Genomic DNA, 55,355 nt, shown 5'->3' on the forward strand with positions numbered 1-55,355 from the left:
TGGACGGCAACACCGCCCAGCGGTCCGTCGTGGGATCGTAGGCCTCGAGCGCCCCCAGGGTGAAGGCTTGGCGGTTGCGCCCCCCCACCGCGTAGACGCGCCCCCCGACCGCCACGGCCCCCAGATGATCCCTAGGCGTCGGCATGGGCGAGCCCACCCTCCAACGGTCCGCCCGCGGGTCGTACACGCTCAACTCCCCCACCGCCCGGCCTCGAGCCCCGCCCACCGCGTAGATCCGGCCGTCCAGTGCCACCGCGGCCAGCGCGCCTCGAGGCGCGGGCAGCGGAGCCACCTGGCGCCAACGGTGCTCGGCAGGGTCGTAGACCTGAACCCGATCGGTCGGCCGGGTCAGCCCCGGCCCCCGGTACCCCCCCAGCACGTACAAGCGGCCCTCGAGCGCCACGGCCGCCGGGTGGTTCACCGCCACGGGCAGGTCCGGGATGCGTTCCCAACGGTTCGTTCTGGGGTCGTACACCTCCGCGCTCGCCAGGGTGAAGCCGAAGCGGTTGAACCCGCCCACCGCGTAGATCCGGCCCCCAAGGACGGCCACGCCCACCTCCTGCCGGGCCGTGCTCAGGGGGGCCAGACACTCCCAACGTCCCTCCGGCTGCCCCACAACCCACAGGGCCCATAACAGCCCCGCCCAAACCCAGGGGATTCCCCGCATGATTGCCTCCTTGCCTCCACCATACGCGAAGGGGGTGGAGCTACCGCCCTTACGAGCGCGAACGCCACCCTTCCGAAGCGCCTATTCTCCTCGTTCTTATCGAACAAACCCCGTATGCATACGGGGCTGTGGGAGCGTGCCGCGCTCGTAAACCGGCCTGGGGAACCCGTCAGGAACGGGGTGTGGTATAGCGGGGGTTGCAAGGAGCGTTAGCTCCGCAGGGGATTGAAACAGCCCCTAAGCGCAGGAATCCCTAGGACCCCAAGCCGTAAGACCACCTTGAGGCTTGAGCGGTCGTGGAGCGGCATGAACCGCAACGGCCCCGGGCTGCTTGGCCCGGGGCCGTCCTTGTTTCCCTTTGGTGGGCGATGGTGGACTTGAACCACCGACCTCACGCTTATCAGGCGTGCGCTCTAACCAGCTGAGCTAATCGCCCATCCGCTCAGCGAGAGTTATCCTAGCAACGAAGGCCATTCCTGTCAAGGCTTGGGCGTGGCGGGGAGTTCCGTACGGTTCCCCACCGCGTCCACCGCGATAACCGTGGCCGTGGTGGCGGGCACCTCCACGAAGAAGCTCACGTTCTTGCCCTTGGGGAGGTTCAGGCGGCTGAAGACCTTGCCGTAACGCACCACCACGCGGTCCACCTCCACGTCGTCCTGCGCGGTGCCCACGATGCGGATGCGGTTCTCGTCCACAAGCTCGACGCGCTCGAGCTCGAGGCGCGGGGGGCGGTTGTCCAGGACGAGGGGCATGGAGAGGGTGCGGGTTTGGCCGCTAGTGTCGGTCGCGATGATCTGGAGCTCGAAGTTGCCCACCTGTTCTGCTTGGACCTGAAAGCGGTAGTGGACCACGCGCTTACCGCGTTCGCTTTCGGGGAGGACCTCGTGTTCGCTGGCGCGCCCGTCCACCACGACGCGGGCCGTGACGCTAGTGACGCCGTGGTCGTCGAAAGCGTACCCGTCCACCGTGACCGCTTGGCCTTGGGTGACCGCGCCAGCCTTGGGGGTGATAATGCCGACGATGGGGGCCATCGCGTCGTTGGGCCGAGCGCAGCCGGATAGGGAGAGGATCAGGAAGGTGAAGAGGAGGGGATGCGCGCGCATCCCCTCTAATCTAGCAGAGATGTGCGTTAGAAGCCGAAACGCACGCCGGCGCGGGCTGTGAGGCCAGGCCCACCGAAGACGCTCGCGTTAATCTCGCCGAAGAGGTTCACGGGCTCCACGACGGGGAAGTGCGCACCGGCGAGGAGGTTGAGGCCGGCGCTGGTGGAGACGGCCACCCCGAGGCCCGTGTAGAAGACGATGGGACCGGGGAGGGTCACCTCGCCCTGGAGGGTGGTGGGGAAGCCGAGGTAGGCGGAGACGTCCCCCCGGAACTGACCGCCGCCAAGCGGCACGTCCAGCGCGGCGCGCACGCCGAGGGGACGGTCCATGACTTGGGTGAGGTCGTCCACCCCAACCACGGCGCTGAGGTTGAACCCGTTCCCCACGGAGAAGCCACCGCCGACGAAGGGGGTTTGCGCGAAGGCCAGACCGGCGAGCGCCAATACCGCGAAGACTACCCGTTTCATACGGTCACCTCCTAACGCTAAGGATAACACAAGAAACGTGCGGGGATCGTTACGTGGTGTATTCCGCGTTGATCCTCACGTACCCCTCGGTGAGGTCGCACCCCCAGGCCTCCGCCTCCGCCGGGCCCTCGCGAAGGTCCACCTCGACCACAACCTCCTCGCGGCGCATCGCCTGGGAGGTCATCCGGGAATCGAAGGGGAGGGGCTCCCCGTCGTAGAGGGGCACGCCTTGCAGGGTGATGCGCACCCGGAGGGGGTCGAAGGTCGCGCCGGAGTACCCGAGCGCGCCGAGGACGCGCCCCCAGTTGGGGTCGTTCCCGTACACGGCGGCCTTCCAGAGGGCGCTCGAGGCCACCGCGCGCGCGGCGTTGCGGGCCTCTTGGGGGGTAGCCGCGCCCTGGACGCGCACGGTGATGAGGCGGGTCGCGCCCTCGCCGTCCCGGGCGATCTGGCGGGCGAGGTCGCGCGCCACGCGCTCCACAGCGGGCCAGAACTCTTCTGGATCCACCGGGCCAGCACCGCCGTTCGCGAGGAGGACGGCCATGTCGTTGGTGGAGGTGTCGCCGTCCACGCTGATCTGGTTGAAGGTGCGGTCCACCACGCTGGGCCAGGTTTGGCGTAGTTCCTCCTGGGGGAGTTCGGCGTCGGTGAGGAGGTAGGCGAGCATGGTGGCCATGTTGGGGTGGATCATGCCGCTGCCCTTCGCCACCCCTACAACGCGCGCGCCGCCGGGGAGGGTGGCTTCGGCGGTTTTGGTGCGGGTGTCGGTGGTGAGGATAGCCTCGGCAAAGGGCAGCAGGTCGAAGCCGGGCTGGAGGGTGGGGACGGCTTGCTCGATGCGTTCGACGGGGAGGCGCACGCCGATGACGCCTGTGGAGGCGGTGAGCACCGCGTGCTCGGGGAGGCCGTAGCGCGCCGCGACAGCGCGGGCCATGCGGCGGTCGTCCTCCTGGCCGCGCGGGCCAGTGGCGCAGTTAGCGTTCCCGGCGTTGACCACCACGGCTTGCAGGGGGGTCTCCGCAGCGTAGAGCTCGCGCCCGCGGCGCACGCTGGGGGCCGCAGCGCGGCTCGTGGTGGCCACGAAGGCCCAGGCGGCGGGGCGGCCGGAGAGGATGAGGCCGAGGTCCAACCGGCCGGAGGGTTTGATCCCGGCTTTGATCGCTCCTACGCGGAACCCGATGGGTAGGCGCATGCGTTCCTCCTCCGCAGGTTACGGCCAGACGCCGGCCGTATCGAGCGCGGTGGTCTCGTCGAAGCCGTGCATGCGGTTGAAGTTCTGGACCGCTTGGCCGGCCGCGCCCTTGACGAGGTTGTCCAGCGCGGCGAAGACCACGATGCGGCCGGTGCGTGCGTCGAGGCGGAGGGCGATCCAGACGGTGTTGGCGCCCCAGGTGCCTTTGGTGCGGGGCAGGGCCTCGGTCACGCGCACGAAGGGCTCGTGGGCGTAGAAGGCGCGGTACAGCTCGTAGAGCTCCGCTTCGGTGGGGGGGGTGGGGGGCGTGGCGTACGCGGTGACGAGGATGCCGCGCGTCATGGGGACGAGGTGCGGCACGAAGGTGAGCGTGAGGTCCCGGCGCTCCCCGTGCGTGCGGACGTGGCGCCCCTGGGCTTGGACTCGAGCCAGGTTGAGCTCGATCTCGGGGGTGTGGCGGTGGGTGCCGGCGGGCTTGTAGGGTTTGTAGTCCTCGTTGATCTCGGCGAAGCTGGTGCCGGCGGCGTCGCGGCCCGCGCCGGAGACGCCGCTTGCGGCGTTCACGATGAGGTGGTGCGCGAGGCCTTCGGCGGCGAGGGGGGCGAGGGCGAGGGTCGCCGCGGTGACGTAGCAGCCGGGGTTCGCGACGAGGCGAGCTTCGGGGAGCTCGTGGCGGTGGAGCTCGACGAGGCCGTAGGTGGCGTTGGGGTAGTGCTCGGGGCTTGTGTGGGGAAGGCCGTACCAGGCCTCGAAGACGGGCGGGGGGAGGCGGTAGTCGGCGGAGAGGTCGATGACGCGCTGACCGCGCTCGAGGAGGGTGGGAACGATCTGCATCGCGTACCCGTTAGGGGTGGCGAGAAAAACAGTGTCGGCCTCGGCGAGGGCCGCGTCCGGGGAGGTGAAGGGGGTGGGGTCCGGGAGGTGGGGCCAGGCGGCGGAGAGGGGCTGGCCCGCGTGGGTGCGGCTCGCGAGCCCCACGAGCTGGACCCCGGGGTGACGCCGCAGGATCCGGATGAGTTCGGCGCCGGCGTACCCGCTCGCTCCGATGATCGCGACCTTGATCATGCTTCAGCCTAGCAGGTGGTAGAAGAGGGCCTTGGCCGTGTGGAGCCGGTTTTCCGCCTGGTCGAAGACGCGGCTTTGGGGGCCGTGCACCACCGCCTCGGTGACCTCCTCGCCGTAGTGGGCGGGCAGGCAGTGGAGGAAGACGGCGTCCGGGCCGGCGTGGCGCAGAAGCTCGGGGGTGACGGTGAAGCCAGCGAAGTCTCGCCGGCGCCGCTCAGCTTCGGCCTCCTGGCCCATGGAGGTCCAGACGTCGGTATAGACCGCGTGCGCGCCTTGCACGGCGGCGTGGGGGTCGCGGAGGAGGGTGGCCCCGGCCTGGCGCATGAGCTGGGGGTCGGGGTCGTACCCTTCGGGGCAGGCGACCACGATCTCGAGGCCCACCAGGGGGGCGGCCTCGAGGAGGGAGGCGAGGACGTTGTTGCCGTCGCCGATGTAGGCGAGGCGGAGGCCGGAGAGGCGGCCGAAGGTCTCTTGGAGGGTGAGGAGGTCAGCGAGGGCCTGGAGGGGGTGGGTGCGGTCGGAGAGGGCGTTGATCACGGGGACTGCGGCGTGTTGGGCGAGGGCCGCGACGGTCTCATGTTTATACACACGGGCGGCGATGGCGTCCACCCAGCGCTCGAGGTTTTTGGCCACGTCCCGCACCGGTTCGCGCTGGCCGAGCCCGATCTGTTTCTGGTCGAGGTAGACCGCGTGCCCGCCGAGCTGGTAGGCGGCAAGCTCGAGGGTGGTGCGGGTGCGGAGTGAGGGTTTTTCGAAGATGAGGGCGAGGGATTTGCCCGCGAGTTCCGCGCCGCGGTACTGGTCGCGTTTCATCCAACGGGCGGTTTCGAGGATCTGGTGCAGTAGCTCGGCGCTGAGACCACTGAAGTCGAGCAGGTCCTTGGGGGGTTGGGGCAAGGGTTCTACCATACGGCCTCCACACGTGCCCTGGCTCCGCCAGGGATTCCGATTATACCCGTAGGCGTAATTTTATTCAACTATCCAGTCAATTTATTTCTAATTGAAATAATTCATTTCTTGAACTAAGATCGGGGTGTGACGACGCCCTGGGACCTCCTCACCCGCATCTGGCGCCTGCAGCGCCGCATGGTTCAGGAAGCCCTGCCCTGCCTGGAAGCGGCTGGCCTCTCCCCCAAGGCCTTCTTCCTCCTCGCCGCCATCCAAGACACCCCCTGCCCCTCCGGCCTCAGCCGAAACCTCAAACTCCCACCCCCCACCGTCAGCCACTTCCTCAAACGACTCGAGGCCGAAGGGTACGTCGAGCGCACCCCGGACCCCGAGGACCTCCGGCGTTACCGCCTCCACCTTACCCCCAAGGGCCACGAAGCCCTCCAAGCCGGCCGGGCGTGCCTCGAGCGCGCACTAGCCCGCCGCATGAAAGGCGTATCCCCTGAGGACCTCGAGAACCTAGAGCGCATCCTGACACAGCTGGAGGAGGCATGACCCGCGAGGTTCGCCTGACTCTGATTGGTATCCTACTGGGGTTGTTCCTAGCCGCCCTGGACCAGACGATCGTCGCGACCGCCCTACCGCGGATCGTCGAGGAGCTCGGCAAGACCCATTTGTACGCCTGGGTGGCCACGAGCTACCTTCTGGCCTCCACGGTCGCCGTGCCGATCGTTGGCCGACTCGCAGACCTGATCCCGGCCAAGCGCGTGCTGCTCTGGGCGATCCTGATCTTTCTGTTAGGCTCGGCGCTTTCCGGCCTTTCCCCCAGCATGGAAGCCCTGATCGCGTTCCGCGGCGTGCAGGGCATCGGCGGCGGGGCGCTGTTTGCCGTGGCCATCACCACGATCGGGCTGCTCTTCCCCCCGCGCGAGCGCGGGCGCGTGCAGGGGCTGTTTGGCGCGATGTTCGGGATCGCGAGCGTGGTCGGCCCCTGGCTCGGCGGCCTCCTCACCGACCACCTTTCCTGGCGCTGGGTTTTTTACATCAACATGCCCGTCGGCGCGGTCGCGCTGTACTTCACCACCGTGCACATGCCGCCCCTCGCGCCGAAGTCCCGCCACCGCTTCGATTACCTCGGCGCGGCCAGCCTGATCCTCTGGACGGTTCCGCTGCTGCTCGCGACCAGCTGGGGCGGCTCGACCTACCCCTGGACCTCCCCGGAGATCCTGGGGCTGCTCGCCCTCACCGCGATCGGGCTCGCCCTCTTCTTCTGGGCGGAACGCACCAACCCCGAACCGCTCTTCGACCTCACCCTCCTCAACCACCCCGTCTTCCGCTGGGCGAGCATCGCGCTCTTCTTCTTCGGCAGCGCCTTCCTCAGCGCGATGCTCTTCCTGCCCCTCTACCTCATCCAGGTCAAGGGCATCTCCGCCACCTCCTCCGGCCTCACCCTCACCCCGCTCGTGCTCGGCGTGGTCGTGGGGAGCTTCACCAGCGGTCAGCTCGCGAGCCGCTTCGGGCGGTACAAGCCCCTCATGATCGTGGGGAACCTCTGGCTCCTCGCGGGCTTCCTCCTCATGCACCAGCTCATCCGGGTGGACACCCCCCTGTGGCAGGTCCTCCTCATGATGGTCGGCCTCGGGCTTGGCCTCGGCCCCTCCATGCCCCTCTACACCCTCGCGGTACAAAACGCCGTGGATCCCGCCCGCATGGGCACGGCCTCCTCCGCCACCCAGTTCTTCCGTCAGATCGGCTCCACGATCGGCGCGGCCCTCATGGGTACGGTCCTCGCCGCGAGTCTACAAGCCACGATGACCCAGGCCCTGCCGAACCTGCCCGTCAACGGGCGGCCCGACCCCACCGCCCTCACCCAAAACTTCGACGCGCAGCTGCAAACCCTCGAGGCCCAGCTCCAAGCCGTACAGCGCGGGGACCCCGCCGCCCTCGAGGCGCTCCGCGCGAACCCCTTCCTGCCTCCCGAGGCGAAGGCGTTCCTCGAGCGGTTACCCGAGGACCCCGCGCAGCGCGCCGCGGCCCTCTCGGGCTTCCGCGCAGAGCTCCTGGCGCGCGCGGAGGCCGCGCGCCGCGCGGTGCAGGAGGCGTTGAACCAGGCCATTACCGACGCGGTGCGTCAGGTGTACCTGTACGCCAGTGGCCTCGTCCTCCTGGGGTTCCTCGCCACGCTCCGCCTGCCAGACGCCGAACTCAAGGGACGGGCGGCCGCGTCACCAGGGGGTTCCCAGTAGCGGCAAGGCGCTCGTGAGGGCTTCCGCGTAACGCACCCCCACGAAGTTCCCCCAGTAGCGCCGCATGGCCCGGCGGGCCTCCACCCCCGCCGGGCCCACCGTCTCGCTCGCGGCCTCCCCTTCGAACTGGCTGCGGTAAGCGCGCACCGCGGCCTCCCAGACCTCGATGTAGGCCGAGACGTCCACGAGCAGCTCCGGCCGGACCGGGTAGTTCCCCGGGTAAAAGAAGAGCCGGTGGACCTTGTGCGGCGCGCCCTCGAGGGGGGCCTGCTTCAAGCCGGCGAAGTGTACCGCGCTCTTCGCGAGGGCATGGGCCGCCACGTGGTCCGGGTGGCGGTCCTCGGCGTGCGGCGCGATGAGGACGCGGGGCCTCAGCTCGCGCAGCACCCGAGCCAGGGCCAGCCGCTGAGCCTTGGTATCCGCGATGCCTCCATCGGGAAGGCCCAGGTTGCCTCGCCAGGCCAACCCCAGGATCCGCGCGGCCTCGGCGGCCTCCGCCGCGCGCTCCGTCGGGGTGCCCTTGGTGCCCATCTCGCCGCGGGTTAGGTCCAGCACGCCGGTCGCGAGGCCCTCTCGAGCCGCGCGGGCCAGCAGGCCGCCGCACCCCAGCTCGGCGTCGTCCGGGTGCGGCGCGAGGACCAAGAGATCCAGGCTCACCGGGCGCGCCCCCTCTCCTCGGAGGGCAGCGCCACCCGCTCCCCAAGCCGGCGTTCCGTGCCCGCCTGGAGGCGCTTCAGGTTCTCGCGGTGCGTCCAGAAGATCAGCGCAGCGAGCAGGCCCACCGTGAACACCTCCCACACAGGCCGCCCTAGGGCAAGGCTGAGCACCAGCGCCGTGACCCCTCCGGTCATGCTGCCCGCGGAAACGTACCGCGTGAGGGCCATGACCACAAGGCCGATCGGGATCGTGTACAACCCCAAGGCCGGGTCCAGAAACAGAAGGGTTCCGAAACTCGTCGCGACCCCCTTCCCTCCCGAGAACCGCAGGAAGACCGAGTAGTTGTGCCCGACGACCGCCGCGACCGCCACGCCGCCCAACAAAGGCCCCTCGATCCCCACGGCGCGCGCGATCACCACGGCGATGCCGCCCTTGAGCACATCAAACAGCGCCACGACCACCCCCGGCCCCCAGCCCAAGGCGCGCAGGACGTTCGTGGCCCCGATATTCCCGGAACCCACCCGGCGGATGTCCACGCCGTACGCGCGGGCCACCAGAACCCCCGCCGGCACGCTGCCAAAAAGGTACGCGATGCACAACACCAGGATCGTCGACCACGCGAAGACCATCGGTTGCATTGTAACGATCCACACGCCATCCGGCTGGACCCGGTCAAACCCCGCTAGCTCGAGGCCGAGGTGTAGTACCGGATGGCGAACCGCCAGAACACCCGCGCGAACCCCAAAAGCCCCACGGCGAGCAGGGCCGCGCCCCACACCCACCCGCCCTCGCTCCGGCCCAACAGGGTCTCGGCAGGCACCGTGGTGAGGAAGGCCACCGGAATCACGAAGGTGAAGAAGAAGCGGTACGCGCTCGGGTACGCGCCCATGGGGAACCGCCCCGCGTCGGTGAAGCTCCGCAGCACCTCGGTCGCGTTGTAGATCTTCACGAACCAGATGCTCGTCGCGGCGAGGATGAACCACAACCCGTACAGCACGAGCACGCTACACGCGAACGGCACTAGCCCCAAGAGGTACGCCTCGGCAGGCAATCCCAGCCGGACGCCGGCGTACACGATGATACCCACCCCCAGCAACAAGTCCGGCACCCCCCAGGGCGAGAAAGTACGGGTGGAGAGCCAGAACTGGCTGTCGATCGGCTTGAGGAGCACGAAGTCCAGCGTGCCCTGCTGCACGTGCTGTACGATGCGGTTCAGGTTCGGTTGCAAGAGGAAGACCGAGAACCCCTCGAGCACGGTGAAAAACCCGAGGACCACCAGCGCCTCCTCCCAGCGCCACCCCGCGAAGGTGTACCCGGTTCGGTAAAAGAGAAACAAACCGAACACCCCCCCCGCGAGGTTCCCCAGGCTCGTGAGGAAGGCGAGCGCGAAGTTCGCCCGGTACTCCATCTCCGCAGCGAGCGCCGCGCTCCAAAACACGCGAAGCACGCGAAGATAGCGTCGCATCCTAAGCCCCCATCCCGGAATAGTGCCGCAACCCCAGCCGCCAAAGCACGCGGTTCAGCACCCAAAAGACCGCGCCCCACGCGAGCATCACCCCCACTCCGCGCCAAGCGTCCACCTCCGATCCCACCAATAGGCTCGCCGGGAAGTACACAAGGTACGGGAACGGCGTCCAAAGCGCCACCTGCCGCACGGTCTCCGGGAAGACCTCGAGGGGCGCGATGAGGCCGGAGAGGAAGAGGTACAACAAGAACCAGAACTCCTCGATTGCGCTCGCCCGCTCACTCCAAAACGCGAGGAGGGCGAAGGTGTACTGCATCAAAAACCTCAGCGCGAAGGTCAGCCCCACCACCCCCAGCGCCCCAAGCGCTCCCGAAAGGCTCGGCACCCAGAAGGCCTCCGGGTACAGCAGGAAGAAGACCGCGACCAGCAAGAGCGCGAACGGCAGCCGAGCCGCGCGCTCCGCAAGATGCGCCGCCACGTGGTGCCACACGGGATCCAGGGGTTGCAACAGCCGCGGGGAGAGCCGCCCCTCCACCACCTCCCGCTCGAACTCCCAGACCACCCAGACCACCGTGAGCTGCCGCACCAAGAAGACCGCGAGGAAGTAGCGCGCGAACTCCACGGGCGTCATCCCAAACTCGCCGCCCGCCGCGGCCTGCATCCAAACCCCCATCAGGATGAACGGCAGCACGCCCGCGAGCGCCCACAAGACCAGCTCCGCGCGGTACTCGAGCATGTACGCGTACCAGACCGAGAGCAACGCCTTGGCTTTACGCATCCGCGCCTCCCTAAGAGATGATCCCCGCCTGAAACGCCCGCGCGATGACCTCCTCCACCGGCGGGTCGGTCACGGTCAGGTCCGCGACCTCGAGCTCGGCGAGGATGCGGTTCACGGTGCGCGTCAAGGCCTCGCGCCGCACGAGCAACCGCGCGATCCGTCCATCGAGGGCCTCGAGTTCCCCGTACGCTCGGAGTGCTTCGGCGGGCAGGGGCCGGGCGAGCTCGAGCTTGACCTCGCGGTAGGGGGCGAAGCGCGCGAGGAGCGCGGTGAGGTTCCCGTCGTACATGAGCCGGCCCTGGTGGATCAAAAGCACGCGGTCCGCGAGCGCGGTGATGTCCGCCATGTAGTGGCTCGTGAGGAGGACGGTCGCGCCGTAACGGTGGTTGTACTCGCGCAAAAACTCGCGCACCGCGACCTGGGCGTTCACGTCCAGGCCCAGGGTGGGCTCGTCGAGGAAGAGCACCGCCGGCCGGTGCAGGAGGGCCGCCAAGAGCTCGGCCTTCATGCGCTCCCCCAGGGAAAGCTTCCGCACGGGCTGGGTGAGCTTGTCCGTCAGCTCGAGCATCTCGGCGAGCTCTGCGATGCGCCTTCGAGCCTCGCTCTCCGGAATCCCGTACACGGCGGCGTTGATGCGCAGGGAGTCGAGGGGCGGCAGGTCCCAGATCAGTTGCTGCTTGTTCCCCATCACCAGGGTGATCTTCTTGAGGAAGGCAGCCTCGCGGCGGTACGGCACGTGCCCCGCCACCCGCACACGACCGGAGGTGGGGTGGATCAGGCCGGTGAGCATCTTGAGGGTGGTGGTCTTCCCCGCCCCGTTCGGCCCTAAAAACCCCACGATCTCGCCGGGCGCTATGGAGAAGCTCACGTCCCGAACGGCCTCCACCTGCCGGTAGGTGCGGTGCACGAAGTGCTTGAGCGTCCCCACGAGGCCCGGCTCCTTGACCGCGACCGGGTAGGATTTGCTGAGGTTCTCGGCTACGATGATCGGTTCGCCCTGCACGCCGCCTCCTCAGGTCCACGCGTTCATAAGCCCCCACGCGGGGGCCAACCGTTTAGTTTAACCGCTCCTGCCCCGAGCTGTCCCCGCCGCGCTACGCCCACGGCCGCCCGTACGGGCGCACCTCCCCCTGCGGGAAGGCCTGCTCCAGCAAGCGGTACAGGTACTCCGCCGCCTGGGGCAACAACCCGCTGCACTCGCCGTTCACGTACACGAAAACGTACCGCGGACGGCGGGGGGACTGGGAGTAGACCAGGCACCCCTCGTACTCGGGAAAACGCTCGTAAAACCCCTCCAAAAGCCCTGTGAGGAGCTTGCCCGCCGCGGGCAGCGCCTCCACGCTCGAGTGCGGCCGAACCCAGAACGTGGTTACTTTGAGCCGCAAGGCCATCCCTCCAGTATCTCCGCCAACCGGCGCGCCCCTTCGGCCAGGCGCGGCCCCGGTCGTCCCAGGTACGCCTCTGGCAGGGGGTACACCCTGTTGTACCGCAGGGCGGGAATGGCGTGGGTGCGCGCGCGCACCACCTCCGGCCGGAGCCGCTTCACGCCGCACCAGCTCACCGTGATCACGTCCGGAGCCGCGGCCTCGATCTCAGCGTCGGTCAGGGGAGCGCTGCGCGCGTCGAGGTGCGCAAACGCATTCCGCGCGCCGAGGGCCTCGAGGAGTCCCGTAACCCAGCTCCGCCGCGCGGCCGCGATGGGCGGGCGGGGCCACCACTCCACCATCACACGCGGTGGCCGCTCCCAAGCGGGCAGGCGCGCGCGGGCCGCGGCGATCTCGGCCTGCATCCCCCGCACCACAGCCTCCCCCCGCCGGGCCACCCCCAACGCGCCGGCCACCCGACGGATGCTCGCGTACACGTCCTCGAGCGACTCGGGGTCCAGCACCAGATGCGGCAAGCCGCGCGCCTCGAGGCCCGCCACCACGCGCTCCATGCCCGGCACCGATAGGCTCGCGAGGACCAGGTCGGGCTTTAGGGCCGCGACCCGATCCAGGTCCACCTCGAGGTCCGGCCCGACGCGCTCGACGCGCTCGAGGCCGGGGGGAAAATCCGAGTGGTTGTCCATCCCCACGAGCCAATCGGTGCACCCGAGGCTCCAGACGATCTCGGTGTTGGAGGCCGCGAGGCTCACGAGGCGCATGCAACCCCTCACCGGCGTTTCTTGACCAGCCAGTCCCGCTCGGAGACGCCTTCACGGGCGTTCACCACGCGGGCTAGAACGAAGAGCAGGTCGGAGAGGCGGTTTAAGTACCGGATGACCTCCGGGTTGACCGCCTCCGCCCGCGCCAACGCCACCGCGCGCCGCTCGGCGCGCCGCACCACGGTGCGCGCGAGGTGCAGGGCCGCCGCCGCGGGGTGGCCGCCCGGGTGGATGAACCCCGTAAAGGGCGGGGCCTCCTCCTGGTAACGGTCCGTGAGCTCCTCGAGGCGCGTCACATCCGCGGCGTCGATCCGCGCCAGGTTGCGCGCGTAGGGCGTACCCTCGCGGGTCGCGAGGTCCGCACCCAGGTCGAACAAGGCGTTCTGGAGGTGCTCGAGCACCTCGTGCAGGTCCTGGTGCCGTTCGGGCAGCTGGCTTCGCGCGAGGCCCAAAGCGCTGTTGGCCTCGTCCACGGTGCCGTACGCTTCCACGCGCGGGTGGTCCTTGGGGACCCGCTCGGCCCCGTACAGGCCGGTCTCCCCCTGGTCCCCGGTCCGGGTGTAGATCTTCATGCTCTTATTAAAGCGCATCCGATTCGGACATACTGTAAGCCCGCCGGGGGCGGGCTTCGTAAGGAGGGATTCGAGAGGAGCACACCGCGTACCTTGGCGTGGCCCAGCTTAGGGTACGCGACCGGGGCCGGGACAGGTGTCCTTGGTTCAGGGGAAGGCCTGCGGGTGATCCTTGGACACTAGCTCCGCGGCGCAGGCGTTGGCTTCCACGTGCGCGACCGACTTTACCCCGGGGATCACGGCGGTCGCCGCGGGGTGCTGCAAAACCCAGGCGAGCGCCCAGACCGGCAATCCGGCAGGGACCAACTATACTCGAATACATGCGGGCCACCTGGCTGGAGATCCACCTCGACGCCCTGGCGCACAACCTCCGCGTGATCCGCGCGCGCCTCCAGCCGGGCACCGGCATCATCGCCGTGATCAAGGCCGACGCGTACGGGCACGGAGCCGTCCCCATCGCGCACGAGCTGGCGCGGCTCGGGGTGGAGCGCTTCGCCGTGGCTACCGTCGAGGAAGGCGCGCGGCTGCGCCAGGCCCGGATCCAACACCCGGTGCACCTCCTGGGCAGCCTGCACCCCGAGGAGGCCGCCCCGGCCCTGGAGCACGCCCTGATCCCCACCCTCTCCACCCTCGAAGCCGCGCGCGCCGTGGCCGCCCACCGGCCCGGCGCGACGGTGCACGTCAAGGCGGACAGCGGCATGGGGCGCGTGGGCGTGCCCCTCGAGGCGCTCCGCCGCTTCGTGGAGGAGGTGGAGGCGATGGGCCTCGAGGTGGAGGGTGTCTTCACGCACTTCGCCAGCGCGGACGAGGACCCCGCGGCCACCCGACGACAGCTCGAGGCTTTCCTCGCGGTCACGGCGCCCTGGCGGGGGCGGTACAAGCTGCACGCGGCGAACTCCGCCGCCCTCCTGCGCTTCCCGGAGGCGCACCTGGACTTCGTGCGTCCCGGGATCGCGCTGTACGGCCTGCCCCCCGGGGAGGGGTTTGCGCGCGAGGGCTTGTGGCCGATCCTCGCGTGGAAGGCGCACCCCACCCTCGTCAAGCGCGTCCAGCCCGGACAAAGGATTGGGTATGGCGGCACCTACACCGCGCAGCGTGAGGAATGGATCGCCACCCTGCCCCTAGGGTACGCGGACGGGTTTTCCCGCGCGCTCTCGAACCGCGGGTGGGTGCGGCTGGGGAGCACGTACTGCCCGGTGGTGGGCCGGGTCAGCATGGACCAGATCACGGTACGCCTGCCGGGGCCGGTGGGCCTCGACGCGGTCTTCGAGGTCATCACGCCGGACCTGGACGCCAGGACCAGCCTCACGGGACGCGCCGCCCAGCTCGGCACGATTCCCTACGAGCTCGCGACCCTCCTCTCCCCCAGGCTGCCCCGCGTCTACCTGCACGCCGCCCCGCCAACCCAAGCCTGAGCCCTCACCTCGCGCTTTGGTTAAGGTGCTAGACTCGAGCCAGCGCCCCTAAGGAGGGTACGCATGCGCGATTGGAGAACGCTCTTGGCCGCCTGTGCGAGCCTCGTGCTCTTGGTGGTGCTCGCGCAACCCCCACCCCCAACCCTGCAGGAGATCATCCCGCTTCCCGGGCCGCACGAACCGGACCCTCAAGCTCCTCCCAGCGCCCCGTCCGACCCGAAGGAGGGCGCGTGTGAGCCCGAGGTCTACCTGTTCGACAACGGCCGGTTCTACCGCATCCTGCCCGGGGAGGGAGAGCCCGGCGCGCCGTCGGAACCGCGCGAGATCTACCCGATCGAGCCGGCGCCGCCCCCGCCGTCCAGGACCGCACCGCCCCCTCAGGAAACCTAACCAATCCGGTACACCCGCACCCAAGCCACGAGCACCGCCACGATGAGCAGCAGCGCCCCGGCTAGCGCCGCGAGCGCGGTCACTTCGGTGGGGCGCACCTCGAGCCGCACAGCTCGGGCGAGCGTCTGGTAGACCGCGCGGAGCTCGTCGGCGGAGGAAGCCCGGTAGTACGCCCCACCGGTCAGCGCAGCGATCTCCTGTAGGGTTTCCTCATCAAGGCCCGCGCGGATATAGTACCCGTTCGCAAAAACGTAGGTGTTTTCCGAAAGCCCCACCCCCACGGTATAGACCCGAACCCCTTGCGCTTCAGCCTGCCGGGCGGCCTCCAAGGGATCGATCCCGTAGTTGTTCCGCCCGTCCGAGAGCAGCACCACGCTCATTCCCCCCGGCGCGTCGGAGTCCTCCAGGGGCAGGACCCTCAAGGCCGCCACCAGCCCGTCCCCGATCGCGGTGCGGTGCGCCAAATCCAACAAATCCACAGCCTGTTCAAGCCGCTCCCGATCCGTGGTGGGGGGTTGCAGCAAGGTCGCGTACGAACTGAACGCCACCAGCCCCACCTCCACCCCAGGCGGCATGGCGCGAATAAACTCGCGCGCCGCGGCCTTGGCGGCCTCGAGCCGGCTCGGCTCGAGGTCCTCCGCCCGCATGCTGCGGCTGGTGTCGATCGCGAGGACCACCGTGGCGACCGAGCGGTACGCAGGGAAGGGCAGCACGGGCCGCGCCATCGCGACGATCAAGGCCACGAGCGCGAGCAGGAAGAGCACCGCGGGCAGGTGCTGCCCGGGACTTCGCCCAGCCACGGCGGCCGCTTGGAGCGCCTTCAGGTACGGGTGGTACACCACCTGCCGGCTGGGCCGCGCGAGGGCCGCGCGGTACGCCCAAACGAGCAACGGGAGGAGCAACAGCATCCCCAAAGCCAACGGCCAGACGAACCCCAGTTCTTCCCAAACCTGTTCCATCTACGGTAACCTCCGGTACCAGCGCAAGGAGAGCAGCCCGCCCACCAGCACCAGCACGAACCCCCCAGCGGCGAAGAAAGCGGAGATCTCGAGGCGCTGGTGCTCCCAGCGCGGCGCGTACCCCAGCTCCGCGGGCACCGCCTCGAGCGCATCCGGGGTGGGGGGGTACACGTACCTGCCGCCCGTGAGCGCCGCGATCTGCTCAAGGCCCGAAGGGTCAAAGGGAATGAAGGAAAGCTGCCCGTCCACCTCCTGGATGCTGCCCCGCGGGCTGCCCACCCCTACCGTGTAGATCCGCACCTGGTGCGCGCGCGCCACCCGTGCAGCCTCGAGGGGGTCGAGGCCGCTGGTGGAAACCCCGTCCGAGATCAGCAGCACCGTGGCGGGCGGCAGCTCTTGAAGCTCCGGAGGTACCGGATCCCGCCCCAAAAGCTCCTCCCCGGCCCTTTCCCGCCCTGGAAGCGCGCGCACCGCGGCGAGAATCGCGGCGCCCAAAGAGGTGGCCTCCTGGGGCTCGAGCGCCTCCAGGGCCTTCCGGACCTCGACGTGACGCGCGGTGGGCAGCACCAGCACGCTCGCGTACGCGCTGAAGCTCACGAGCCCGACGCGCGCACCGCGCGGCACGCGATCCAGGAAGGTCCGCACGATCGCCCGGGCGGCCTCGAGGCGGCTCGGGGATTGGTCCACCGCGATCATGCTCTTGCTGGTGTCCACCACCACCATGACCGTGGCGCGGTTAACGAGAAGCGGCAGGGAGGCCACGGGCCGGGCCGCGCCCACGAGGAGCAACGCGATCGCCGCGAGGTACAGCAGCCAGGGCAATTGGGCAACCCACCCGGTGGGCGCGCGCCGCAGGTGCGGCCACAACTCCGCGTCCGCCACCTCGAGAGCCGCACGCGCCCGCCGACGGGCGAGGAGGACTCCACCCCCTGCAAGGAGCGGGAGGAGAAGGAGACCGAGGAGCATCAGCGGCCAGACGAACGCCATCGCCGCCTCCGGCGAAACGCCACAAAGCGCAAGAGCGGAGCCACGAGCGCCTCGTGCGTGAGGAGGGTGAGCGTGTCCACGCCCGCAGCGCGGAAGAGGGCCTCGAGGCGGGCCTCGTGCGCCTGCACGAACGCGGCGTAGGCCCGGCGCACCCGGGGGTCCGAGGTGTTCACGCGCACCTGCCGGCCGGTCTCGGGGTCCTCGAAGAAGACCACGCCCGCGTCGGGTAAGGCGCGCTCGGCGGGGTCCATCACGCGCACCGCGATCACGTCGTGGCGGTGTGCGAGGCGCTGGAGGGGAGCGGCCCAGCCGTCCGCCAAGAAGTCCGAAACCAAGAAGATCAGGGAGCGGCGCCGCACCACCCGAGCGAGCTCGTCCAGCACCCCGGCTAGATCCGTGGGCCCCATGCGGCCTGCTGCGCCGAGTTCTTGGGCAGCGCGCAGGACCGCGAGCACCTGCCGCCGGCCGGGCCGGGGCGGGACCAGCCTGCGCTCGGGGAAGAAGTAAGCCCCGACCTTGTCCCCGTGTCGGGCGATGATGTACGCAGCGACCGCGGTGAACTCCAAGGCTAGCGTGCGTTTGAGCCGCCCGCGCGTCCCGAAACTCATGGAGGGCGAGAGGTCCACCACCAACCAGGCGGTAAGCTCCTTCTCCTCGCGGTACTGCCGCACGTGCAGCACCCCGGTGCGCGCAGTCGCACTCCAGTCGATGCGGTTCACCTCATCCCCCGGCTGGTACGGACGGATCTCGGCGAGGTCCAGGCTCGGCCCGTAAAACACGCCCGTGTAGTCGCCGAACAAGAACCCGTCCAGCCGACGCACGACGGTGAACTCAAGCCTCCTCAAGACCTGCTCGGGTATCTGCATGGGGGTCCCCCATGTGCACCTCCGTAAAGGGCACCCGCTCCACCACCTGGCGGATGATCTCGTCCGGCGCGATGCCCTCCGCGAGGGCCTCGTAGGAGAGGACCAGGCGGTGGCGCAGCACGTCGTACATCAGGTCGTGCACGTCCACCGGCAGGGCGAACTCCCGCCCGCGGATCACGGCGAGGGCCTTCGCGCCCAGCACGAGGTTCAAGGCCGCGCGGGGGCTCGCCCCGAAGGTGATGTAGCGCCGAAGGGCCTCGAGGCCCACGCGCGCGGGGTCGCGGGTCGCGGTCACGAGGTTCACCGCGTACTCGCGCACCTGCGGGTGCACGTAGACCGTGTCGGTCACGCGTTGGAGGGCCTTGAGCTCCTCGATGCCGATCACCTGCTCGGCCTCGGGGGGGGTCTCGCCGGTGCCGCGCGTGACGACCTCCATCTCCTCGTGCGGCGTGGGGTACCCGATCACGACCTTCATCATGAAGCGGTCCAGCTGCGCCTCCGGCAGCGGGTAGGTGCCTTCGCTCTCGATGGGGTTCTGGGTGGCGAGAACCAAAAAGGGATCCGGCAGGAGGTAGGTTTGCTTGCCGATGGTGACCTGGCGTTCCTGCATCGCCTCCAACAGGGCGGACTGCACCTTGGCCGGCGCGCGGTTGATCTCGTCGGCCAGCAGGAGGTTCGCGAAGACCGGGCCGAGCTCGGTCTCGAAGCTCGCCGTCTGCGGATTGTAGATGCGGGTGCCGATCAGGTCCGCGGGAACGAGGTCCGGAGTGAACTGGATGCGGCGGAAGGTCCCCCCCACCACCCGGGCTACGGTACGCACCGCGAGGGTCTTCGCCAGCCCCGGCACCCCCTCGATCAAGAGGTGCCCCCGGGCAAGAAGCGCGACCAGGATGCGCTCTAGGAGCAGGTCCTGCCCAACGATGACCTTCTTGGTCTCATACAGCACACGCCGCAGCGTCGCTGCGCTTTGCGCGTACACCTCACTGGGTTCCGGCATACGGCCCCCTTTCCGGCGGAATGTGCCCCATTGATAGCCGTTCCCCCCGCGCGCCGCAAGCGTCCGGGGCACATTTGGGGGTCCCGTCTGCCCGTAAGCAGGCTTTACGGCTGGTACCGGATGACCTCGACCCGCTCCAAGGTGACCAACCCGCCCTGCATGACCTCGTCCAGGAAGGTGATGAAGGCGCGGATCTTCTCCTCCTCGTCCACGATCTCCACCACCACGGGCAGGTCCTCGCTCAGGCGGAGGATCGTCGCGGTATGGATCCGGCTCCCGGCGCCGTACCCCATCACGCCTTTCAAAACCGTCGCGCCCTTCAACCCGCGCCGGCGGGCCTCCTCCACCAGCACCGCGTACAGCGGCCGCCCTTGGTGCTTGTCCGATTCCCCTAGGAAGACCCGCAGCAACAAGGCGTGGCCCTCGAGCTTCATAGCGATCCTCCCCCCGTAAGCCGTGCTAGGCCGAACCCCAGCACGACCCCCACGATCCCCAGGAGCAAGCTGCCGAAAAGGTAGGTGAGCGCGGCTGGGTACGCACCCTCCCGCAGCAAGCTGAAGGCTTCGTAGCTGAAGGTGGAGAAGGTCGTGAAGGCCCCGAGGAACCCCACCCCCACCAACAGGCGGGCCTCGGGCGATACGGCCCCGCGCTCCGCAAGGCCGAGCACCCCGCCTAAAAGGAAACTGCCCAGCGCGTTCACGGCGAGCGTCCCCCAGGGAAAGAAGCTGCCCGCGAGCCCCTGCACCCACCCCGCGACGAGGTACCGGCTCATGGCTCCGAGCGCGCCGCCTAACGCGACGAGAAGGTAGCGTTCCACACCCGGCAGTATAGCTCCTAAGCCTTCGGGGGTGCCGGAGTCATTCAGTCAATATAAGCCGGTAGACGCTTGTGAATCCTGCGAGAGCCCTGAGTCTTGCAGCTATACGATCAACCGGCGCGGCACTACTGTAAGGAGCAGGGAAGGAGGACGTTGCGGCTAGAGCGCCCCGAATCGTCGTGGCTCTAGCCGGAAACCCCTCTACTGCACTGGCCATCGGGTGGGCCGCAACTCCATCGAGGGGCACCACACACGCAGTAGAGATGGTGCGGGTCCCAAACAGGAAAAACGAGGGGCCTGACGCTCTTGGGGCGAACACCCCCCCCTAGGGCCGTGCCGAAGCCACCGTGGGGATACCGGCGCTGAAGAGTCCCCCATACCTCCGTCCCCCGCCTTCTTAACCACACCCCAAAACGTCCCTCCGGTCAAGCTGCCCCTGCCTTCGTCGCGCTCCGCCCGACCAGGTACAGCCTCCCTCAACCCGCGCGCCTCGAGCGGAGGGGTAGCGCAGCCTAAGCACACTGGATTGAGCCCCTTAAACGAAATACGCGACTAATTTTGTTTATTTTCACTTGATTCTGTCGAGTAGATATATTCCTTCTTGTGCTACTTGATCTGGACCCCCAAGATGTGAAAGAAGGGGGGTGCTATGGACTCCAACCGGGAGCACCCCCTTTACTATCTTGACGCGGAAACCCTTCTGGTGGATACCTACATCTGGGTGGATGACGAACTCAAGGCCTTGCAAGCTCAGGGCTTCAAACTCCCCCCAAAGCAAAAGCACCAGAAGGCCACCCTGGCCGAGCTCCTGACTCTCGCCATCTTTTTGCTCCTCCAGGGCCAGGACCTCGCCAAAGGCTACCTGGCCGCCAAAACCACCCTGAAGGCTTACTTCCCCTCCCTCCCCCACCTCTCCCGCTTCTACCGGGTCCTTCAGAAGGCCCAGGGGCTGTTGGCCTGCCTCGCTACGCGCCTTGCTGGCGGAGAAGGACTTTTGCAGGTGGTGGACCTCAAGCCTATCCCCCTGGCCCACGGCCACCGCATCCACGGCCTCTCTCTTCCCGAGGCCGCGATGGGGGTAGGACCTCTGGGGGCTTTTGGAGGCTACGTCCTCATGCCGGTGATGAACGAGCGGGGTCTCTTCTTTCGTTGGGCCATTCTCCCCGGTAATGCCCGGAATACCTGGGGAAGGGACCTCCTGGACGGTTTACCCGCGGTCCTCGGGGACCGGGGTCTTCGCTGGGTCCAGGGGGTCAAGACGCCACCCTATCGGGTCAGGGGAGGAACGGTGGTGGAGACGGGGTGGAGAGGGTGGATGGAAAGGGTACGGAACTGGATTGAGACGCGGTTTAGCGTGATGGTGCGGTCTTTGGGGCTTCATCGGATAGAGGCCCGGTCCTACTGGGGTCTGGTGGCCCGGGTGAACCTCATCCTGCTCGTTCACAACCTCATACGTAGCCGGGTGCTTCTCAGGATGGCCGGGGTGGAGCTATGAGGTAGCACACGAAGGGATCCTAGATCCATACGCCTACAACGAGCACAACGCTTGCATCTAGCCGCATGCCCGGGCAAGGAGCCGGGGCGCTCGCCCGCAACAATCCTCCGTCATCGTAGAATACCGGGTGTTTGCCTTTCGCGTCACCGCAACCGACGGCAAAGCGCGCACCGGTACGCTCCATACCCCTCACGGACCCGTCCAGACCCCCTTGTTCATGCCGGTCGGCACCCAGGCCACCGTCAAGGGCCTCACCCCGGCCGAGCTGCACCAGGTTGGCAGCCAGATCGTTCTGGCGAACACCTACCACCTCCTCCTGCGCCCCGGCCCCGAGCTCGTGGCGCGACTGGGCGGCCTGCACCACTTCGCCGGGTACCAAGGCCCCTGGCTTACGGACTCCGGCGGGTACCAGGTGATGAGCCTCGGCCACATGCGCACCATCACCGAGGAAGGCGTGACCTTCCGCAGCCACCTGAACGGGGACCTGATCACCCTCACCCCGGAAACCAGCATCCAGGTGCAGGAGCACCTCGGGGCCGACATCATCATGGCCTTCGACGAGTGCCCCCCCTACCCCTCCGAACGCCGATACCTCGAGGCCTCCCTCGAGCGCACCCTGCGGTGGCTCGAGCGTTCCGTACGCGCCCAGACCCGGAAGGACCAGGCTCTGTTCGGGATCACGCAGGGCGGCACGGACCTCGAGCTCCGCCGGCGCAGCACGCGGGAGACGGTCCGGTTCGACCTCCCCGGGTACGCGATCGGCGGGCTGGCCGTGGGGGAACCCAAGGAGAAGATGTTCCCCACGGTGGCGCTTTCCACCGACCTGTTGCCCGAGGACCGGCCGCGCTACTTAATGGGCGTGGGGCACCCGGAGGACCTCGTGGCCGCGGTGGGACTCGGGGTGGACCTGTTCGACTGCGTCTACCCCACGCGCACCGGCCGGTTCGGGTACGCCCTCGTGCCCGAGGGGCGGCTCAACCTGAACTCCGCGCGGTACAAGGAGGACCCCCGCCCCTTGATGGAGGACTGCGACTGCTACGCCTGCCGCACCTTCTCCCGCGCGTACCTCACCCACCTGGTGCGCGCCGGGGAGATGCTCGGCCTCCGGATGCTCTCGCTGCACAACGTGCGGTACCTGCACCGGCTCATGGAGGCGGCCCGCGCCGCGATCCGGGAGGGCCGCTACGCGGCGTTCGCCTGGGCGTTCGCCGAGCGCCGCTTCGCCGGGCATCCGCCCGCGTGGTTCCTCGAGGCCCTTCGTGCAGGCGGGCACGAGCCTCCCGGGGACTAGCCGGGGCCGGGCGGGGTCAGGTACGACTCCCACGGCACCCTAAGGGTCCGGCCGTCACAGGTCAGCGTGACCTCGCCCTCCTCGTCCCCCACGCACTGCGCGGCGCTCTGCCGCTTGATGCCGCGTTGACACCGGGCTTGCCCAAACCGGCGTAGGGAGCGTCTTGAGAAGCGGCGAAATAAGGGCGAGGAGTACGGTGCGCCCCCTCCAGTCAGACCTTCACGGCTTGCAGAAAACCCTCCGCATCCACCTGGTCCTCCCCCGCCTCACCGCTCCTCTAGACCCCACGCTTTCCAACTTCGCCCGCAGCTAAGCGCGCTCCCCCAACAGCTTGCTCAAGGGAGGGGAAAACCGAAACGATTCACAGCAGATTAGAATCTTGACAATATATGCGCGTGCGCGCTACCTCTGCAACCGAGGTCCGAACCCTTCGGCATAACTGGAGATAAACCGCATAAAAAGAAGTCTGGCGCCTCTTTTGATTTGCGGCCTTCTCCTCCCGGGAGTGAGCCCCACCCTGGTCGCGAGGAAGCAACTGGACGCCACGGCACCAGCGCGGGAAGAAGTCGTGCAGGTGGTGGTGCCAGAAGGGAGACAAGTTTCAGACAAAGAGCTTGAAAAAAACAGATGGAGAAGGCGTAGTAGGTGCCGTTGTAGGGGAATTCCTGAACGGTATGGGCAGTGCGGTAGAATGGGCAGCAGGGGCCACTGCGGGTTCGTATCTCGTTCAACTCAAAACTTGCACTTATGCACCCTGGGGATACCTATGCGCCAGGACCACTTGAAAGGGGCCGCTGGTTTCCCGTCTGATGACGGGTGCCATGACCCAAGCGGCCCTGTCCCTACTTTGGACCCTCCTGGCCCTTTTGCCAAGCCCCCACCTCCAGGAATCCCTCAAGGCCCTGCTCTTGCTCCTCCTCCACGGCCACGGCAAGGCCAGACCCCAGCACAGCCAGGTCAAGTCCCCCTCCGCCCTCTCTCGCTTCCTCAACCGCTACCCCTGGCCCACCCGCGCTCTCATCCGCCTGGCAAGAAAAGAGGCCGAGAAAGCCCTGGACCGGGCCAGAAAGAAAAAAGGCCCCAAGCCCCGTCTCCTGGTGGTCCTGGACCTAGTCACTCTGGAGAAGCGGGGCCGTTTCCAGGCCCTGCCCCTCTCCTTTTTTCACGGCAAGTGGGGACTCCATCTGGTGGTCCTCTACCTCGTCTACGGAGACCTCCGCATCCCTTGGGCCTACCGCCTCTGGCGGGGCAAGGGGGAGAAGGCCCTCTCCCGCCTGGCCCCTAAGCCTCCTGGCCTCTCTGCCCCCCTGGATGCGCCGGGCCTTCCGGATACGGGTGGCCGCGGATGCGGCCTTTGGCACCACCCGGTTCCTTTTCGGGGTGAAGCGGTTGGGTTTTGAAGCGGTGGTGGGGATGCGGCGGGACCGGAGGCTGCGGGGAGGGGGGAGGCTTGGGAACCTCAGGCGGCAGGGGAGCCGGGTCTACCTTTGGGGGCTTTCCTTCCCGGTCTGGGTGGCCTGGTACCGCTACCCCCTGCCCCAAGGGGGCTGGGAGTGGCGGTACGTGGTGGCCACCTTTCCCGCCACGCCCCGGACGGCGCTCACTTGGGGAAAGAGGCGGTTTGCCATAGAGCACTTCTTCCGCGCCGCGAAAAGCGAGTTCTCCCTGGGGCAGTTTGGGCAGCGGACGGCTTTGGGGGCGCACCGTTTTCTGGTGCTTTCCCTTCTGGCCTACCTGTTGGCCCACTGGGTGGGCATGGAGGGGGAAGGAAGCTGGCGGGAGGCCAGGGAGCGGGCGGCGCGGGTTCTCTTGCCTGAGCTCGTGGTGCAGGTCGCCCTGCGGGAGCTCTATGCCCTGGGTCTCTGGCCGCCGGGGGGAGGGGGTGAAGGTTTATGCGGGATATGCGGGAGGTGCAAGTTTTGAGTCAAGGAAAGGTCGATTGGTGGTTGCATACGCAGCTGCGGCCGGCCTCGTTGGTGGCTTTGTAAGAGGTGCAATCAAAGGCGCAATCGTAGGCCCGTAGGGTGGTCGCTGTAGGTTCAAGTGGCTCGCTTGGCGCTGACGCTGGCGAGGGGAGCCAGTTGGGTTCTGTGCTCGGTGGGGTGCACGATGCGAAATACCACGAAGAGGCCCGTCGAGGTCTGGTTTTTGCGCTGGAGCGAACGGTTTTGGGGCTTTGCTTTAGGGGTCGCGGTAACGCTCATCTCTTCACGTGACCGGCTCTGTAGCAGTAGGCATCGCAACATTCTCTGTAATTTTGGCAATTGACTTTGCGCACACCATGCTCGGTTGGCGGCGGAAGAATACCGGGCCGCAGCGATGAACCTTCTAAATGCTGGCGATTTGGATGGGGTGCAGGGGGCGCTTGGGCCATTGGGCAGGTTCGCCGTGCACGGATTGGTTGGGGCCGCCATCGGCCGGCGATTAATCGTTACTTCCCGACGCAAGAGACGCTGCAGGTGCAGACCAGGTACACCGACTACACACCGGCGGCGGGGCGGGGTAAAATAGACTCCCAGTGTGGCGGCACTGGGCACAACCCGAACCCGTAAAGCCCGGAAGGGCTTCTTTTTTTGCCGTCACGCTGGGAGGGAAGCATGGAGCTCACACCCAAGCGTAAACTCGTTCTAGGCTTGCAGCACACGGTGGCCATGTTCGGCGCGACGGTGCTCGTTCCGCTCCTCACGGGCCTGAACCCATCGGTCGCGCTCGTCACGGCAGGCCTCGGCACCCTCCTCTTCCACTTCATCACCGGCCGGATCGTGCCCGTCTTCCTGGGGTCCTCCTTCGCCTTCATCGCCCCGATCCTCGCCGCTAAAGAAGCCGGTTTCTCCCTCGCGGCCATCGGGGGCGGCATCGCCGCGGCGGGGTTGGTCTACGCGCTGTTCGCGCTGCTCGTCGCGGCCGTCGGGCCGGACCGCGTGCGCGCCCTCTTCCCCCCCGTGGTGACCGGCCCCGTGATCGTCGTGATCGGTCTCACCCTAGCGCCCGTAGCCATCGACATGGCCTCCAAGGCGTGGTCGCTTGCGATCCTCACCCTGGCCGCGGCCGTCGTCGCCGCGGTCTTCTTCCGGGGCTTGTTCCGGATGCTGCCCGTCATCACTGGGGTCGGCGTGGGGTACCTCGCCGCACTCGCGACCGGCCAGGTGGACACCACCCCGATCCGGGAGGCCGCCTGGATCGGCCTGCCCGCCTTCACCCTGGGCACGCTCGAGTGGGGGGCCGTTCTCCTCATCGCGCCGGTAGCCTTCGTCACCGTGATCGAGCACATCGGGGACATCCTCACGAACGGCCGCGTGGTGGGGCAGGACTTCCTCAAGCGCCCCGGCCTGCACCGCACGCTGCTCGGGGACGGCGCGGCCACGGCCCTCGCGGGCCTCATGGGCGGCCCGGCCAACACCACCTACTCCGAGAACACCGGGGTGCTCGCCATCACGCGCGTCTACGACCCCAGCGTGATCCGGATCGGGGCGGTCTTCGCGATCCTGCTCGGGTTCAGTCCCAAACTCGCCGCGCTCCTGCAGATCCTACCGGCCGGCGTGCTGGGCGGGATCGCGATCCTCCTGTTCGGCATGATCGCCTCCATCGGTATCCGTACCCTGGCCGAAGCGGAGATCGACTTCACCCACTCCCGGAACCTCATCGTGGTCTCGGTCATTCTGGTGCTCGGCCTGGGCGGCGCCACCCTGGACCTCGGCACGATCAGCGTGGCCGGGGCTGAGGTGCCCCTCAAAGCGAGCGGCATGGCCCTCGCGGCGGTGGTCGGGGTGCTCACGAACCTCCTGCTTCCGCGGAGCCTCGAGGCCCCCAAGGCCGAAAGCGCGCTCTAAACCCTAACCTCCAGCGCGGCAGGCGCGTGGGCGTTACTCGCCCGCGGCCTGCCGCGCCAAGCGCAGGAAGTACCGGCTGGTCTGGTCGTTCGGGTCCAGTTCCACCGCGCGCTCGTACGCCGCCGCGGCCTCCTGGAAGCGCTCGAGCTCGTAGTTCGCGCGGCCCAACCAGCGCCACGCTTTGGCGTACGCGTCGTTCGCTGCGGTGGCGCGCGCGAACCACGCGACGGCCGCCTCCAGCTCGCCCGCTTCGTACGCGGCGAGCCCCGCGAAGAAAGCCCGGGCGGCCTCGAGGCCGTACGCCGCGCCTTCCCGCGCGAGCTTCAGGAAGTGCTCGGTCTCCGCGGTGCGGCCCTCGAGGGCCATGACGCGTTCCCAGTACGGCACGGCCTGGGTCGCGAGCCCCTGCTCGAGGGAAAGCCGGCCCGCCCAGCGGGCGGCTTCCGCCCACTCCGGCGCGAGTTCCGCGGCGCGCACGAAGTGGAGCAAAGCGCTGGTTTTGTCGCCTTGCTCGTACGCGGCGTACCCCTTGTAGAAGCTCGAGACGGCCTCGCGACCAAACGTCACCATGCGTTGGGTCTGCTCGAGGAAGTACCGGTTGCGCGGGCTGGGGTCGAGGGCCGCGGCCCGCTCCCAGTAGGGCAGGGCGGCTTTGGGGTCGCCTTTTTCGAGGTAGAGCCGGCCCAGCCACCCGTAGGGCTCGGGGTTTTCGGGCGTCATCTGGGCGGCGCGTTCGTAACGCGCGATCGCTTCGTCCAGCGCCCCTCGCTGGTAGGCGGCGTACCCGAGGTTGAGGTAAGCGCGGGCCAGAGCGGCAGGGTCGCCTTCGCCGCCGAGCTCGAGGTACTGGGTCCAGGCTTGTTCGGCGCGGATCCACCACTGGGTTCGGGTGTAGATCTCCGCCAGCGTGCGCCAGACCTCGGCGAGCTGCGGCTCGCGCCGCGCGGCGGCCTCGGCCTTGCGGATGGCGGCGCGCCACAGGGGCCGGTCCGGGTAGTGGGTTTCGTAGGTCGCCTCGGCTTGGGCCGCCAGAGCGCGGGCCTCGTTTAGCAGGGCCAGGGTTTCCGCGTTGATCGCGAGCGCAACGGGTGTGCTCAGCAGTAGCGTCACCACGATCCAGCGCATCAGGAACCTCCAGGCCTTATCCTACACCCGCGGCTTTCAGGGCAAGGCCGTGCGTCGCGCGGGGAAATCGTGTATGCTGGAGCGAGAAGATGAGGCCCTACGGGTTCTTTTTTCCCTAGGGGCGGAAGTCCGGACCGGGCTTCCGCGGGGCGGCGTTGAGCCGCCCCCTAAACGTAGAGGAGGGGCGATGCTGGAAGAAGCACTGCGGGAGATTCACGCGGCGGAGGACCTCGAGGCCCTCCAGGCCCTCAGGGTCCGGTACCTGGGCAAGAAGGGCCGGCTCACCCAGGAACTCAAGGCGCTGGGGCAACTGCCCCCGGAGGAGCGTCGGGAGAAGGGGCGGCTGCTGAACGAGTGGAAGCGCGCCCTCGAGGCGGCCTTCGAGGAGCGGGCGGAGGCCTTGAAGCGGGCGGCGCTCGAGGCGAAGCTCCGGGCGGAGGCGCTGGACGTCTCGCTGCCTGGGTACGCCTTCCCCGCGGGGAACACGCACGTGGTCGGCCAGATCATGGCGGAGCTGGTGGATATCTTCCGCCGCATGGGGTACCAGCCGGTCGAGGGGCCGGAGGTGGAGGACGAGTTCCACAACTTCGACGCGCTCAACATCCCGCTGCACCACCCGGCGCGCGACATGTGGGACACGTTCTGGCTCACGGACGGGCGGCTCCTCAGGACGCACACCTCCCCCATCCAGGTGCGGTACATGGTGGCGCACACCCCGCCGTTTAAGATCGTGGCTCCGGGAAAGGTGTACCGGTACGAGCAGACCGACGCCACGCACGAGGCGATGTTCTACCAGCTCGAGGGCCTCGTGGTGGGGGAGGCGATCACCATGGCGGACCTCAAGGGCGCGATCAGTGAGATGGCGCGCACCTTGTACGGCGCGGAGGCTAAGGTGCGCTTCCAACCGAGTTACTTCCCCTTCGTGGAGCCCGGCGCGGAGTTCGCGGTGTGGTGGGTGAACCCCCGTACGGGCGAGGGCAGTTGGCTCGAGCTGGGCGGGGCGGGCATGGTGCACCCCAGGGTGTTCCAGGCGGTGGACGAGGCCCGGGCCGCGCGGGGCTTGCCGCGCGTGTACGAGGGCAAGACCGGGTTCGCGTTCGGTTTGGGGATCGAGCGCATCGCGATGCTGCGCTACGGCATCCCGGACGTCCGGTACTTCTACCAGAACCGGCTCGGCTTCTTGAAGCAGTTTAGGAACTGATTCGCGCGAGTTGGAGGTTGAGATGCGCGTACCGTACTCCTGGCTGAAAGAGTTCCTGCCCGACCTGCCCCCTCCTGAGGACCTCGAGCCCATCCTGGCCCGGTTGGGCCTCGCGGTAGAGGCCGTGCACCATATTCCCGCCCCGCCCCCAGGCGTGGTGTTCGGCGTGGTGCGCGCCGCGCGCCCCTTGCCGGAGAGCGCGCTGAAGGTGCTCGAGGTGGATGTCGGCACCCGGCAGGTCACGATGGTCTCCGGCGCGCCGAACGCCCGGGAGGGGATCGGGGTGGCCGCGGCGCTGCCCGGCACCGTGCTCCCGGATGGGACCGAGCTGGCCGAGCGCCGGATCCGCGGCGTGGCCTCGTACGGCATGGCCCTCTCCCCCCTGGAGATGGGAGTGGGGAGTTACGGTGGGGGGTTGCTCGAGCTGCCCGCGGACGCGCTGGAGCCCGGCACGCCCCTTTTGCAGGCCTGGCCGGAGGAGTGGGTGCTGGAGCTCGAGCTGACCCCGAACCGGGCGGACGCGGCGAGCGTGCTGGGCGTGGCGCGGGACCTGGCGGCGGCCTTGGGGCTCTCCCTCGTCCTGCCCGAGCCCGAGGTGCGCGCCGAGGAGATCGAGTTTCCCGTTGCGGTCACGGTGGAGGACGCGCGGGGCTGCGACCGGTACGTAGCCCGTTACGCGCGGGGGCTTAAGATCGGACCGAGTCCGCTCGGGGCGCAGCGGCGGCTGCTCGCGGCCGGCCTCCGACCGATCAACAACGTGGTGGACGCGACGAACTACGTGATGCTCGAGCTGGGGAACCCCCTGCACGCCTTCGACCGGCGCGCGGTGGGTGAGGGCATCGTGGTGCGGCGCGCGCGGGAGGGGGAAGCGCTCGTCACGCTGGACGGGGAGCGGCGCGCCCTCGAGGCGGAGGACCTGGTGATCGCCGCGCGCGCGGGCGGCGCGAGCACCCCCATCGGCATCGCGGGCGTGATGGGCGGCGCGAACAGCGAGGTGCGGCCGGACACCACGGAGATCATTCTGGAGGTCGCGCACTTCGATCCCGTCTCGATCCGGCGCACCGCGCGCCGGCTGGGCCTCGCCACGGACGCTTCGTACCGGTTTGAGCGCGGCGTGGACCCGAACCTGCCGCCTCTGGCGGCCGAGCGCTTTCTGGAGCTGGCGCAGCAGTGGGCGGGCGCGGAGGTGGCCGCGGTGGGCGTGGACGTGGGCGGCCCCAAACCGCGCGCGTCGGTCGCGTTCCGCCCGAGCTACGCGAACCGCCTTTTGGGAACGGACTGGGCGGAGGAGGCGCAGCTCGAGGTGCTGCGGCGGCTAGGGTGCGAGGTCGAGGGGCAGGCCGAGCCGTACACCGTGCGCCCCCCCACCTGGCGGCAGGACCTCGCGATCGAGGAGGACCTGGTGGAGGAGGTCGCGCGCCTCGTGGGGTACGACGCGATCCCGGAGGCCTTGCCGGAGTTCTTCCCCGCGCCGGACAACCGCGGGGCCGAGGCGCCGTTCCTGGAGAAGGCGCGGCTTAGGGAGGTGCTGGCGGGGCTGGGCTTCCAGGAGGTGGTGAACTACGCCTGGGTGGACCCAGGGGACCTGGCCCGCGCGCGCGCGCCAGAGCCGGTGCTGCGCTTAAAGAACCCGCTCGACGCGCAAAAGGACGCCCTTAGAACCGCGCTGTACCCGGGGCTGTTGCGCACCGTGGAAGCGAACCGCGCGGAACGCAACCTGCTGCTCTTCGAGGTGGGGAACGTCTTCCTCGAGGAGGAGGAGACCCACCTCGCCCTCGTCCTCGTGGGGCCCGCCATCCCCCCGGTGTGGAGCGCGGGGTTCGGCGAGGGGTTCTACGCCCTCAAGGGGTTGTTGGAGGCGGCCGCAACCCGGCTCGGGGCGGCCATCCAGGTGCACCCGCACTCCCACGCGCACCTGCACCCCGGCATCTCCGGAACGGTCCTCTGGAACGGCGCGGAGGTCGGGTGGATCGGGCAGATCCACCCGGAGATTACCGCGGCGCTCGAGCTGCCCTCGGTCTTTGCCGCGGAGCTCAAGTTGCCGCTGCCTCGTGCCGAGCGGCCCTTTACGGACCTGCCGCGCTTCCCCGCGGCGCTAAGGGACCTTGCGGTGGTGGTGCCGGAGGCGGTGCCGTACCACGAGGTGGCCACCCTCCTCAAGGACGCGGCGGGGGCGTACCTCGAGGGCCTCGAGGTGTTCGACGTGTACCGGGGCGCGCCGCTGCCCGCGGGGCAGAAGAGCCTGGCCTTCCACCTTTCGTTCCGGCACCCCGAGCGCACCCTGAGGGATGAGGAGGTGGACGCCTTCATGGAACGGATCATCCAGGCGGTGCGTGACGCGGGGTATGATATACGCGGGTAGCGCATGCTGACCTGGTTGGACGTGCTTGCGATCTCGGTAGCTGCCCTGGCCACGGTGGTGGGCGCGCGCCGGGGCGGGGCGTACCTGGTGGCGTTCGTGACCGCGGCCGCCGCGTACGCGGCGGCCGCTTGGACGCTCCCGTCCGTCGGGTGGTTGCCCGTCGCGGCCCTCGCGGGCGGAGGGCTTGGGGTGTGGATCGGGGGGCGGTGGCGGTTCGCTCCTCAGCTCGACGCGCTTTTGGGGGGCGTGGGGGGGTTCTTGTGGGGCGCAGCGCTCGCGGTGAGCTTGTGGGTGGCGTTCCCGGCGGAGTACAGCCCCGCGAGCGGCGCGATCCGGTACCCTTCGGCGCGGCTGCCCCTCACGGTGCAGCGGGCGGTTGCCGAAAGCCCGTTCGCCCCCCGCCTGTTCGCCTTGGTCTGGAACCACCCGCTCGCGCGTAAGCTGTTCTTGCCGGGCGGGTCGCTCGAGGCGCGCTAGTTACACGGCCAGGACCCGCGCGAGCTCGTACAACTCGCGCCGGATGTCCTTGCGGTTCCCTACGGCCTCGTGCAGCGGCGTTAGGGCCACCTCCCCCTCCACCTCGCCTAGCATCACACCGCTCGCCCCGCCGATCAGGGCCTCGGCGGCCGCGCCGCCCAAGCGGCTCGCCAGGACCCGGTCCTTCGCCGTGGGGCTGCCGCCCCGCTGGATGTGGCCGAGCACCGTAACGCGCCCCTCGAGACCGGTGAGTTCCGCCACCGCGCGCATCAGGGCCTCGGCCCCTCCGGGGTACGCGCCTTCGGCCACCACCACGATCGAGGACTGCTTGCCTTTTTCCGCGGAGCGCGTGATCACCTCGGCGATCTCCTGCGGGCTCACGCTGATCTCCGGCAGCGCGATGATCTCCGCACCGCCGGCGATCCCCACGTCGAGGGCGATGAACCCCGCGTCCCGCCCCATCACCTCGATGAAGAAGACGCGCCCGTGGCTCGCGGCGGTGTCGCGAATCCGGTCGATGGCCTCGAGGGCGGTGTTCACCGCAGTGTCGAACCCGATCGTGTAGTCGGTCCCGTACAGGTCGTTGTCGATCGTGCCGGGCACCCCCACTACGGGGATCTGGTGCTCCTTGATCAGCTTGATCGCGCCGTGGAAGGTGCCGTCTCCTCCGATCACGACGAGGCCGTCGATGCCCGCGTTCTTGAGGTGCGCCGCGGCCTGGGCTCGTCCTTCCCGCGTCATGAAGGCCTTGCTGCGCGCGGTGAGGAGGATCGTGCCGCCCCGCTGGATGATGTTGGCGACGTCGCGCGGCCCGAGCGGCTGGAACTCTCCCTCGATCATGCCTGCGTACCCACGGCGGATCCCCACGACCTCGACGCCCTGGGTGTGCGCTACGCGCACCACGGCCCGTATGGCCGCGTTCATGCCGGGGGCGTCTCCCCCGCTGGTCAACACCCCGATCCGTTTCATCTACCCGTCCTCCTTTTCCAAGCGCGCCCGGTGCACCAGGGCGTACGCACGGTTCCGGCTCAGCCCCGCCGCGACCAAGGCGCGCACCAGGTCCTTGCCGCGAAGGCCTTGGGCCTCGAGCTGGGCGAGGAGGGCGCGTTCGTCCAGCGCCTCGCGCACCGCGCGCGGCCCGAGGACCAGCACGAACTCGCCTCGAGCCTCCTGGAAGTGCTCCAGCGCCTGACCGATCGTGCCGCGGTAGACCTCCTCGTGGCGCTTGGTCAGCTCGCGCGCCACGGCGATAGGGTGCGTTTCGCCGTAGAGTTCCGCGAGGTCCTGAAGGGTTCGGGCCAGCCGGTGCGGCGCCTCGTACAGCACGACGGTGCGGTCCTCCTTCGCCAGGCGCGCCAGGCGCGCGCGCCGTTCCTTCCCCTTGGGCGGGAGGAAGCCCTCGAAGACGAAGCGGTGCGTGGGCAGGCCCGAGACCACCAGGGCTGGGATCAAGGCCGTCGGCCCAGGAAGCGCTTCCACCCGCCACCCCCATTCTAGCGCTAAACGCACCAGCTCCGCGCCCGGGTCCGAGATCCCCGGCGTGCCCGCGTCCGTCGCGTACGCCACGTACCGGTGCCGCTCGAGGAGCGCGGCCGCCCGGCCCACGGTGTGCTGATCCAAGCGCACCGTGGGCGTCTCGATCCCGAAGTGATCGAGCAAAAACCCCGTGCGCCGCGTGTCCTCGCACGCAACCACCTCCACCTCCCGCAGCACCCGAAGCGCCCGCAGCGTGATGTCCTCGAGGTTACCGATCGGCGTGGGTACCAGGACCAGGTGCATCCGTTCCAGTGTATCCCAACGCTCCCTAGGAGGCCTCGCCCGACGCCTCCTGTGCCCTAGCGCTGCGGAAGGTCCCCCACTGGCTCACGAGCATCGCCGCGAAGATCAACCCGGCCCCCAGCCACCCGCGCACACCCAGGACCTCCCCCAGCAGCAAAAAGGCGAATAACGAGGCCCAGGCCGGCTCGAGGGTGTAGATCACCGCGGCTTCCGGCGCGCTCACCTTGCCCTGCCCGAGCACCATAAACCAGGTGGTGAGGGCCGTCGCCACCGCGCCCAGGTACACCACCGCCCCCCAAGGCACCGCCTCCACCGCCGGTCGCTCGAGCCCCACCCAGACCAGGCTCCACCCCACCACGCTCACGAGCTGCACCGCGGTCAGGCTGTTCGCGGGGTGGCGCAGGGCGTGGTGCTCGAGGCGCAGCACGTACAGGGCGTAACTGAGCGCGGTGAGCAAAGTCCAGGCGTCGCCGCGGTTCGGGGGGGTTCCGTCGAAGGAGAGGAGCCCCACCCCCACGAGCGCCAGGGCCGCGCCGCCCCAGACCCAGCTCGGGATGCGCCGCCCCCCCAGCCCCGCGAAGAGCGGCACCAGGATCACGCTCAGGGCGGTGATGAAGGCGCTGCGGTTCGCGGTGGTGTAGACGAGGCCCAAGGTTTGCGTGCCGTACCCGAGCACGAGCCAGAAGCCGAGCTCGAGGCCCGCGATCCACAAGCCCCACCCTCCCCGGAGGAAGGGCAAAAAGAAGACCGCGGCGATGGCGAACCGCAGCAAGACCAGCAGGCTTGGAGGGAAGGCCGCGACCACGTCCTTCACGACCGCGAAGGTCGTTCCCCAAAGCAGGGTCACGAGCACGAGGAGGATCACGCCCTGGAGGTGCGCGCTCATGCCCCCAGTCTAATCGGCCGGCCCTAGGGCGGCGGTACGAACCGCACCCCGGCCGGACGGGCCCCCGCCTCGAGCTGGATCACGGCGATCGGGGGTTTTCCGGTGACCGTGAGGTGCTCTGCGGAGAGGCGTACGAGCTTGTCCACGTTGAAGCTCGCGACCCAGAGGTCCCCTTGGGCGTCGAAGGCCATTCCCGCCCCGCCGTTGAGCTCCGCGGCATTCACCTCGAGCACCACATCCGGCACCAGGATGCCGGGGGTGCGCAGCGATTCCGCGTTGAACTTGACTAACCAGGAGGCGTTATTCACCGGGGTAAAGCTACTGATCCACAGGTCCCCGTCGCCCTCGAAGAGCAGGCCGGTCGGGTTCTGCATCCGAGGGTCGGTGATCACCCGGTCCGGTTCGGGGCTGCCCGAGGCCGTGAGGTCCGCGGCCGCGAAGCGCAACACGGTGTCGGTACCCCACGTCGTCACCCAAAGGTTCCCGTCGGGGTCAAAGGCGATCCCTACCGGCTGATCGAGCAAGGGGCCGCTCAAAACGACGGAGGGTGCCGCCCGGGGGTTAGTCAGCACCCCCCGGGCGTACATGAGCACCTGGTCCGCTAGGAAGTCCGTGACCCACAGGTTCCCCTCGGCGTCCACCGCCACGCTCTCCGGGCCCACCATCCCGAAACTCAGGGTCGCGCTGGGCTCCAAGGGCCCGGAGGCCGCGAGCGCATCCGCGGCGTACATGGTGACCTGCCCTTCGAAGTGGTGCACGACCCACAGGTTCCCCTCCGCATCAAACACGATCCCCGTCGGGCTGCTCAGCGCCCCCGTCTCGAAGACCAGGTTCGGCTCCAGCACGACGCTCGTCACCCCAAGCTCGACCGAGGCCGGACCGAAGTCCAGACGCGCAAAAGCCGCGTCCAGATCAGCCTGGGTAAACACCTGGATGCTGCCGCCCTTCTGGTTGGAGACCCACAACCCCGAAGGCACCGAGGCCGTGGGGGAGATGGGGCCGGGCACGAAGATCTCCAGGGTTAGGGGGGCGGCACTCGTGCGGTACCCCAGGGTCTCGCCCCTCAAGGTCAGCTGATAGGTGCCTTCCGGCGCGGAGGGCACCGCGTGCACCACCATCGTCCCCTCGGGAACCGCAGGATCCATCACGACGGCCTCCGCCGTGAGGTACGGGTTCGCTTCCAGCGCGACCGTGACCGCCTCGGCGAAGGCGTCGCCCTGAGGGGTCGCGCTCAGGGTGATGTACTGGCTGCCGTTCGGCGGCAGGCGCACCAGGCTCGGCTCCACACCCAACTCAAAAGACGCGGGCGCTAGGGTGGCACACGCGGAGAGCACAAGCACCCCCAGCCCTAGGCTGCCCCTGCTATACCGCCTCATATCCAAAACACCGTTCCCTTCATCCCCATACGAGATGCTTTCCATGGTACCCGATCCGCATAACTCCTCCGTAAACGCCAGCACCGCGCTGTACGCCGTCATTCAGCGCATCCCCGTAACCCCTGCCCCTCCGCCCTCCTCCCTTCGGTAACACCCAAACCAAACCGCGCGGGGCGTTGGCCCCGCGCGGTGCCGGCCCGCCCAGTTCAGCACACCGCTTCCAACGCACCGACCTCGCACAACCAACGGCGCAACTTAGCGATGGAGAAGCGGCTCATCGAAGCGGCACGCCCATCATACACCAGGGTCGGCACGCTCCGGCGGCCGCCGTTCAGCTCGAGGACCCGCGCCTCCGCCGCGGGGTCCTGATCGATATCGATCTCAACGAACTCAAGCCCCAGCTGCACCAGGGCTTGCTTGCACGCCCGGCAGTCCGGGCACCAGGACGTGGAGTACATCTGGATCATACCTTGCCTCCCCACCAACGCATAAGCCAAGCGATAAGGTTGAGCCCCACCGTGAGCAGCAGGCTCACGACCAGCATAGAGGTTACCGGAATGTACACGCGCACGTTATCGCGCTCGATACGAATGTCTCCCGGGAGGTGCCCGAACCAGGCGAACAGCTTCGGCGCAAGCACCAGCACCACGCCCACCCCAACGAGGATCAAACCCCACAGGATCAAAAGGCGCCCCAACTCCACGCCTGCCATTTTAAAACTCGAGGCGCTCGCGGTATAAGGAAATATGCTGGAAGTTCGTGAAGCGAAAACCGTGGACGAGGTGCGCCTCACCGAGGAGATCCAGCTCGAGGCCTGGGGGTTCTCGGAGCGCGAGCTCGCGCCGCACTCGAGCCTCGTCGCGAGCCAGCACGCGGGGGGGCTCGTGGCCCTGGCGTGGAGCGGGGAGGAGGCCGTGGGGTTCGTGTTCGGCTTTCCCGCCTGGCGCGCGGGCCGCGCGTGGCACCACTCGCACATGCTCGCGGTCCGGCCCGCCTGGCGGAACAGCGGCGCGGCCCTCCTCCTCAAGCGTTTCCAGCGGGAGTGGGTTCTGGCCCAGGGGATGGACCTCGTGACCTGGACCTTCGACCCCCTCCTCACCCGAAACGCCCGCTTTAACTTCGGTAAGCTCGGCGCGTACGCCGCCCGGTACTACGAGAACTTTTACGGGCTGCGCACCGGGCTGTACGCCGGGATCCCCGCCGACCGCCTCCTCGTCACCTGGGAGCTCAACGCCCCCCGGGTCCTAAAGCGCCTCGAGCGCATCCCCCCGCCCCCCGAGCCCAAGGGCGCGCCGCTCAACCTGACGGAAGGCGAGGGGGTCGCCCTCCGGCCGCGCGCCTTACTGGAACCCGAGGCGGAGTGGGTGTACCTCGAGGTTCCCCCGGACATCCAGGCGGTGAAGGCGCACGACATGGCGCTCGCGCACGCCTGGCGGATGCACACCCGCGAGGCGTTTAAGAAGGCGTTTGCGCGGGGTTACCGGGCGGTGGACCTCGCGCGGCGGGGGGCGCGGGTGTACTACCAGCTCACGCGCGCGCCGGTGTAGCCCCTCACCCCGAGAGCTCCGCGGCCAAGGCCGCCCCGATCCAGCCGGCCTCCTTGCCGAGCGCCGCGACGCGCAGCGCGCCCGCCCGCCAGCCCTCGGTGTAGCGCGCGAACGCGGCCTGCACGAGCTCGAGGTAGGCCGCCCCGCCCCCGAGCACCACGCCGCCCCCCAGCACGAACACCTCGGGGTCCAGCACCCGCTGCAGGGAGGCCAGCCCCAGCCCCAGGTAGTCCGCGGCTTGCTCCACGATCCGCCGGGCTTTGGGCTCGCCTTTTCGCCAGCGCGCGAACACCTCGGGGGTGTCCATCTCTCGCTTGTAGGCGTAGCGCGCGTCCCGCGCGATCGCCACGCCCGAGGCGAGGGCCTCGAGGCAGCCGGACTGGCCGCAACCGCAGACCGGGCCGTGCGGCAGCACGACGAAATGCCCGACCTCCCCCCCCTGCCCGAACGCGCCGCGCCAGACCCGGTCCCCAAAAACCACGCCGCCCCCGATTCCGGTCGAGACCGTGACGTACACCGAGCTTTGCGCGTCCTTCGCCGCGCCCAGGTGGTGCTCCGCGAGCGCCGCGGCGTTCGCGTCGTTCTCCAGCACCACCGGCAGCCCCACCGCCTCGGCGAGCGCCTCCCTCAAGGGGAAGTCCGTGAGGTTCGGGATGTTCGGCGCGAACCGCACCCGGCCGCGCTCAAAATCCAACGGCCCGGGCGAGCCGACCCCCACGGCCTTCACGCCGGAGAGGCCGCTTTCCTGGATCGCGGCGCGCACGCACGCCGCCATCGCCTCCACCACGGCCAGCCCGCCCTCCTTAGGGGTGGGCCGCACGGTCCGCGCGCGCACCCGCCCGTCCGCCAAAACACCCGCAGCGATCTTGGTGCCGCCCAGGTCCACCCCTACCGTCGCCATTCACTCCTCCAAGACTTGAAGCGCCCGCCGGTACACCTCCCGCGGCACCCAAACGGAAGCCGCGGTCCCGTACACCTCCGCGTACGCCTTCATCCCATCGAAGGGGGTCACGAGCCGGGCCGGGATCCCCGCCTCGCCGAGCCTCCGCACGAGCGCTTCCGCGTAGAACCGGTTGAACTCCCCAAGCCGCACGTGCGGCACCCCGCCGAACATCCTTACCGTGCACTCGCCCATGCCACCAACGCCTCCACCAGCCGCACGTACCCCTGCACCGCGGCCTCCACCTGCGCTACGGACACGTGCTCGCGCGTGGTGTGCGCCAACGCCGGATCCCCTGGCCCGTACCCGATGACCGGGGCCCCGGTCGCCGCCAGGTACGGCGCGTCCGTGGTGAACCACCACACCCCGGCCTCCGCCTGCCCCACGGCCCTGAGGGCCACCTCGAGGGCCGGGTGCGCCCGGTCCAGCAGGTACGGCGGGTAGATCATGGGGTAGGTCATGCGCACCTCGCCGCTCGTGCGCTCCTCCTCGGGCACGTACACCGCGGCGTCCCCCGCCAAATCCCGGAGGCGCTCCACGATCCGGTCCGGGTCCTCGCCGGGCACGAACCGGTAATCCACCACCACCCGCGCCACGCCCGGCACCACGTTCGTGGCCGCCGGGTCCGAGGCCACGAGGGTGGGGGTGCAGCTCGCCGGCCCCAACTCCCCGTTCGTCGCGACGGGGAACTCCTCGAGGGCCGCCAAGAAGCGCCCCGCAGCGAACAACGGGTTGTGCCCCAGCTCGGCGCGGGCCGCGTGCGCCAACCGCCCCTCGAAGTCCGCCCTGACCTCGATGCGACCCCGGTGCCCGCGCATCACCTCGAGGTTCGAGGGCTCCCCCAGCACCACCACGGCCGGCTCGAGCCGCCCCGCGGCATACCGGCTGCCGAGCCCTCCGACCTCCTCCTGCACCACCGCGAGGAAACGCACCCGCCCCGGCAGGGCGCGGTCCTTAAGGCGCGCGAGCGCTGCGACCATCGCGGCGAGCGCGCCCTTCATGTCCACCGTGCCGCGCCCCCAGACCGCGCCTTCAGCCACCTCGCCCGAAAACGGCGGGTACGGCCACGCCTCCGCCGCGCCGGCAGGCACGGTGTCCATGTGCCCGGTGAGGAGCACCTCGGGCCCGGCCTCGCCCAGCACGGCCTCGACGTTTCCCGCCTCGTCCAGCCGGGGCTTTAACCCCAGCTCCGCGAGCGCTTCCATCAACACGCGCGCCGCGGGGCCCTCCCGCCCCGAGGGGCTTTCCGCCCGCACGAGGCGCTGCAGTACACGCACGGCATCCATAAGCCCATCCTACCCCCTGTGCTGCACGGCCCAGTGGAGCGCGATACCCAAAGCGACCGCGACGTTCAGGGACTCCGTCTCACCCCGGAGCTCGATCCGCACGAGCTCGTCGCAGTGTTCGCGCACGATACGGCGCATCCCCTCGCCTTCCGAGCCCACCACGAGGGCCAAAGGCCGAGCGTAATCCAGCTCCGCGAGGGTCTTCTCCGCCTGGCCGGCGGTGCCGTACACCCACACGCCCAAACCCTTCAGCCACTCGATGTACCGCGGAAGGTTCTTCACCCGCACCACCGGAATCCGGTGCGCCGCGCCCGCCGAGGCCTTCACCGCCACCGGGGAGAGCGGCGCGCTGCGCCGTTCCTCGCTCACCACGCCGTGCGCCCCCAGGGCCTCCGCAGTCCGGAGGATCGCCCCGAAGTTGCGGGGGTCGGTCACCCCGTCCACCAGCACCAGAAGGGGCGGCTCCCCCCGCTCGCGCGCCCGGCGCAAGGGCGCCTCCTCGTCGGCGAACGCCACCCCCTCCACCTCCGCCACCACCCCCTGGTGCCGCGTGGTGCGCACCATCTGGTCCAGCTCGATGCGCGGCACGAACACCAGCTCCACCCCGCTCGCCTCGAGCTGCCTGACCAGCCAGCGCTCCACGCCGCGCGCCACCCAAACGCGCCGCACCCGCCCCTCCCGCAGGGCCTCCAGCACCGGATTGCGTCCGTAGATCCGCATACCCCCCAGCATACCGAGCCACGCCTAGCCGAGGATGCGCTCGAGCTCCGCCTCGAGGGGACGGAGCTCGAGGTCGAAGGCGCGCCGCATGGGCGCGGGGTCCGCCGTGCTGCCCAGTTTCAGCATCCGGTACTGGTCCAGCGTGAGGGGGGTAAAGGGCAGGCGGTCCAGTAGCGGCACGACCCGATCCATCAGCCACAGGGGGATCGGGAGGAGGGGCTTGCGCGAGCCTAGCGCGTCCCGCACGAGGAGGACCAGTTCCTTGAAGGTGTAGGCCTTCGGGCCCACCAGATCGAAGGCCTGCCCCGCGGTCCCGGGGTTTGCGAGCGCCTGAGCAAAGCAGGCCGCAACGTCCCCCACCCAGACCGGGCGGGCGGGGAAGGCCCCGTCCCCCACGAGGGGAATGACCGGCAGGGGCGCTTGGACCAGCCGCTTGAGCACCCCGCCGAAAAACCCGTCCCCTTTCCCGAAGACGAAGCTCGGGCGGAAGATCGTCCAGGCCAGGCTCGAGGCCCGCACGAGGGCTTCGGCCTCGGCTTTGGTCTCGAAGTACCGGATCCCCGTGCCCGGCCGCGCCCCTAACGCGGACATGTGCAGGTACCGTGCCACGCCCGCCTTCTCGAGGGCCTCCAGGGTGCGCCACACCCCCGCGACGTGCACCCCGTGGAAGGTCTGGCCGCGCGCCTCGCGGAGGATCCCCGGGAGGTAGATCACCGCGTCCTGCCCCTGCACGGCCGCCTCGAGGCCCGCGCCCGTCACGGCGTCCCCCACCACGTACCGCGCCCCGGACGCGGGACCTTCTCCCCGGCGGGACAGGACCCATACCGTGTGCCCCTCGGCCACCAGTCGCGCCACCAGGTGTCGCCCAATGAACCCCGTGCCTCCGATCACCAGAACCCGCACGCCGCCCCCCTAGGGTGTAAAGCGTGTACGATAAAGCCATGACGCGCCGCAAGACCCCCACCGTGTGGGTTGGCTCGGTGCCCATCGGGTCCGAGCATCCGGTGGTGGTGCAATCCATGACCAACACCCCCACCGCGGACGTGGAAGCCACCGTCGCGCAGATCCGTGAGCTGGTCCTCGCGGGCAGCGAGCTGGTCCGGCTCACCGTGAACACCGAGGCCGCCGCGCGGGCCGTTCCGGAGATCAAGGCCCGACTCCGCGATGCGGGCATCGAGGTCCCCCTCGTGGGTGATTTTCACTTTAACGGCCACCTCCTCCTCCGAAAATACCCCGAGACGGCTCAAGCGCTCGACAAGTACCGCATCAACCCCGGCACCGTCGGCGCGGGACGGCAGCAAGACCCGAACTTCCGCACCATGATCGAGGTGGCCCTCGAGTTCAACAAGCCCGTGCGCATCGGGGTGAACTGGGGCTCCCTCGACCAGGGGCTGCTGCGGGAGATCATGGACCAAAACGCCCGCCGCCCCAATCCCAAGAGCGCGCACGAGGTCCTCTTGGAGACGATCGTGGAGTCCGCGGTGCGCTCCGCCGAGCTCGCCGAGGCCTACGGCCTGCCGCACGACCGCATCATCCTCTCCGCCAAGGTCTCGCACGCCCCGGACCTCTGGGCGGTCTACCGCGCGCTCGCGCGCCGCGTGGACTACCCCCTGCACCTGGGGCTCACCGAGGCCGGCATGGGCGCGCAAGGGATCGTGGCGAGCACCGCGGGCCTCGCGGTGCTGCTGAGCGAAGGCATCGGGGACACGATCCGCGTCTCCCTGACCCCCGAGCCCGGCACGAGCCGCGCCCGGGAGGTCGAGGTCGCCAAGCTCATCCTGCAGTCCCTGGGCCTTAGGCGGTTCGCGCCGAGCGTCACCGCCTGTCCCGGGTGCGGCCGCACCACGAGCACCTTCTTCCAAGAACTCGCCCAGACCGTACAGCAGCACCTGGAGCGCCGCATGCTGGAGTGGAAGGCGCGTTACCCCGGGGTGGAGAATCTCAAGGTCGCGGTGATGGGGTGCGTGGTGAACGGCCCCGGGGAGTCCAAGCACGCCGACGTGGGGATCAGCCTGCCCGGCACGGGCGAGGCCCCTCGAGCTCCGGTCTACGTGGACGGCCGACTCTACAAGACCCTCCAAGGCCCCCGCATCGCCGAGGAGTTCATGGAGATCCTGGAGGCGTACGTCGCCCAGCGGTTCGGCAGGGCCCAACCGGCGCGGGACTAGGCCCCCCACCTCTAGTCCGCGTAGATCACGGCGGCCAGCCGGTCCAGAAACTCGAGGTACGCCCGGAGCCCCCCGAGGGCCTGCACCACCGCGCGCTCCCCGCCCAGGGGCCGGAGTGCGGGGCGGTCCAGGGTGTCCAGGCGTTCCATCGCCTGCACGCCCTTCTCCGCGTAGACCGCGAGGAGCGCCTCGGCCACGGCGCGTTCCTTTTCCGCGAACGCCTCGAGCTGCGCCCGGGCGCGCTCCGCGCGGGCTTTCCGCGCCAGTAACGGCCAGCCGTAGGCCACATGCCCCAAGCGGTCGTACACGTCCACCTCCGGCCGGGGCACCAGCCGCTCGAGGGCCTCGAGCCACCCCTGGCGCTCCAGCTCCGCCAAGCGGGCCTCGCGGGTTTCCGCCTTCCGCCAGGCCTGGCGGAAGGCGACCTCGTCCCCGAGCGCCGCGGCGAAGTAGGGGCGCGCTTCCTCCACGCTCCCGACGCGCACCCCTCCGGGGAGCAGCACCCCGCCGCGCGCGGCGAGCAGTTCCCGCACCGTGCGCCGCAACTCCTGGCTGGTGACCGGCTTGGTGAGGAAGGCGTCGGCCTTCAGCATCCGCGCTTGCAGCGCCGTGCTGGAGGAAACGTCCGCGGTCAGCACCAGGACCGGCACCTCCTGCAACCGACGTACCTGCCGGATGCGGGTGAGCAAGCCAAGCCCGTCCAGCTCCGGCAGCATCACATCCAGCAGGATCAGGTCCGGGGTGTGCCCCTTCAAGTACTCCAGCGCTTCCCGGCCGTCCCGGGCCACATCGACCCCGCACCCCATCCCGGTGAGGATCACCTCCAAAAACCGGATCATGCCGGGATCGTCCTCTACCACAAGCACACGCACCACATCCCTTATCTTGCCACCTCTCGCCCCGCCCGCGCGGGGTATAAGGGGTATAGGATGCACCTCGCCTTCCCCTGGGCCCTCCTCGCCCTCCTCCTTCCCTTCCTGCCCGGCGTGCGCCCCCCCTTACGCCGGCTGGTTCTTCTGCTGTTGGTACTCGCCGCGAGCGGCCCCAGCTTACCCCTCGCTCCGGCGCGCACCGTGGTCCTCCTCGATTACAGCCCCTCCGCGCGCGAAGCCGTCTGGGCGCAAGCCACCCAGCTCGAGGTCCCGCCCCCCGCGACCTTTTTAGCCTTTGCCGAGGCGGTGCAGGAGGTGCCCACCCCCACCGCACGCCGCACGGATCTCGGGGAGGGCACCGACCTCGCCGCAGCCCTCGAGGCCGCCCTCGAGCGGGGCGCGGACCGGATCCTGCTGATCTCGGACGGCCTCTCCCAGACCCCCGTCCTCCCCCCGCCCGTCCCGGTGTACGCCCTCAGCGTGCCGCCCAGCCCGCACGTGGGCCTGGTGGGGGTTCTCCTGCCCCCCTACCCCGCGGAGGGCGAGACGGTCGAGGTGCGCGCCGTGGTGGAGGCCACCGCTCCCACCGAGGTGACCGTGACCTTCACCCGTCCCGGCGACCGGGTCAGCGTGACGCGGCGCGTCCCCATCGGGCGCACCAGCATCCCTTACCGCTTCACCCTGGAGGGCGCCACCCCCCTCACCGTCACCCTCACGAGCCCCTTAGGCGCGGACCAGGCCCGGGCCGAGCTCCGCCCCGCCGGCACACCCGAGGTGTGGGTGCTCGGGGACGAGGCCGCCGCGCGGCTCCTCGAAGCCCAGGCCTTCCGCGTGCGCCGTCTCGAGGCTCTCCCCCTCCCCATCCGCGCGGACGCGGTGGTGATCGGCCGCGCGGCGCGAGCCTTCAGTCCCGTTGAGCTGGCCGCCCTCGAGCGCTTCCTCCGGGAGGGCGGTGCCCTGCTGTTTAGCGCCACGCCGGAGGGCTTGTTCTTCGGGGGGTGGGAGCGCTCGCCCCTCGCGGACGAGATCCCCGTCCGGCCCGCCGGGCGCAGCGGGGTGGCGCTCGTACTGGTGCTGGACGTTTCCGGCTCGATGGCGGACGGGAACCCCTCCAAGCTTGCCCTTGCCGTCGCAGGCGCCTTGAGCCTGGTGGAGACCGCGCGCCCCGAGGACCGGCTCGGCATCGTGACCTTCTCCAGCGGCCCGCGCTGGCTCTTCCCCCCGCGCCCCATGACCGCGCGCGGCAAGCTCGAGGCCAAGACCCTCCTCGATCGCCTGCGCCCCGGCGGCAGCACGCGCATGCTCGAGGCCTACCGCCAAGCCATCGAGGCCCTCGAAGCCCTCGAGCTCGAAACTAAGCAGATCCTGGTCCTGACGGACGGCCAGGTGGAGGAGGATCCCGCCGCGCTCGTCGCGCTTGCGGAAGCCGCGCGCGCGCAAGGGATCCGGACCAATAGCGTGGCCCTCGGGGGGGATGCGGACCGCGCCCTGCTCGCCCGCATGAGCCGGGTGGGGGAGGGCCGGTTCTGGGACGTGCCTACCCCTGAGGACCTCCCGCGCCTATTCCTCGAGGAGGCCGAGCGCACCTTCGGCCGCGAGGCCCTCGAGGGCCGTTTCCCGGTGCGGCTCGAGGCGCACCCCGTGACGCAAGGCCTTTCCACGCCGCCCCCGGCTCGCGTGCTGCTGCCGGCGGTGGCGCAACCGTGGGCGCGAGTGGTGCTGGACAGCGCGGGGGAGCCCATCCTCGCGGTGGGCGAGCGGGGGCTCGGCAAGGTCGCGGCCCTCACCACGGACCTCTCCCGGAGCTGGACGGACTGGCCGGAAGCCCCGCGGTTTCTGGGCCAGCTCCTCCGCTGGTTGACCCGCACCCCCGCCCGGCCGCGCTACAGCGTGAGCCGGGAGGCCGAAGGGGTGCGGGTGGTGGTGCAGGGGCGGTTCGAGCGGGCCCCGAAGCTGCGCTACGGGGGGGTGGAGCGCTCCATGCCGCCCACCGCCCCGCTCACCTTCGAGGCCGTCCTGCCCTCCGAGGCGCGGGGGGAGGCGGTGGTGCTCGTGGAGGGCCGGGTCCTCTTCCGCGTGCCGCTGCCCGAACCGAGCGAGTGGCCGCTCACGGACGGCCGAGCCACCCTTCAACGGCTGGCCGAAGCCAGCCAGGGGGCCCTTCTCGAGGCCCCCCAGGCGCTGCCGCCCGCGCCGAGGAAGCCCGTGCCCCTCACGGGGCCGCTCTTGGGTCTGGCATTGGCCTTCTTCCTGCTCGAACGGTATCTCATCTGGCGGGCGCGCCGCGCGTAGACTAGAGCATAGGATGCCTCGCTGGGTTCTTGTGCTCCTTGCGCTGGCGCTGGCGGCGTGCCGTAACGGCACCGTACCCGAGGGGACGACCCTAAGCCCCGAGGGCACGGGACGCTTCGGGATGACGGCCCCCGCGAACGCGGTGTGGCAGCTCGTCCCGGACCCGAACGCCCCGGCCTTCCTGCAGCTCACGCCCAACCGCGGTATCGGGCCTGCCGTGGTTCAGGTCACCGCCAGCCCCACCCCCTTCCTGCCCGACCAAGCCGTGGTGGAGGCGCGGGTAGCCGTGAGCGGCGACCTGAACGGTGTGATCCGGGTGCGTTGGCCGCTCGTGCGCGTCACGGGCACCCTCTACCCCCCACCGCTCGAGGCCGCCCGGAACGCCTCCTTCCCAGCGCGCGGCCTGTTCACTCCCGAAGCCGCCGCGCCTGTTCGCGAGGTGCTCGTGAAGTACCGGTCCAGCCCCGCGCGCCCCCTCGCCCTCACCGCCTCGGCTCGCGTACTGGCGCACGACCCGCAACACCGCCTCTTGCGCCTCGAGGCCCCCGACCCTCAGGCGCTCCTCGAGCGCCTCGCGGCGGACCCGGCCGTGGAGTGGGCCGAGCCCAACGCCCGGGTGTACGCGCTGAGCGTGGCGGGCGAACCCATGGACGCGTTCTACCCCCTCCAGTGGCACCTGCGGCGCACGGGGGCCCGCTGGGCGCACCTGGCCACGTACCCCGTACCCGTTACCGTTGCGGTGATCGACACGGGGGTGCGGTTCGATCACCCGGACCTCTCGGGGCGCGTGTGGGGCCCGGGGGAGGGCGCGCTGGATTTGGTGGAGGGGGACACGGACCCCACCGACCCCTTCGACAACCTCAAGCCCGAAGCGGGCAGCCACGGCACGCACGTTACGGGCCTCATCGCGGCCAGCGCGGGGCCCTTCCCGCCCGCCTGCCCAACCTGCACGAACTCCGGCACCGTCGGCCTCGCCTGGCCCGCCCCCGTCAAGGTCCTGCCTATCCGCGTCCTGGACACGCGCGGCAGCGGCACCGTCGCCGCGGTCGCCGCCGCGATCCGATACGCGGCCGGCCTGCCCATCACCTGGGACGGCGTGACCTACACAAACCCCCATCCCGCCCAGGTCATCAACCTCTCCCTCGGCACGACCGCCTTCTCCCACGCGATGTGCGAGGCCGTGCGCGAGGCCACGGCGCGCGGCGTCGCGGTCGTGGCCGCCGCGGGGAACGGCGCGGCCTCGAACCTCGTCTACCCCGCCTCGTGCGACGGCGCGATCAGCGTGGCCGCCACCGACTATAACTTCGGCGGCGCGCCCCGGCGCGCCTGGTACTCGGAGTTCAACGATGCCGTGGACGTGAGCGCCCCCGGCGGGGACGTGAGCGTGGACAGCGACCGGGACGGGTACCCGGACGGAATCCTCTCCACCACCTGGAACTACGTCGAGGGCCGCCCCAACTACGCCTTCTACATGGGCACCTCCCAAGCCACGCCCCAGGTGGCGGGCGCGCTCGCGCTGCTCATCGCAAGCGGCCGCGCCGCCACCGGCCAGGCGGCTTGGGCGGCCCTCCAGCCGCACCTCACCGACCTCGGCGACCCGGGGCCGGACCCCGCGTTCGGGTACGGGTTCCTGAACCTGCCTCCCGCCCTTGGCGTCACCCCGCCCCCCGGCCCGTTTCGCGTCACCCTCACCGGTCCCACTACCCGCCACCTCGTCCCGGACGCGGACGGGCGCTTCGTGACCCACCTACCCCCCGGCCGCTACGCCCTCACCGCCTGCCGCGACGACAGCGCGAACGGCTTGTGCGACCCCGGCGAGCCCGCCCTCGAGCAATCCCTCGAGGTCCCGGGCGACGCGCTCGAGCAGGACCTGGGCGCGCTTTCCTTAACCCCGCCCTAAGCCACACCTCACCCAAGGATCCTTTGCGTCTGCCAGAATAAGGCCATGCGGCGTGCGCTCCTGTTGATGCTAGGGCTCGGCCTCGCGGGGTGCCAGTTCTTCCTCAACACCCCGCCGCGGATCACGGCCTTCACCGCGACTCCCAACAACCTATGGGTGACCTTTACCTGGAGCGTGTCCGACCCGGACGGGGACGCCCTCGAGTGCCGGCTGGACGCGGACGGGAACGGGAGTACCGACCTCCTCATCCCTAACTGTACGAGCGGCAGCTACACCTACGGCTACCCCCAGGAGGGGAGCTTCACCGCGACGCTCGTGGTGCAGGACCCGGATGGAGGCACCGCCACGGAAACTACGACAGTCACCCCCACCTGGCCCACCACCTTCCCCACCCCAGCCGACCGCTGCCCCGCGCCCGTCGGCGCGACCGCCCTGCCCGCCGCCCTGCCCGTCCCGAAGACCGGCGTGGCCGACTTCACCCCCGCGCACGTGCCCGGCGAGCTCCTCGCCTTCACCGGTGACGGCCTCACCCTGCAAAGCACCGCCCTCCTCGAGGCCGAGCGCACCCTGGGCCTCACGCGCGTAGCCACGCTGGAAAACGGCTGGGTGCATTACCGCGTCGCCCCTGGGGAGGAAGCCGCCGCCGCGGCGGCCCTCGTGGCGCGCGGCGCGGCCCGGTACGTGCAGCCCAACTACCGGTACGGCCTGCTCTTCGTCCCGAACGACCCCTATTACGTCCCCGACCAGCAGGACCAGTTTCAACTCCTGGGCCTCGAGGCGGCCTGGGACCAGGTGAGCGCCTCCTGCCGGCCCGTGGTCGCGGTGGTGGATACGGGCGCGGCGTTCACTCACCCGGACCTCGACGCGAACCTCCTCCCCGGGTACGACTTCTCGGATGACGACCCCGACGCGAGCGACATGGACGGGCACGGCTCCCAGGTCGCGAGCCTCATCGCCGCCGAGACCCATAACAACGAGGGGATGGCCAGCGTCACGCAGGGCGCAGCGTACCTCCTGCCCCTCAAGGTCTTCCCCAACGCCACCACCCTCACCCTGGCCCAAGCCATCAACTTCGCGGTGGACGCCGAAGCTCACGTGATCAACCTCAGCCTCTGCCTCATCGCCAACAAGGACGAGAACCAAGACGGCCGGAACGACTGCGCTCAAATCACGGATCCCGCCACCCAAACCGACGGCCTGATCGAGGACGCCCTGTACCGCGCCTACACCCAGGGCGTCCTCACCCTCGCCGCGAGCGGGAACGACGGGCTGGGCTACGTGGGGTACCCCGCGAGCTCGAGCTACACCCTGGCGATCGGCGCGATCGATAACAATAAAAACCGGGCTTACTTCTCGAACTACGGGGACAAGCTGGACCTCGTGGCGCCTGGCGTGAACGTGCTGGGTGCGCACCCGCTTAGCGAGTACGTCCGGGATAGCGGCACCTCCTTCGCCGCCCCCTTCGCGAGCGGCGTCGCCGCCCTGTATATCGCCGAGCACTACGCCATAAAGGGCGCCGTGCCCCCCACGGACCGGATCCGAACCTGCCTGACCTCCACGGCGGAGGACCTCGGGGCGCCCGGGTTCGATTCGAGCTTCGGGTTCGGCCTGGTCCGGGCGGACTGGGTGCTCGACCCCAACCGCAGCGCGTGCTACCCGTGAGGCTTGCTCGGCTTGGCAAGGCCTAGCCTTCACGCTAGGATGGGTGTGGGCGCCGGGATGGCGGAACCGGTAGACGCAACGGACTTAAAATCCGTTGGGGGGATTCCCCCGTGCGGGTTCGAGTCCCGCTCCCGGCACCAGCCCTCACTCCCATTCCTCCCCCCGGGCCTGGCCCCGGGGGGTTCGGTTCAAGAAAACGTATTACGGGCCAGGGAGCTGCTCGATCGCCTTTAGGTGAAGGCGAAGCGCTTGGGCATTGCCGTGTGCCTGGATGACCAGATTGTACCGCTGACCCCGCCCATGGTGAACCTTCTAGAAACCCTCCTCACCCTGCTGGCCCAGGGCCAACCCGTCATGGTAATGCCTCTGGAAGCCGAGCTGACCCCTCAGGTAGCCGCTACCTGCTGGGCCTCTCCCGCCCCTACCTCGCCGAGTTGTTGGAGCAAGGTCGAATCCCTCACCGCAAGGTGGGCACCCACCGACGAGTGCGGGTACGGGACGTGCTGGCCTATCAGGAACAAACCCGCCGGGAGCAGGAAGCGGCCCTGAACGCACTGCAAGCGCAAGCCCAGGAGCTGAATATGGGCTACTGAGGAGATGATCTTGCGCGTTTAGACCGCCGTCTATGACGCCCGCATCCTCTACCCGGCCCCGCTACGCGACCTGTTCATCCGCCTGGTGGTGAACCTTGTACGGGGCAGGCAAACGCTCAAGGGGAACCGGTGCTTGAACGCCTGGGGCTGAAACGCACCGCGCGCATGTTACAGCACTATATCGAGCATCCATAGGGCCTTACTCGGGGAGGTACTCGAACAACACCCCATCCCCCCCGCGCAACACAAAACCCTCCCCTAAACCCACCACACGCCCCGTCTCCACATCCCGCAACATCCCCCCGCGACCCCCCAAACCCAGCACCCGCATCTCCCGCGCCTCGCAATCCCGGTTCACCACCACCACAAACACCCGACCCCCATCCCGCTCCATCAACGTGCTCGCGTACGGACGACTACCCCCCACCGCCTCAAACCACTCCTCGTACACCACCTCGTCCTCCCCGTACCCCACAACCCGCTTCTCCAAACCCATCAACACACCCCGCAACACACCAAACCGCCTCGCAAGCTCCGTCACCTCCCCGTACTGCGCCGCGTGCCCCTCAAACCGCAAACCCCGGATCACCGAGTCCTCACCCCGGATCTCCGGCGAGTAAAAAAACCAAATCAGTCCCTTCGCTCCCTCCCCCACCGCCAGCCACGCCTCCATCCGCATCTCCTCCACCAACGGCACCCGCAGGGCAAACCGCCCCGCACCCGGACCCGAAAACGAATGCCCCTGCAAAATAAACCACACCGGCACCCGCTCCACACCCGGATTGTTCAACACGTACCGCACGTAATGCACAAAATCCCACCCCTCCGGCAAACCAAAACCCCGCAGCGTGTCATCGCACGGCCCGTTCCCCTCCGCAAACGGGTACACGTCCAGCGTCACCACGTCCAAACCCGCACCCCGGATAAACCGGTTCACCGTGTTCGGCGCCACCAGCACCGCCGTCCGCACCCGCCCAGGGTCCAGCTCCCCAGCCGCCTCCACCATCAACCGCAGCTTCTCCACCCCCACGTCCCGACCTAGCGTAAAACTATCCAAAGGCGGCTCGTCCGCCAACGAGTACCCCACCACGCTCGGGTGCCCACGCACCGACTCCACGTGCGGCCCCAACAACCGCTTCGCCTCCTCCAAGCTCAGCTCCGGGCTCGCCTCCATGCTGAACCACGCGTCCCACAACTCCGGACCGTACACCACCCGGATCCCCATCGCGTCCGTGTAATCCCACCACCCCGCGTGCGCCGGCGTGTTATGCACAAACATCACCGTGTCCAAACCCCGCCCCAGCAGGTCCGGCACCATCTCCTCGATCCCCGTCACCCCAGCGTGGTCGTACACCCCCAGCGGAAAGAAGCCCGCTACCGGCACCTCGACCGGGGTTTCGGGCGGGGGTTCTTCTGGCGTCGTCTCGCTAGGGGGCGGGGGCTCGAGGGGGGCGGGGGCCTCCCCCGGCCCCGGGGGGGTCGAGGAGCAGCTCCCCAGCACCCCGCCCAGGGCCAGAAGAAGCGCGCCAATCGCGTACCTTACTCGGCGAGCGCGCGCACCTGGTTGTCGCACGCGACACCTCCGCACAGGTTATCCGTGATGACTCGAGGATCCACGATGGGGCCCGACACCTCGACGACTAGGCCGGGGTTCGTGCCGTAGAAGCGCTCTACGGTGTTCCCGGCCACGTAGTACCCACCGATCTCCATCGTGTTGCCGCTCCCGCACCCGTCCGGGTAGGCGTTCACGCGGACGAAGGCGTTCACGCCCGCGACCCGGTTGTTCTCCACGCGCAGGTTGTTGAAGACGCTGTGAATGCCAGCGTTCGGGTTCACCTGGTCGCACTTCGCGCTGAACTGCACGAAGATCGCCTGATCCGCGGTCGCGGTGTTCCCCACGACCAAGGCGTCTTTCCCGGTGATCTGGATGCCTTGGTGCAGGCCGCCGAAGGTGTTGTTCGCAACCACAATGTGGTTGGCCTGACGGATCTCGTTTTCCTGGAAGATGCCGTCGCCGTTAATGTCGAAGTCCGCGTCCTGGTTCGTGAGGATGAGGAGGCCGCCGTTGCCGAAATTCCCCGCGATCTCCGAGCCGATCACGCCACAAGCGAAGCACCCGTCGAAGTACACAGCCCAGCGCTCCGAGCCCAGGAAGCGGCTATCCCGCACCCAGATGTCGTCCACCCAAGCCGTGGCGTTAATGAGGCCGCGGTGGTAGTTCCCGGGATCGCGGTAGTTCTGGAAGGTCACGTTGTCGAAGAGGACCTGGCGCGCCGCGCGGATCGTGATCGCTAAAAGTTGCGTGCCGCCCCCGTCGAAGGTCAGGTTCTTGAAGTAGATGTTCTCGATGCGCCCGTCCGTGACGCAGTTAATCGCGTCGGGGTTCTTCTCCACGCGAACGCGTTCCATCAAGCGCTGGTAGTCGATCGCGTCCGTGCACCCCACGACGAACCCCACTCCCGTGAGGACCGCGCCGCCGTCGGAGATGAAGTGCACGTTGCTCTTCCCCACGAGCGTCCAGTTCCCCCCGTAGGTGCCGGGCGGGAAGTACAGCGTCCCCCCGGAGGCCGGGAGCGCGTCGATCGCGGCCTGGATATTCCCCCCGAACTCATCCCGCACGTTCAACACGGGGTCCGGGCTCTGAATGCCGCCCACGGGGATGAAGTTCGGGCTTTCCGGGTTATAGGGGTGGCTCGCCCACCAGACCTCGACCGGGGTCTCGAGGTCCAAGGTCTGCGGTACGCCGTTCACGCTAACGGCGGGCGGATCGTTCGGGGTGGGGGGCGGCGTCTGGGTGTCCGGTGGGGTGGGGTCCGGGTTGGTCACGACGGGTGGTTCGGAACTGGTGGGCGGTTCAGTATCGGTGGGCAGGTCGACCTGCTGGGAGCAGGCCGCGACGAGCAGCGAGACTGCGAAAGCGGTGATGAAGGATCCATTGAAGCGCATGGGTTGGGTTCCTCCTTCGTTCATTCGGTTGCGTTTAGCGGTTTACGTGTGTGGGCCTAGGGTCGGGTTGCCGGTGAGGAGAACGCGCGGCGCAATCCGGCGGGGCCCGGGTGGGACGCGCCGTGGTGCGGGCGTTTCCCACCCGAGTAGGGTGGGTGTGGTGCTTGTTGGGGTGTTTCAACCAGGGGGTGTGGCTCGCGTGAACGCCGCGCATCCAGATACGCTCCGGGGCTTGAACTTGGAGAGCCGGTTCGTTCTGGCTCTCCTGAAAGGAGGCTAGCACGACATTCTGAGGAGTTTTGCCATAAATCCCTAAATTTCATGAGTGGACCCCTACCAGAAATGACTGATTTTAATCCATAATATTTTTATCATCGCTCTAAACGCAAAAACCTGCACAAATCCCTAAGCGAATTGCCCTAAATCCATGACGACAAAAACATAGCGAGAACACGGCGTTTTCCAATCCAATACCAACAAATTCGCGAGGAATCCCCTATAATTCCCATGTTTCCCCATATTTCCAGGAGGAACGCCCCAACTCACGCCGAAACAAACAATACAAAACACACAGGGATATACGGCCCCCTTTCGGGGTATAAGATGGGCACAAATGCGCGGCGCACCCCCCATGCTCCTGCCACTCACCAGCCTCGCCCTCGCGACATACATCCTGGCCTTCCCCCTCCTCTACCGCCAGGCCGGGGTCGAAGCCGCCTCCTTCTCCAGCGTGTGGCTCGCCATGGCCGGCTGGAGCCTCGGCCCCTGGGGGGGCCTCGCCGCCGGCCTCGCCAACATCCCCCTCCACCTCGCCCTCTTCACCTGGGTGCACGACCCCTCGATCAACGCGCTTCAGGAAGCCGCGGGCCTCGAGAGCATCCTCAGCCCCCTCCTGGGGTTCGCGGCCGGCACCCTCCGCAACCTCCTCGACGAACGCACGCGCACCCTCGCCGCCCTGCGCCGCAGAGAACGCACCCTGCGCCTCCTCAGCGCGGTTAACCACGCCACAAGCCACGCCAACACCCAGGAAGAACTCATCCGCATCATCCCCCAGGTGATGGTCCTCGAGGGCGGCTACCGCGCGGCGTGGGCAGCCCACGCGGAACCCGACGGCCGCCTCGAGCCCCTCGCGTGGGCCGGCGAAGGCGCCGAGGCCCTCGCCCCGTGCCTGGCGGCGAGCTGGGAAGGCCCGCGCCCCACCTGCCTCCGCCTTGCGGACCCCGGCCTGCGCGCCCACCGGGAAACCGCCGAACGGTACGGGGTGCGCGCCGTCCTCCTCCTGCCCGTCACCGTCTCCGGCCGGCCCTGGGGCTGCCTCGCGGTGGCCTCAGCCCAGCCTGCCGCCTTCTCCCCCGACGAACAAGCCGCCCTCCAGGAGGTCGCCCAGGCCTTCGGCGCAAGCCTCGAGCGCGTCGCGGCCCTCGAGGCCCTCGCCCGCCACGCGGTCACCGACCCCCTCACCGGCCTCCTGAACCGCCGCGGCCTGGAAGAAAAAGGCCGGGCCCTCCTCGCCGCCCTCCAAACCCGCAACGAACCCGCCGCCCTCATCTTCCTCGACCTCGACCGCTTCAAAGAGGTCAACGACACCCTAGGCCACACCGCCGGCGACCAAGCCCTCATCGAGGTCGCCCACCGCCTCAAAGCCACCGCCCGCCGCACCGACCTCACCGCCCGCGTCGGCGGCGACGAGTTCGCCCTCCTCCTCCCCGGCGCCGACGCCACAACCGCCCAACAGGTGGCCCGACGCCTACAAAAAGCCCTCGAGGCCCCCGTGGAGCTCGAGGGCCGGGCCTTCATCCTGGGCGCCAGCCTCGGCGTCGCCCGCTTCCCAGAAGACGCCCAGGACCTCGACGGCCTCATCCGCGCCGCCGACGTCGCCATGTACGCCGCCAAGCACTCCCCCGCCCCCCTGGTCTTCTTCAACGCCACCCAGGACCAGGCCTTCCGCGAACAGGTCCGCCTCGAACACGAGCTCCGCCAGGCCCTCGCCGCCCACCAGATCCAGGTGCACCTCCAGCCCATCCTGGACCTCCGCACCGGCGAAACGGTCCTGTTCGAAGCCCTCGCCCGCTGGAAGGTCTCCCCCGCGGTCTTCGCGCCCCTCGCGGAAGCCGCGGGGTTCGCCGAAACCCTCGACCGCCAGGTCCTCGCCAAAGCCCTCGCCCACCTCAAGGCCCTCCGCGACGCCGGCTTTCCCGGGGGCGTTACGGTCAACCTCTCCCCCCAAAGCTTCGCCAACCTCATGCTGCCCGACTGGATCCGTGCGCAGCTCATGGCCCACAACCTCCCCCCGGAACGCCTCGTCCTGGAGGTCACGGAACGCCTCCTGCTCTCCGGGGAGGCCGCCCTCGCGACCCTCCAGGACCTCAAGCGCACCGGGGTCCGCCTCGCCCTGGACGACTTCGGCTCCGGCTACAGCTCCCTCAGCTACGTCCACCGCTTCCCCGTGGACCTCATCAAAATCGACAAAAGCTTCGTCCAGGAAGCCCCCGAAAGCCCCCGCGCCCACGCCATCCTCGAGGCCATCGCACGCCTCTCCGAGAAACTCGGGGCCACGACCCTCGCGGAAGGCATCGAGCGTGAGGCCGAGCTCGAGGTGTGCCGCACCCTCGGTATCCCCCTCGGTCAAGGCTTCCTCCTCGGCAAACCCATGCCCCTCGAAGCCGCCCTGGAGTGGCTCGAGGCACCCCAAACCGTGCGGTAACCCACCGCCCGCCAAGGGTGCTATGCTGGAAGTACGGACCCTTGCGGATCCCGTGCCGTATACCCGGACCTCGCCCCATCGCACGGCGAGGGAAGGAGGAAAAACATGGCGGCACTCCACCTGACCCGTGAATCCAGCCCGGAAGGCCTGCCCCCCGAGGTGTGCCGCGAGGTACGCGCGTGGCTCGAGGCGCACGAGGTGAATGAGCTCGTGCTGGACCTGACCGCGG

The 55,355-nt window shown here is 69.1% G+C and carries 53 protein-coding genes, 2 tRNA genes and 1 pseudogene (2 of these 56 cut by a window edge); 19 read left to right on the forward strand and 37 right to left on the reverse strand.

All coding sequences use genetic code 11. The features are described 5' to 3' along the window. The 7 genes from MARKY_RS08810 to argF all read right to left on the reverse strand — a co-directional run. On the reverse strand, positions 1-667 hold the 5' portion of the coding sequence (locus MARKY_RS08810) for a Kelch repeat-containing protein (RefSeq protein ID WP_013704533.1). Its footprint begins 290 nt before the window's first position; 667 of the gene's 957 nt are visible here — the first part of the coding sequence; it begins with the start codon at positions 665-667; its stop codon lies beyond the left edge, outside the window. Positions 668-1,026: 359 nt separating this feature from the next. Then, positions 1,027-1,103, reverse strand: a tRNA-Ile gene (locus MARKY_RS08815). 43 nt (positions 1,104-1,146) lie between these two features. Next, entirely contained in the window at positions 1,147-1,770 is a 624-nt protein-coding gene (locus MARKY_RS08820) for an Ig-like domain-containing protein (RefSeq protein ID WP_013704534.1), read from the reverse strand. Between the two features lie 26 nt (positions 1,771-1,796). Further along, positions 1,797-2,237 carry a hypothetical protein gene (locus MARKY_RS08825; protein WP_013704535.1) on the reverse strand — a complete coding sequence of 147 codons (441 nt, stop codon included), beginning with the start codon at positions 2,235-2,237 and terminating at the stop codon, positions 1,797-1,799. A gap of 49 nt (positions 2,238-2,286) precedes the next feature. After that, a complete protein-coding gene (argJ, locus tag MARKY_RS08830) occupies positions 2,287-3,429 on the reverse strand; it encodes a bifunctional glutamate N-acetyltransferase/amino-acid acetyltransferase ArgJ (protein ID WP_013704536.1) in 1,143 nt (380 codons plus the stop codon). Positions 3,430-3,447: 18 nt separating this feature from the next. Then, positions 3,448-4,494 carry an N-acetyl-gamma-glutamyl-phosphate reductase gene (gene argC / locus MARKY_RS08835; RefSeq protein WP_013704537.1) on the reverse strand — a complete coding sequence of 349 codons (1,047 nt, stop codon included), beginning with the start codon at positions 4,492-4,494 and terminating at the stop codon, positions 3,448-3,450. A 3-nt stretch (positions 4,495-4,497) separates the two neighbouring features. Beyond that, complete coding sequence (argF, locus tag MARKY_RS08840; RefSeq protein ID WP_013704538.1) at positions 4,498-5,403, reverse strand: ornithine carbamoyltransferase; 906 nt, start codon at positions 5,401-5,403, stop codon at positions 4,498-4,500. Positions 5,404-5,529: 126 nt separating this feature from the next. Between argF and MARKY_RS08845 the strand changes: the two genes are divergently transcribed. Continuing rightward, entirely contained in the window at positions 5,530-5,937 is a 408-nt protein-coding gene (locus tag MARKY_RS08845) for a MarR family winged helix-turn-helix transcriptional regulator (protein ID WP_013704539.1), read from the forward strand. Further along, positions 5,934-7,628, forward strand: a complete 1,695-nt coding sequence (locus tag MARKY_RS08850) for an MDR family MFS transporter (RefSeq protein WP_013704540.1) — start codon at positions 5,934-5,936, stop codon at positions 7,626-7,628. The genes MARKY_RS08845 and MARKY_RS08850 overlap by 4 nt, the downstream gene beginning before the upstream one ends. On the opposite strand, the gene bshB1 is transcribed toward MARKY_RS08850, so the two are convergent. The 9 genes from bshB1 to MARKY_RS11810 form a co-directional block, all read right to left on the reverse strand. Continuing rightward, complete coding sequence (gene bshB1 / locus MARKY_RS08855) at positions 7,608-8,285, reverse strand: bacillithiol biosynthesis deacetylase BshB1 (protein WP_013704541.1); 678 nt, start codon at positions 8,283-8,285, stop codon at positions 7,608-7,610. The two genes, MARKY_RS08850 and bshB1, sit on opposite strands and share 21 nt — an antisense overlap. Beyond that, positions 8,282-8,923, reverse strand: coding sequence for a glycerol-3-phosphate 1-O-acyltransferase PlsY (gene plsY / locus MARKY_RS08860; RefSeq protein WP_013704542.1), 642 nt, complete (start codon positions 8,921-8,923; stop codon positions 8,282-8,284). Before plsY ends, bshB1 begins: the two co-directional genes overlap by 4 nt. A gap of 44 nt (positions 8,924-8,967) precedes the next feature. After that, positions 8,968-9,750 (reverse strand): ABC transporter permease, encoded by a 783-nt coding sequence (locus tag MARKY_RS08865; protein ID WP_013704543.1) that lies wholly within the window; start codon positions 9,748-9,750, stop codon positions 8,968-8,970. A 1-nt stretch (position 9,751) separates the two neighbouring features. Then, positions 9,752-10,528, reverse strand: a complete 777-nt coding sequence (locus tag MARKY_RS08870; protein WP_013704544.1) for an ABC transporter permease — start codon at positions 10,526-10,528, stop codon at positions 9,752-9,754. Positions 10,529-10,538: 10 nt separating this feature from the next. Beyond that, a complete protein-coding gene (locus MARKY_RS08875; RefSeq protein WP_013704545.1) occupies positions 10,539-11,531 on the reverse strand; it encodes an ABC transporter ATP-binding protein in 993 nt (330 codons plus the stop codon). A gap of 91 nt (positions 11,532-11,622) precedes the next feature. Beyond that, on the reverse strand, positions 11,623-11,919 hold the full coding sequence (locus tag MARKY_RS08880; protein WP_013704546.1) for a hypothetical protein: 297 nt from the start codon (positions 11,917-11,919) through the stop codon (positions 11,623-11,625). Beyond that, positions 11,898-12,671 carry an ABC transporter substrate-binding protein gene (locus MARKY_RS08885; RefSeq protein WP_013704547.1) on the reverse strand — a complete coding sequence of 258 codons (774 nt, stop codon included), beginning with the start codon at positions 12,669-12,671 and terminating at the stop codon, positions 11,898-11,900. Before MARKY_RS08885 ends, MARKY_RS08880 begins: the two co-directional genes overlap by 22 nt. A gap of 8 nt (positions 12,672-12,679) precedes the next feature. Continuing rightward, positions 12,680-13,243, reverse strand: a complete 564-nt coding sequence (locus MARKY_RS08890; RefSeq protein ID WP_041658004.1) for a cob(I)yrinic acid a,c-diamide adenosyltransferase — start codon at positions 13,241-13,243, stop codon at positions 12,680-12,682. 147 nt (positions 13,244-13,390) lie between these two features. Further along, a complete protein-coding gene (locus tag MARKY_RS11810; RefSeq protein WP_148230420.1) occupies positions 13,391-13,549 on the reverse strand; it encodes an aldo/keto reductase in 159 nt (52 codons plus the stop codon). A 14-nt stretch (positions 13,550-13,563) separates the two neighbouring features. Between MARKY_RS11810 and alr the strand changes: the two genes are divergently transcribed. Continuing rightward, a complete protein-coding gene (gene alr / locus MARKY_RS08895) occupies positions 13,564-14,658 on the forward strand; it encodes an alanine racemase (RefSeq protein WP_013704549.1) in 1,095 nt (364 codons plus the stop codon). Positions 14,659-14,721: 63 nt separating this feature from the next. Then, positions 14,722-15,048, forward strand: coding sequence for a hypothetical protein (locus MARKY_RS08900; RefSeq protein WP_013704550.1), 327 nt, complete (start codon positions 14,722-14,724; stop codon positions 15,046-15,048). Here MARKY_RS08900 and MARKY_RS08905 read toward each other — a convergent pair. From MARKY_RS08905 to crcB, 6 genes are all read right to left on the reverse strand, one after another. Continuing rightward, entirely contained in the window at positions 15,045-16,007 is a 963-nt protein-coding gene (locus tag MARKY_RS08905; RefSeq protein WP_013704551.1) for a VWA domain-containing protein, read from the reverse strand. The two genes, MARKY_RS08900 and MARKY_RS08905, sit on opposite strands and share 4 nt — an antisense overlap. Next, positions 16,008-16,994, reverse strand: a complete 987-nt coding sequence (locus tag MARKY_RS08910) for a vWA domain-containing protein (RefSeq protein ID WP_013704552.1) — start codon at positions 16,992-16,994, stop codon at positions 16,008-16,010. Continuing rightward, positions 16,973-17,860, reverse strand: coding sequence for a DUF58 domain-containing protein (locus MARKY_RS08915; protein WP_013704553.1), 888 nt, complete (start codon positions 17,858-17,860; stop codon positions 16,973-16,975). Before MARKY_RS08915 ends, MARKY_RS08910 begins: the two co-directional genes overlap by 22 nt. Then, complete coding sequence (locus tag MARKY_RS08920) at positions 17,826-18,857, reverse strand: AAA family ATPase (protein WP_013704554.1); 1,032 nt, start codon at positions 18,855-18,857, stop codon at positions 17,826-17,828. The genes MARKY_RS08915 and MARKY_RS08920 overlap by 35 nt, the downstream gene beginning before the upstream one ends. Positions 18,858-18,961: 104 nt before the next feature. After that, complete coding sequence (locus tag MARKY_RS08925) at positions 18,962-19,291, reverse strand: DUF190 domain-containing protein (RefSeq protein ID WP_013704555.1); 330 nt, start codon at positions 19,289-19,291, stop codon at positions 18,962-18,964. Further along, positions 19,288-19,674: a fluoride efflux transporter CrcB gene (gene crcB / locus MARKY_RS08930; protein WP_013704556.1), complete on the reverse strand. Its 387-nt coding sequence runs from the start codon at positions 19,672-19,674 to the stop codon at positions 19,288-19,290. The genes MARKY_RS08925 and crcB overlap by 4 nt, the downstream gene beginning before the upstream one ends. A 649-nt stretch (positions 19,675-20,323) precedes the next feature. On the opposite strand from crcB, the gene MARKY_RS08935 reads away from it, so the two are divergent. The 4 genes and pseudogenes from MARKY_RS08935 to MARKY_RS08950 all read left to right on the forward strand — a co-directional run bounded on the left by MARKY_RS08935 (position 20,324) and on the right by MARKY_RS08950 (position 26,290). Next, positions 20,324-21,169, forward strand: a complete 846-nt coding sequence (locus MARKY_RS08935; protein WP_013704557.1) for a transposase — start codon at positions 20,324-20,326, stop codon at positions 21,167-21,169. Positions 21,170-21,296: 127 nt separating this feature from the next. Beyond that, on the forward strand, positions 21,297-22,460 hold the full coding sequence (gene tgt, locus MARKY_RS08940) for a tRNA guanosine(34) transglycosylase Tgt (protein ID WP_013704558.1): 1,164 nt from the start codon (positions 21,297-21,299) through the stop codon (positions 22,458-22,460). Between the two features lie 821 nt (positions 22,461-23,281). After that, positions 23,282-24,383: pseudogene (locus tag MARKY_RS08945) on the forward strand (transposase). A 674-nt stretch (positions 24,384-25,057) separates the two neighbouring features. Beyond that, the gene (locus tag MARKY_RS08950; RefSeq protein WP_013704559.1) at positions 25,058-26,290 is read left to right on the forward strand and encodes a uracil-xanthine permease family protein; all 1,233 of its coding nucleotides are present in this window, start codon (positions 25,058-25,060) and stop codon (positions 26,288-26,290) included. Between the two features lie 33 nt (positions 26,291-26,323). Here MARKY_RS08950 and MARKY_RS08955 read toward each other — a convergent pair whose 3' ends face one another. After that, positions 26,324-27,415, reverse strand: a complete 1,092-nt coding sequence (locus tag MARKY_RS08955; RefSeq protein WP_013704560.1) for a tetratricopeptide repeat protein — start codon at positions 27,413-27,415, stop codon at positions 26,324-26,326. Positions 27,416-27,602: 187 nt separating this feature from the next. On the opposite strand from MARKY_RS08955, the gene pheS reads away from it, so the two are divergent. The 3 genes from pheS to MARKY_RS08970 are packed head-to-tail and all read left to right on the forward strand — an operon-like array spanning position 27,603 to position 31,455. Then, entirely contained in the window at positions 27,603-28,616 is a 1,014-nt protein-coding gene (gene pheS, locus MARKY_RS08960; protein ID WP_013704561.1) for a phenylalanine--tRNA ligase subunit alpha, read from the forward strand. Between the two features lie 22 nt (positions 28,617-28,638). Next, positions 28,639-30,978, forward strand: a complete 2,340-nt coding sequence (pheT, locus tag MARKY_RS08965) for a phenylalanine--tRNA ligase subunit beta (protein ID WP_013704562.1) — start codon at positions 28,639-28,641, stop codon at positions 30,976-30,978. Between the two features lie 3 nt (positions 30,979-30,981). Continuing rightward, positions 30,982-31,455, forward strand: coding sequence for a hypothetical protein (locus MARKY_RS08970; RefSeq protein WP_013704563.1), 474 nt, complete (start codon positions 30,982-30,984; stop codon positions 31,453-31,455). Here the strand turns inward: MARKY_RS08970 and pfkA are convergent, their stop codons facing one another. The 6 genes from pfkA to MARKY_RS09000 all read right to left on the reverse strand — a co-directional run bounded on the left by pfkA (position 31,456) and on the right by MARKY_RS09000 (position 36,199). Continuing rightward, positions 31,456-32,424 (reverse strand): 6-phosphofructokinase, encoded by a 969-nt coding sequence (pfkA, locus tag MARKY_RS08975; protein WP_013704564.1) that lies wholly within the window; start codon positions 32,422-32,424, stop codon positions 31,456-31,458. Then, a complete protein-coding gene (gene rsmI, locus MARKY_RS08980) occupies positions 32,425-33,234 on the reverse strand; it encodes a 16S rRNA (cytidine(1402)-2'-O)-methyltransferase (RefSeq protein ID WP_013704565.1) in 810 nt (269 codons plus the stop codon). A 25-nt stretch (positions 33,235-33,259) separates the two neighbouring features. Beyond that, positions 33,260-34,120, reverse strand: a complete 861-nt coding sequence (locus tag MARKY_RS08985; protein WP_013704566.1) for a DMT family transporter — start codon at positions 34,118-34,120, stop codon at positions 33,260-33,262. A gap of 23 nt (positions 34,121-34,143) precedes the next feature. After that, positions 34,144-35,406: a Vgb family protein gene (locus MARKY_RS08990; protein WP_041658006.1), complete on the reverse strand. Its 1,263-nt coding sequence runs from the start codon at positions 35,404-35,406 to the stop codon at positions 34,144-34,146. A gap of 296 nt (positions 35,407-35,702) precedes the next feature. Further along, positions 35,703-35,963, reverse strand: a complete 261-nt coding sequence (locus tag MARKY_RS08995) for a glutaredoxin family protein (protein WP_013704568.1) — start codon at positions 35,961-35,963, stop codon at positions 35,703-35,705. Beyond that, positions 35,960-36,199 (reverse strand): DUF2905 domain-containing protein, encoded by a 240-nt coding sequence (locus MARKY_RS09000; protein ID WP_041658008.1) that lies wholly within the window; start codon positions 36,197-36,199, stop codon positions 35,960-35,962. Before MARKY_RS09000 ends, MARKY_RS08995 begins: the two co-directional genes overlap by 4 nt. 43 nt (positions 36,200-36,242) lie before the next feature. On the opposite strand from MARKY_RS09000, the gene MARKY_RS09005 reads away from it, so the two are divergent. Further along, positions 36,243-37,043: a GNAT family N-acetyltransferase gene (locus tag MARKY_RS09005; protein WP_013704570.1), complete on the forward strand. Its 801-nt coding sequence runs from the start codon at positions 36,243-36,245 to the stop codon at positions 37,041-37,043. 4 nt (positions 37,044-37,047) lie between these two features. Here the strand turns inward: MARKY_RS09005 and MARKY_RS09010 are convergent, their stop codons facing one another. Genes MARKY_RS09010 through MARKY_RS09030 form a run of 5 tightly spaced genes read right to left on the reverse strand, consistent with a single transcriptional unit; the run spans position 37,048 to position 40,892 of the window. Then, a complete protein-coding gene (locus MARKY_RS09010; RefSeq protein WP_013704571.1) occupies positions 37,048-37,944 on the reverse strand; it encodes an ROK family protein in 897 nt (298 codons plus the stop codon). Then, complete coding sequence (locus MARKY_RS09015; RefSeq protein ID WP_013704572.1) at positions 37,945-38,178, reverse strand: hypothetical protein; 234 nt, start codon at positions 38,176-38,178, stop codon at positions 37,945-37,947. Continuing rightward, the gene (locus MARKY_RS09020) at positions 38,160-39,269 is read right to left on the reverse strand and encodes a M20/M25/M40 family metallo-hydrolase (protein WP_013704573.1); all 1,110 of its coding nucleotides are present in this window, start codon (positions 39,267-39,269) and stop codon (positions 38,160-38,162) included. The genes MARKY_RS09015 and MARKY_RS09020 overlap by 19 nt, the downstream gene beginning before the upstream one ends. A 9-nt stretch (positions 39,270-39,278) precedes the next feature. Then, positions 39,279-39,989, reverse strand: a complete 711-nt coding sequence (gene rlmB / locus MARKY_RS09025; RefSeq protein ID WP_041658013.1) for a 23S rRNA (guanosine(2251)-2'-O)-methyltransferase RlmB — start codon at positions 39,987-39,989, stop codon at positions 39,279-39,281. 24 nt (positions 39,990-40,013) lie between these two features. After that, positions 40,014-40,892 (reverse strand): complex I NDUFA9 subunit family protein, encoded by an 879-nt coding sequence (locus MARKY_RS09030; protein ID WP_013704575.1) that lies wholly within the window; start codon positions 40,890-40,892, stop codon positions 40,014-40,016. Between the two features lie 38 nt (positions 40,893-40,930). Between MARKY_RS09030 and ispG the strand changes: the two genes are divergently transcribed. After that, positions 40,931-42,157, forward strand: coding sequence for a flavodoxin-dependent (E)-4-hydroxy-3-methylbut-2-enyl-diphosphate synthase (ispG, locus tag MARKY_RS09035; protein WP_013704576.1), 1,227 nt, complete (start codon positions 40,931-40,933; stop codon positions 42,155-42,157). An 11-nt stretch (positions 42,158-42,168) separates the two neighbouring features. Here the strand turns inward: ispG and MARKY_RS11455 are convergent, their stop codons facing one another. Next, the gene (locus tag MARKY_RS11455; protein ID WP_013704577.1) at positions 42,169-43,029 is read right to left on the reverse strand and encodes a response regulator; all 861 of its coding nucleotides are present in this window, start codon (positions 43,027-43,029) and stop codon (positions 42,169-42,171) included. A gap of 57 nt (positions 43,030-43,086) precedes the next feature. On the opposite strand from MARKY_RS11455, the gene MARKY_RS09045 reads away from it, so the two are divergent. The 4 genes from MARKY_RS09045 to MARKY_RS09060 all read left to right on the forward strand — a co-directional run bounded on the left by MARKY_RS09045 (position 43,087) and on the right by MARKY_RS09060 (position 49,023). Continuing rightward, positions 43,087-45,321 carry a VWA domain-containing protein gene (locus MARKY_RS09045; RefSeq protein ID WP_013704578.1) on the forward strand — a complete coding sequence of 745 codons (2,235 nt, stop codon included), beginning with the start codon at positions 43,087-43,089 and terminating at the stop codon, positions 45,319-45,321. Between the two features lie 13 nt (positions 45,322-45,334). Continuing rightward, positions 45,335-47,221 carry a S8 family serine peptidase gene (locus MARKY_RS09050; RefSeq protein ID WP_013704579.1) on the forward strand — a complete coding sequence of 629 codons (1,887 nt, stop codon included), beginning with the start codon at positions 45,335-45,337 and terminating at the stop codon, positions 47,219-47,221. A 45-nt stretch (positions 47,222-47,266) separates the two neighbouring features. Then, positions 47,267-48,883 carry a S8 family serine peptidase gene (locus MARKY_RS09055; RefSeq protein ID WP_013704580.1) on the forward strand — a complete coding sequence of 539 codons (1,617 nt, stop codon included), beginning with the start codon at positions 47,267-47,269 and terminating at the stop codon, positions 48,881-48,883. Positions 48,884-48,934: 51 nt separating this feature from the next. Then, positions 48,935-49,023, forward strand: a tRNA-Leu gene (locus MARKY_RS09060). A gap of 652 nt (positions 49,024-49,675) precedes the next feature. On the opposite strand, the gene MARKY_RS09070 is transcribed toward MARKY_RS09060, so the two are convergent. Both MARKY_RS09070 and MARKY_RS09075 read right to left on the reverse strand, forming a co-directional pair. Beyond that, positions 49,676-51,049 carry a hypothetical protein gene (locus MARKY_RS09070; RefSeq protein ID WP_013704581.1) on the reverse strand — a complete coding sequence of 458 codons (1,374 nt, stop codon included), beginning with the start codon at positions 51,047-51,049 and terminating at the stop codon, positions 49,676-49,678. Beyond that, positions 51,016-52,446 (reverse strand): glycoside hydrolase family protein, encoded by a 1,431-nt coding sequence (locus MARKY_RS09075; RefSeq protein ID WP_041658015.1) that lies wholly within the window; start codon positions 52,444-52,446, stop codon positions 51,016-51,018. The genes MARKY_RS09070 and MARKY_RS09075 overlap by 34 nt, the downstream gene beginning before the upstream one ends. A gap of 589 nt (positions 52,447-53,035) precedes the next feature. Between MARKY_RS09075 and MARKY_RS11465 the strand changes: the two genes are divergently transcribed. Further along, positions 53,036-55,126 carry a putative bifunctional diguanylate cyclase/phosphodiesterase gene (locus MARKY_RS11465; protein WP_083804429.1) on the forward strand — a complete coding sequence of 697 codons (2,091 nt, stop codon included), beginning with the start codon at positions 53,036-53,038 and terminating at the stop codon, positions 55,124-55,126. 105 nt (positions 55,127-55,231) lie between these two features. Beyond that, positions 55,232-55,355, forward strand: partial view of a hypothetical protein gene (locus tag MARKY_RS09085; RefSeq protein ID WP_013704584.1) — the 5' end (the start) only. 149 nt of this gene lie beyond the right edge of the window; the window shows 124 of its 273 coding nt (coding positions 1-124); its start codon is at positions 55,232-55,234; its stop codon lies beyond the right edge, outside the window.

This window comes from Marinithermus hydrothermalis DSM 14884 (assembly GCF_000195335.1).
GTDB lineage: Bacteria > Deinococcota > Deinococci > Deinococcales > Marinithermaceae > Marinithermus > Marinithermus hydrothermalis.

What these genes read in the sequence shown, in the direction of transcription:
- MARKY_RS08820 (WP_013704534.1), bottom strand. Translation starts at nt 1,770, where the DNA reads ATGCGCGCGCATCCCCTCCTCTTCACCTTCCTGATCCTCTCCCTATCC.
- MARKY_RS08825 (WP_013704535.1), bottom strand. Translation starts at nt 2,237, where the DNA reads ATGAAACGGGTAGTCTTCGCGGTATTGGCGCTCGCCGGTCTGGCCTTC.
- argJ (WP_013704536.1), bottom strand. Translation starts at nt 3,429, where the DNA reads ATGCGCCTACCCATCGGGTTCCGCGTAGGAGCGATCAAAGCCGGGATC.
- argC (WP_013704537.1), bottom strand. Translation starts at nt 4,494, where the DNA reads ATGATCAAGGTCGCGATCATCGGAGCGAGCGGGTACGCCGGCGCCGAA.
- argF (WP_013704538.1), bottom strand. Translation starts at nt 5,403, where the DNA reads ATGGTAGAACCCTTGCCCCAACCCCCCAAGGACCTGCTCGACTTCAGT.
- MARKY_RS08850 (WP_013704540.1), top strand. Translation starts at nt 5,934, where the DNA reads ATGACCCGCGAGGTTCGCCTGACTCTGATTGGTATCCTACTGGGGTTG.
- plsY (WP_013704542.1), bottom strand. Translation starts at nt 8,923, where the DNA reads ATGCAACCGATGGTCTTCGCGTGGTCGACGATCCTGGTGTTGTGCATC.
- MARKY_RS08865 (WP_013704543.1), bottom strand. Translation starts at nt 9,750, where the DNA reads ATGCGACGCTATCTTCGCGTGCTTCGCGTGTTTTGGAGCGCGGCGCTC.
- MARKY_RS08870 (WP_013704544.1), bottom strand. Translation starts at nt 10,528, where the DNA reads ATGCGTAAAGCCAAGGCGTTGCTCTCGGTCTGGTACGCGTACATGCTC.
- MARKY_RS08880 (WP_013704546.1), bottom strand. Translation starts at nt 11,919, where the DNA reads ATGGCCTTGCGGCTCAAAGTAACCACGTTCTGGGTTCGGCCGCACTCG.
- MARKY_RS08885 (WP_013704547.1), bottom strand. Translation starts at nt 12,671, where the DNA reads ATGCGCCTCGTGAGCCTCGCGGCCTCCAACACCGAGATCGTCTGGAGC.
- MARKY_RS08890 (WP_041658004.1), bottom strand. Translation starts at nt 13,243, where the DNA reads ATGAAGATCTACACCCGGACCGGGGACCAGGGGGAGACCGGCCTGTAC.
- alr (WP_013704549.1), top strand. Translation starts at nt 13,564, where the DNA reads ATGCGGGCCACCTGGCTGGAGATCCACCTCGACGCCCTGGCGCACAAC.
- MARKY_RS08900 (WP_013704550.1), top strand. Translation starts at nt 14,722, where the DNA reads ATGCGCGATTGGAGAACGCTCTTGGCCGCCTGTGCGAGCCTCGTGCTC.
- MARKY_RS08905 (WP_013704551.1), bottom strand. Translation starts at nt 16,007, where the DNA reads ATGGAACAGGTTTGGGAAGAACTGGGGTTCGTCTGGCCGTTGGCTTTG.
- MARKY_RS08910 (WP_013704552.1), bottom strand. Translation starts at nt 16,994, where the DNA reads ATGGCGTTCGTCTGGCCGCTGATGCTCCTCGGTCTCCTTCTCCTCCCG.
- MARKY_RS08915 (WP_013704553.1), bottom strand. Translation starts at nt 17,860, where the DNA reads ATGCAGATACCCGAGCAGGTCTTGAGGAGGCTTGAGTTCACCGTCGTG.
- MARKY_RS08920 (WP_013704554.1), bottom strand. Translation starts at nt 18,857, where the DNA reads ATGCCGGAACCCAGTGAGGTGTACGCGCAAAGCGCAGCGACGCTGCGG.
- MARKY_RS08925 (WP_013704555.1), bottom strand. Translation starts at nt 19,291, where the DNA reads ATGAAGCTCGAGGGCCACGCCTTGTTGCTGCGGGTCTTCCTAGGGGAA.
- MARKY_RS08935 (WP_013704557.1), top strand. Translation starts at nt 20,324, where the DNA reads ATGGACTCCAACCGGGAGCACCCCCTTTACTATCTTGACGCGGAAACC.
- MARKY_RS08950 (WP_013704559.1), top strand. Translation starts at nt 25,058, where the DNA reads ATGGAGCTCACACCCAAGCGTAAACTCGTTCTAGGCTTGCAGCACACG.
- MARKY_RS08955 (WP_013704560.1), bottom strand. Translation starts at nt 27,415, where the DNA reads ATGCGCTGGATCGTGGTGACGCTACTGCTGAGCACACCCGTTGCGCTC.
- pheS (WP_013704561.1), top strand. Translation starts at nt 27,603, where the DNA reads ATGCTGGAAGAAGCACTGCGGGAGATTCACGCGGCGGAGGACCTCGAG.
- pheT (WP_013704562.1), top strand. Translation starts at nt 28,639, where the DNA reads ATGCGCGTACCGTACTCCTGGCTGAAAGAGTTCCTGCCCGACCTGCCC.
- MARKY_RS08970 (WP_013704563.1), top strand. Translation starts at nt 30,982, where the DNA reads ATGCTGACCTGGTTGGACGTGCTTGCGATCTCGGTAGCTGCCCTGGCC.
- pfkA (WP_013704564.1), bottom strand. Translation starts at nt 32,424, where the DNA reads ATGAAACGGATCGGGGTGTTGACCAGCGGGGGAGACGCCCCCGGCATG.
- rsmI (WP_013704565.1), bottom strand. Translation starts at nt 33,234, where the DNA reads ATGCACCTGGTCCTGGTACCCACGCCGATCGGTAACCTCGAGGACATC.
- MARKY_RS08985 (WP_013704566.1), bottom strand. Translation starts at nt 34,120, where the DNA reads ATGAGCGCGCACCTCCAGGGCGTGATCCTCCTCGTGCTCGTGACCCTG.
- MARKY_RS08995 (WP_013704568.1), bottom strand. Translation starts at nt 35,963, where the DNA reads ATGATCCAGATGTACTCCACGTCCTGGTGCCCGGACTGCCGGGCGTGC.
- MARKY_RS09005 (WP_013704570.1), top strand. Translation starts at nt 36,243, where the DNA reads ATGCTGGAAGTTCGTGAAGCGAAAACCGTGGACGAGGTGCGCCTCACC.
- MARKY_RS09010 (WP_013704571.1), bottom strand. Translation starts at nt 37,944, where the DNA reads ATGGCGACGGTAGGGGTGGACCTGGGCGGCACCAAGATCGCTGCGGGT.
- MARKY_RS09015 (WP_013704572.1), bottom strand. Translation starts at nt 38,178, where the DNA reads ATGGGCGAGTGCACGGTAAGGATGTTCGGCGGGGTGCCGCACGTGCGG.
- MARKY_RS09020 (WP_013704573.1), bottom strand. Translation starts at nt 39,269, where the DNA reads ATGGATGCCGTGCGTGTACTGCAGCGCCTCGTGCGGGCGGAAAGCCCC.
- rlmB (WP_041658013.1), bottom strand. Translation starts at nt 39,989, where the DNA reads ATGCGGATCTACGGACGCAATCCGGTGCTGGAGGCCCTGCGGGAGGGG.
- ispG (WP_013704576.1), top strand. Translation starts at nt 40,931, where the DNA reads ATGACGCGCCGCAAGACCCCCACCGTGTGGGTTGGCTCGGTGCCCATC.
- MARKY_RS09045 (WP_013704578.1), top strand. Translation starts at nt 43,087, where the DNA reads ATGCACCTCGCCTTCCCCTGGGCCCTCCTCGCCCTCCTCCTTCCCTTC.
- MARKY_RS09050 (WP_013704579.1), top strand. Translation starts at nt 45,335, where the DNA reads ATGCCTCGCTGGGTTCTTGTGCTCCTTGCGCTGGCGCTGGCGGCGTGC.
- MARKY_RS09055 (WP_013704580.1), top strand. Translation starts at nt 47,267, where the DNA reads ATGCGGCGTGCGCTCCTGTTGATGCTAGGGCTCGGCCTCGCGGGGTGC.
- MARKY_RS09075 (WP_041658015.1), bottom strand. Translation starts at nt 52,446, where the DNA reads ATGAACGAAGGAGGAACCCAACCCATGCGCTTCAATGGATCCTTCATC.
- MARKY_RS11465 (WP_083804429.1), top strand. Translation starts at nt 53,036, where the DNA reads ATGCGCGGCGCACCCCCCATGCTCCTGCCACTCACCAGCCTCGCCCTC.